Here is a 57,671-nt window from a genome sequence, read left to right on the forward strand (position 1 = left end):
CCACCCCGGCCCCCACCACCAGCGCGTGGCCTCGCAGGCCCTGGTTCGCAAGCATGCGTTGCGTCCTCACGTACCGCTGGTGATCCGGGTCCACAAGCGAGTGCTCAGGCGCATCCCGGCCGAAGTCATGGTCTTGATCGGGAACAGGGTATCGAGCACCGATTGCGGTGGGTAGGCTGCCGAGTTGTTACGCAATTGTGGCTCGATGTAAGGCAAGGATGCCGAGTTGCCGTTGGCGTACTGCACGAAGTTGCTGATGTTGGCGATCACCTTCGGGTCCAGCAGGTAGCTCATGTAGGCGTAGGCGTTTTCCAGGTGCGGGGCATTCTTGGGAATCACCACCATGTCCATGGCCACGGTGGAGCCTTCCTTGGGAATGCTGTAGCCGATGTTCACGCCGTTGTTGGCCTGATGCGCGGTGGCCATGGCCTGCAGCACGTCGCCGCTGAAACCCACAGCCACGCAGATGTTGCCGTTGGCCAGGTCACTGACGTACTTGGCCTGGTGAAAGTAGAGGATCGAAGGACGGATCGCTCGCAGCGCTTCTTCAGCCTTCTTCAGGTCCGCCGGCTGCTCGCTGTGCGGGTCCAGACCCAGGGCGTTGAGGGTGATGGGCACCATCTGCGTCGGGTTGTCGAGGAAGGCCACGCCGCACTGCTTGAGCTTCTGGATATTCTCCGGCTTGAACAGCATCTGCCAGGACTGAGTGACGTCGGTGTTACCGAAGATCGCCTTGATCTTGTCGACGTTGTAGCCGATGCCCACGGTCACCCACATATAGGGAATGCCGTACTGGTTGCCCGGATCGCTGGTTTCCAGGAGTTTCATCAGTTTGGGATCGAGGTTGTTCCAGTTGGGCAGCTTGCTCTTGTCCAGGGGCTGGATCGCCCCGGCCTGGATCAAGCGTGGCAGGAAGTGGTTGGACGGGCTGACCAGGTCATAGCCACTGCCGCCGGTCATCAACTTGGCCTCAGTGGTCTCGTTGCTGTCGATCACATCGTAGGTGGTCTGGATGCCGGTGCGCTTGGTGAACTCGGTCAGGGTGTCAGGAGCAATGTAGCCGCTCCAGTTGGCGATGCTCACGGTTTCAGCAGCCTGTACGCTTGCGGCGCACAAGGCCAGGGATAACAGTGCCGTAGTGGTGCGATTGATCATAATTGCCGCCCTCTGTGCTCTTATTATTGCGGCGATTTGTTCGCCGCGACGGTTAACGCTCGTGTCGCGCGCGCTGCACTTCCCAGCCCATGCGCAAGCTTGCTCCAATGTCGAAAAACGGTCGTGGCGGCAGGTAGCCGGGACGGGCCTGGGACAGCACGTCGCGCAGCAGCGGCGAGTCGCCACCACTGGCCATTTCCGCCAACAGCCGGCCCCACAGAGTGCCCCGGGCAACCCCGGAACCATTGCAGCCAGCCACCGTGTGCAGGCCCTCGGCAACCCGACTGAAATAGGGCTCGCCAGAGCGAGTGCCGCTCAGGTGCCCGGTCCAGGTGTATTGCAGATCGGCATCGGTGATCCCGGGGAAACGCTTTTGCAGGCCCCGCACATGCTCTTGCCGACGCACGGCCAGATCTGCCGGCCCCAGGTCGCGCTGGCGGTATTCGACGGTATTGCGCATCAGCAGGCGGCGCCCCGGCAGCAGACGCACGGTGGCAGCTCCCGGCAGCGTGGAAAGCACGCCCCAGCCCTGCTCGTCCAGCAGGCGCTGCCAGGGTTCCTCATGCAATGGCCGGGTGATGCTGGCGCTCAGTTCCAGGGGGAAGGTGCCGCTGTGCTTGACACCGACCCGGGGCAGGAAGGCACCGACACAAGCCAGCACCTGAGTCGCCTTGATCTCGCCCTCCCGGGTCCGTGCCCGCCAGCCATCACCAGGCACCGACCGCAGATCGTCCACCGGGCTGTTCTCGTAGACCTCTACCCGCTCGGGCAAGCCTTGCAGCAGGCCCTTGACGTACTTGGCCGGCTGCAGCAAGGCGTTGCCACCGGCACAGTGAATCGCTCGTTGATAGAATGAGCTGCCCAGGCGCTGCTGCAGGGCCGGGCCTTCCAGGTACTGGGCCTGGGCCCCCACGGCGTTCAAGGTCGCGACCCGTGCGGCACTGTCTTGCAAGTGCTGGGGCTGATGCACGGCGAAGTGGTAGCCGGCATCATTGAACTCGCACTCGATGGCCAGTTCGGCAATACACTCGCGCACTTCCTCGCCGGCGGCGAAACCCACCCGTGAGGCGACCTGATAGGCCGGGTAGCCAGAGCGGCCGATCAGCTCATCGGCGCCTGGCAGTTCATGGCTGACCACAAACCCCGAATTGCGCGCCGAAGCGCCCTGGGCCGCGCGCTGGCGGTCCAGCAGGACAATGCGCTGCTGAGGATACATCCGCGCCAGGGCGCGGGCTGCCGAGAGGCCGGTAATGCCACCGCCGATGATCAGCCAGTCGGTGTTCTGCGTGCCTTTGAGTGTCGGCCGCTGAGGGGCTTCCCCCGCCAGGGCGATCCAGCCACATACGTTGTTCAAAGCCTTCTACTCCTTCACAATCCATGCGCCGGGAGCATTCAACAGGGAATCCAGGCCGACGCCACAGGCCTACAATCTATGGCGGCTAACGCTGGATTTCGAACGTTATTAATTCATCGAACTATTCGGAAAACGCATGGATAAGCTACTTCGACTGCCTTCGCTGCAGGCCCTGCAAACCCTGGTCAATGTGGCCCAGACCCACAGCTTCACCGAGTCCGCCGCGCGCCTGCACCTGACCCAGAGCGCGGTGAGCCGGCAGATCCAGCAACTGGAAGAACATTACGGGGTCAGTTTGTTCGAACGCAGCAGTCGCCGGGTGTCGCTGACCGATCAGGGGCGCGACGTCTGCACCGTGGCCACGCAGATCCTCAGGTCCCTGGGAGCACTGCAGGAACGCCTGGCTCCCGCGCCCCTGGACCAGCCCTTTCGCATCCGCATCTTCGTGTCCCTGGCAGTGCGTTGGCTGCTGCCAAGGCTCAGTGGCTTCTATGCCGCCAACCCCGGACTGTGCCTGTCGATCGAGACCGTGGGCGGCGCCACCGTGGACCCCGGCGGCGATTGCGATGCCTACGTGCTGTACCTGCCAGAAGGGCTGGATGAGCGGCCACTGACGCTGCTGTTCGACGAGTACCTGGTGCCGGTGTGTGCACCACAACTCAGTGATGGGCAGGCACCCCCGCGCTCCCTGGAAGAACTGGCCGGACATGCCTTGATTCACGGCTCCACCAGCCGCCAGGAATGGACCGCCTGGCTGCTGGCCCAGAACGACCAGACGCCCCACAGCTACAAGCACATCCTGTTCAACCTCGATGACCTGGCCCTGGACGCCGCAGCCCGCGGGCTGGGAGTGGCAATGACCGACCTGATCCTGGCCCAGGACTCCATCGCCCGTGGCAGCCTGCTGATCCCCTTCGGCGAGGCGCTGAAAACCGGCGGCGTCTATGCGCTGTGGCTGCGCGACAGCGGTGCGGCGCACCCGGCCTGCGAGACGGTGTTGAACTGGTTCCAGGCCCAGGCTGCCGAGCGCGACTTGCCTTCAACGGGCAATGCCTGAGCATTCTCGGCGGCCCCAGGCGGATTTTGCTGTGGCCAGGCAGTGGACTGTGGCAAGGTCGCTGGCCAGCAAAGGCAACCAGGTGTTGTCCGCAGTGACATGCATCATCGCCCGCGCGCGTTCAGCCCAGGAGGACACTGCATTGAATCAACGGTTCTATCTGACCGGCGCCTCGGGCGCCGGCGTCAGCACGCTGGGCATGGCCCTGGCCCGTCACCTGCAATTGCCCCATGTCGACGTCGATGACCATTACTGGTATCCCAGCGATCCACCCTTCCAGCGGGCGCGGGCGCCGGAACAGCGGCTGATGTTGCTCAAGGATGCCCTGGGTCAGGCGCCGTGGGTGATATCCGGATCCATGGACGATTGGGGCCAAGAGATCATCGCCCAGGCTGACTGGATAGTGTTTGTCGACACCCCGACGGCGCTGCGCCTGCAGCGCATCCGCGCTCGGGAACAACAACGCTTTGGCGCGCGCATTCTTCCCGGGGGCGATATGCACGCCCAGCACCTGGCCTTCCTTGAATGGGCGGCGGCCTATGACAGCGGAACCCGCGCCGGGCGCAGCCGCCCGCGACACAGCGCCTGGCTGAGGCAACTGACTCAGCCCTGGAAGCACCTCGACGGCGGTAGATCGGTGGAGCAACTGCTAGAGGAAATACAGCTGATCACGGCCAAGGACAGGCCGCGCTGAGACACTGCTGAGCAAGCCCCGGAGAGACTCGAGCGGCCAGTGGCATTCAACTGAAAGCAGCCGTCATCGCCCAGGCAAAACACGCCAGCACAAAGGCCATTCCCATCACGTACACCGCTAAAGCACGACCCACAGAAATACTCCACGAAGCAGACAGTCGACAATCAGCCGCCCCTTCGGGGCGAGCGACGGCATGCATTTTAACAGCCCGCGACATCATTTTGACACAATGAGCCACTACGGATTTTTCCGCTCCCGACAAACGGCAATTTCGTCAATTTTGTGACGCCCCTCTCACTATTATCCGAGAAGCCAGGCCGCCGACGCACAAACATGACCTTGCATTTCCCCTGGAGCTTTCCGCCGCCTCCTGGAGCCTCGCCAGCGGCTAGGTACCCGCCTCCTCCCTTTTTCCCGCACCACATGCTTGAACGAGATCAGAAGCGCTTCTCCGGGTTGGACAAGAGTGACTCTCGCTGCTTTATTCAGCATCAGGTTCAGTTGCATTACACCCAAGGAGGGGGATATGCCTTTCAAAATCATGATGGTTTTCGGTACGCGTCCTGAGGCTATCAAGATGGCACCGCTGGCTCGGATTCTGCGTCAGTGGCCAGGCCTGGAACTGCACATCTGCTCCACCGGCCAGCACCGTGAAATGCTCAAACAGGTGCTCGACTCCTTCGAGCTGCAGGTCGATGAGGACCTGCAAGTCATGACCCAGGGCCAGTCCCTAAACGGTCTCTCGCAACAGTTGCTGCTGCGCCTCGATAGCGCCTACGAGCGACTGCAACCAGACATCGTACTGGTGCACGGCGACACCACTAGCAGCTCCATCGCCGCTCTCGCTGCGTTCAATCGGCAACTGCCCATCGGCCACGTAGAAGCCGGCTTGCGCACCGGCAACCTCAAGACGCCCTGGCCCGAAGAGGCCAATCGAAGGCTGACCGGAGTCATCGCCGACCTGCACTTCGCCCCCACCGTCAAGGCCAAGGCCAACCTGCTGCGGGAGAATGTGCCGAACGAAAACATCGAAGTCACCGGTAATACGGTGATCGACGCACTGCTGTGGATGCGAACTCACCAGGAAAAAGTCCATTGGCACCCCGCCGCCGATTCCCCCCTGACGGCGCTGGCCGACAACCGGCGCATGGTGCTGGTTACCGGCCACCGCCGGGAGAACTTCGGCAACGGTTTCCGCGACATCTGCGAGGCTCTGGCGACCCTGGCCCTGCGCTACCCGGACGTGCAGTTCGTGTACCCGGTGCACCTCAATCCCCAGGTGCAGAATGCGATCTACGGCCTGCTCTCGGATACGCCCAACATCTACCTGGTGGAGCCCCAGGACTATCAGCACTTTGTCTGGCTGATGGGGCGCTCGCACTTCATTCTCAGCGACTCCGGCGGCATCCAGGAAGAAGCTCCTGCGCTTGGCAAGCCCCTGCTGGTGCTGCGCGACGTTACCGAACGGCCGTCAGCGCTGGAAGGCGGCACCGTGCTACTGGTGGGCACCGATCGCGAACGTATCGTGCATCACGCCAGCCAACTGCTGGACGATGCCGACTTCCATGCCCGCATGAGCCGCGTGCACAGGCCCTACGGCGACGGTCACGCCAGCGAACGCATCGCCCGCCGTCTGAGCACCTGGCTGGAGGCTAGAGCCGCAAGTGCCCAGGCCATGAGTCACGGCAAGGATCACAACCCCGTCCACGAAGCCTTGCCGACGGAAACAGCCTGAACCTCGGCATCGCTTCACCGGCCAGCCGGCGGCTACGGATCGTGACGCCAACCCTTTTGGAATAGGCGCCGGCTTGCCAGCGAAGAAACCCGCACCACCTCTTTCACCTGTCAGGCAACTGCCTGCCGGGACAACAGCACCTGGGTCACCCGCCGCTCCTCCACCGCCATGACCTGAATGTTCCAGCCGTCCCACTGCAGGCAATCGCCCTTCACCGGCAAGCGATCCAACAGACTCATCACCAGCCCGGCCAGGGTCTGGTAGTCCTCGGTGGGGGCGGCATTGAAGCCGGTACGCTGAGCCACCTGAGGCAGGTTCAAACCACCGTTGACCAGGAATCCATCCTCCTGTTCCACCACATCCGGCCCTTCGACCTCACTGGCATCGGGCAGCTCACCAGCAATCGACTCGAGAATATCGGTCATGGTCAAAATGCCCATGAAGTCGCCGAATTCGTTGATCACGAAGGCGATATGAGTCGAAGCCTTGCGCATCTGTTCCAGGGCATTGAGGATCGAAAAGCTGTCCAGCAGGTTGATGGTTCTGCGCGCCAGATGCGCCAGGTTCGGCTCGTTGCCGGCCAGGTATTCCTTGAGCAGTTCCTTCTTGTGCACGAAGCCCAGGGGCTCATCCACCGCACCATTGCGAATCAACGGCAGGCGTGAGTAGGACGAGTGCATCAGCTTGGTCCGAATCGTCTCCGGGCTGTCCGCAAGGTCAATGCAGTCAACCTCCGCCCGCACGGTCATCAGCCTGCGGATCGGCCGCTCCGCCAGCTGCAATACACCGCTGATCATCACCCGCTCGCGACGGTCGAACAGTTCGTTGCTGTTGGCCTCATCACCTTCCAGCAGATCGGCGATTTCCTCACCCACCTCCTCCGCCGCCAGCTTGCGCCCACCCAGCAGGCGCATCACCGCATACGCGGTGCGCTCACGCATGGGCCGCAGACCCTGCATCGACTTCTTGCGCCGGGCCCGGGCGACCTGGTTGAACAGCTCGATGAGGATCGAGAAGCCGATGGCCGCATACAGGTAACCCTTGGGAATGTGGAAACCCAGGCCTTCGGCGGTCAGGCTGAAACCGATCATCATCAAGAAGCCCAGGCACAGCATGATCACCGTCGGGTGTTCGTTGACGAAGCGGGTCAGCGGCTTGCTGGCGACAATCATCACGCCGATGGACACCACCACCGCGATCATCATCACCGCCAGATGCTCGACCATGCCCACGGCGGTGATCACCGCATCTAGGGAGAACACTGCATCAAGCACCACGATCTGCGCGACGATCGGCCAGAACAGCGCGTAAGTGGCACTGCCGGCTCGCACACTGACATGACCTTCCAGGCGCTCATGCAATTCCATGGTGGCCTTGAACAACAGGAACACACCACCGAACAGCATGATCAGGTCACGGCCCGAGAAGCTGTGCTCGAACACCTCGAACAGCGGCTGGGTCAGGGTCACCATCCACGAGATGCTGGCCAGCAGGCCCAGGCGCATCAACAGCGCCAGGGACAGGCCGATCAGCCGCGCGCGGTCACGCTGCTCGGGCGGCAGCTTGTCCGCGAGGATGGCGATGAACACCAGGTTGTCGATGCCCAGCACCAGCTCCAGGACAATCAGGGTCAAAAGGCCAAGCCAGGCCGTGGGGTCTGCGATCCATTCCATAACGACGACTCAAATACTCCGGGAATTCAAACGGCCAGGCGCGACAAAGCGCCAAGGTGCAGGGACTGCGAAACCTTGGGTTCGGGCGGGCAACAAGGACAGGACGTGGCAAATGCCAGGAAGGAACGACCGGGGGAATGGCTGACTGAGCGTCTGCGTCTCAGAGCGGCCGGATAGCGCGAGAAGTCATGGAAGAAAGCACAAGGAGAGCGCCAACTGGGAGGCTCCGAAAGAGTGTTCATGCAAGTCCTGAGAGAAAAAACGGACTTGGAGATTACAGGGAGGACAAGCCGATTCCCCAGCAGGAAATCATTACAAAAGTTTATCCAGCCCGTTCCGGCAGCCGCTACCGCGGGCTGCGACAGGCCGGGATCGTGCCCGACACAAAGAGTCTTCAGCGCCCGCAGGAGCGTCGAGAGCAGGCGCTACAACTGCTCGGAAATCTCGATCAGGTTGAGGTCCGGGTCCCGCAGGTACACCGAGCGGATCGGGCCGGTGGCCCCGGTGCGTGGCACCGGACCTTCGATGATCGGCCAGTTGGCCCGCTGCAGATGGGCAATCACCTGCTCCAGGGGCACGCTGGCGATAAAGCACAAATCCAGTGCCCCCGGCACCGGCAGGTGCGCCTTGGGCTCGAATTCCCGGCCACGCACATGCAGGTTGATTTTTTGCTGGCCGTACTTGAAAGCCTTGCGCCCGCCGGCAAAAGTTTCCAGTTGCATGCCCAACACGCGGACGTAGAAATCCTCGGCGGCTGCAGGGTCGATGGTGGTCAGTACCAGGTGGTCAAGGTGATCGATCATCAAGCACACAACTCCTGAAGGCAGAGGGACGACCCGCGGATTATGCGCGCCGAGGGTGATGCTTGAATACGCTGACTCAGGCCGGGCGCCGATACTCGCGCCGGACCTGTTCGATGTAGCGCACCACCGCCGGAGCCTGCTCGAAGCGCCGATGAATCAACGACAACCAGGACGTCGCCGAACTGCCACCGATGGTTCGGTACAACACATTGGGCAAGCTGAGATGTCCCACCACCGACTCCGGCACCACCGCCACGCCCTGTCCCAGTGATACCAGGGCCAGCACCGCCACCAGGCCACCGGGCTGGGCGCCGAGCTTGGGCGCGTAGGCGCCCTGGGCGGCCACCTGCAAGGTGCCGCTGATCTGCTCCGGGAGGATGAAGGTTTCATCGAGCAGGTGCTCGGAGGCGATCTGCGGCAGGCGGCACAGCCAGGACTCGGCGGACAACGCCAGGACAAAGCCCTCGGCATCCAGGCGAATGGCCTCGACCCCTTCCGGCAGGGTCATGGGCGAGCGGATGTAGCCGACGTCGAGGCGGCCATCGGCAATCCGCGCCGGCAAGGTTGCCATCGGGCATTCCCGCACATTCAGGCTGACGTCCGGGCAGTCGCGACTGAAACCCTGTACCTGCTTCTGCAGCAGCCCCGAGTACACCGCCGAGGCCACGTAGCCCAGTTCGATATGGCCAATCTCGCCGCGCCCGGCCCGTTGCGCATTGCGCTGGGCGAACTCGAACTGACGCACCGTGGCTTCGGCCTCCAGCAGCAATGCGGCACCGGCCTCGGTGAGGCTGACCTCGCGCTGCTGACGGATGAACAGCCGGGTTCCCAAGGTCTTTTCCATATCCTGGATCTGCCGGCTCAAGGTCGGCGGGGCGATGCCCAACTGCTCGGCGGCACGGGTGAAATTGCGCTGCCGGGCCACCGCCAGGAAGTAGCGAAAGTGCCGAATTTCCATAAATTGCATGAGCTCAAAGGTAATGAACTGGCCGCCAGCGGCTAACAAAGACCGCAATAGGCCGCGATAAGCTGAACAGACATTCACAGTAAAGAGCCTCAGCCATGCGCGTCAAACCCCTGTTTCTGGCAATGATCACCTGCTTCGGCCTGCAGACCGCCGTAGCCGGGGAAACCCGGCCTGACATTGCCCACAAGGCAATCCTCACCCTGGACAGTGCTCAGAACCTGCTCAAGGCCGCCCAGGAAACCGCCCACGCCAAAGGCTGGCCCTGCGCCGTGGTGATCGTCGACGACGGCGGCTGGCCGATTCTCGGCGCCCGCATGGACGGCGCTCCGGTGGTGGCCGGGATTGAGTTGGCCCAGGGCAAGGCTCGTACTTCAGCGCTGTTCAAGCGCCCCTCCGGTGACCTGGAAAATGCGGTCAATGGCGGGCGTCCAGCCGCCCTCAGCGCCGGCCTGCTGATGATGAAAGGTGCCCAGCCGATCGTTGTCGACGGCCAGGTGGTCGGCGCCATCGGGGTCAGCGCCGACACGCCGGCCCACGACGATGAAATCGCCCTGGCAGCGCTGTCCATCCTCAGTCGGCGGACCACGCCATGAGCCGGACCCTCAACCCGCGCCTGACCCTGTTGACCGCCTCCGGGGTCTGCTCGCTGATTGTCCTGGACACCAACATCGTCGCCGTGGCCTTGCCGAGCATCGCTCGCGACCTGGGGGCCAACTTCGCCGACATCGAGTGGGTCGTCAGTGCCTACATGCTGGCCTTCGCCGCGCTGCTGCTGCCGGCGGGCAGCCTGGCCGACCGCTTCGGGCGCAAGAAGACCCTGCTCTGCGGGCTCGTGCTGTTCATCCTCGCGTCCCTGGGTTGCGGCGCGGCACCCAATGCCCTGTTGCTGGACGCCGCCCGGGCACTCAAGGGCGTGGGCGCGGCGCTGCTGCTGACCTCGGCGCTGGCATCCATCGGCCATTGTTTTCATGACGAGGTGGAGCGGGCCAAGGCCTGGGCGTTCTGGGGTGCCTGCATGGGCATGGCGATGACCGCCGCGCCCACCGTCGGCGGGCTGATCACCGAGTTCTTTGGCTGGCGCTGGATCTTCTACTTCAACCTGCCGGTGGGCCTGTTGTTGCTGTGGAGCGTGTTGCGCAACGTGCCGGAGTCCCGCGATACCCAGGCTGCGCGCCTGGACCCCTGGGGCAGCCTGGCCTTCAGTGCCAGCCTGCTGTGCCTGATCTGGGGCCTGATCGAAGCCAACCGCATCGGCTGGAGTCACCAGGCGACCACCACCCGGCTGCTGGCGGGAGTCGCGCTCCTGGGGCTGTTCGTGCTGATCGAACGGCTGCAGCGCCGCCCCATGGTCGACCTGCAACTGTTCCGCCATCCGCGCTTCATTGGCGCTCTGCTGGGCATGTTCGCCTACGCCGGCTGCGCCCAAGTGATGATGACCCTGCTGCCCTTCTACCTGCAGAACGGCCTGGGCTTCTCGGCGATTGCCTCGGGCCTGGGCATGCTGCCCTTTGCCCTGACCATGCTCATCTGCCCTCGGATCGGCGCGCGCCTGGCCAGCCGTTATGCACCGGCCACGCTGATGGCTGCCGGGCTGACCCTGGTGGGTTGCGGCAACCTGCTCAGTGCCTGGGCGGTGCATGCCGGCGGCTACCTGAACTTCGCCCTGGCGATTGCCGTGACCGGCGCCGGCGCCGGCCTGCTCAACGGTGACACGCAGAAAAACATCATGGCCTGCGTGCCCCGGGAGCGCACCGGCATGGCCTCGGGCATGAGCACCACCATGCGTTTCAGCGCCATCATGCTGGCCATCGGCGTGTTCGGTGCGCTGCTGGCCAGCCATACCCAGCAATTGTTGCAAGGCAGCCTGAGCCGTGTGCCCGGACCTTGGCTGGCACAAGCGCCGGAGATTGCTTCGCGGGTGGTGGCCGGGGACATGCAAGGCGCCCTGGCAGGCCTGCCGCAAGCCGCCCGCCTGCTGGTCGAACCCCTGGCCCAACAGGCCTTTGTCGGGGGCTTCGGCCTGGTGCTGGCGGTGGCCGGGATCCTCGCATTACTGGGGGCACTGGTGGTCGGTCGGCTGATGCGCAATCCCCTGCCCCAGGCGGCGGGGTTGGCCTTGAAGCTGGAGTAGTGCACGCCAGGCCTGTGCCGAGCCAAGATCAGCCAGGGCTCGGCCGCGGCGGCAAACAGCTTGCGCCGCGGCGGCCGGTTTGCAATTTCATAACAGACGCGCAATAGCGCGAACAAAAAGGGCCGGTTAAGGTGCGCCCTGCAAGGCCTCGCCCTCTACCCGCGACAGGAGCCGCACCGACCATGGACAGCAAAAAGCCTGCCCTCGACCCACTGCCGACACCGATCAAGGTCGAGTTGCTGCCCCACGATCCGCAGTGGGCGGTGCACGCCAGTGAGGTGGCCGAGACGTTGCAGGCAGCCCTGGGCGCGACTCTGCTGAAGGTGCACCACATCGGCTCCACCGCGCTCCCGGGGATCGTCGCCAAACCCGTACTGGACCTGATTCCGGAGGTCACTTCGTTGACGCAACTGGATGCCCGACAAGCGCTGCTGGAGGCTCTGGGGTATATCTGGCACGGTGAACGGGGCCTACCCGGGCGACGCTATTGCAGCAAGGACGACCCTGTCAGCGGACGCCGTCTGCTGCAACTGCATTGCTACGCCCAGGGCTCACCGGAGATCGAGCGACATCTGGCTTTTCGCAATTATCTGCGTCGACATCCAGACCTCGCCCGAGCCTATGAACAGGAAAAAATCCGCTGCCAGGCCCTGCACCCCCACGACTCGCATGCCTACAGCGACTGCAAGGATGCCTGGATCAAGCGAGTCCAAGCCCAGGCACTGCGGGACCCCGCGATACGCCGACTGACTGAATGACGAGGTGAAGGTGAAACAATTGAGCGTGATCGTGGTGGGCGCTGGCATTGTCGGCGCGTCCATCGCCTACCACCTGGCCCGCCAGGGAGCACAGGTGACCGTGGTGGAACAAGCCACGCCCGGCTCCGGGGTCACCGGCCATTCATTTGCCTGGATCAATCCACTCGGCGATTTCCCCGTCGCGGCTCGGGCATTGCGTTCCCAGGCACTGGTGGACTACCAGCGCCTGCAGCAGGAGTTGCCGGGGCTGAAGATCAACTGGTCCGGGGCGCTCTGCTACACCGACGCCGTCCTGGACTCGAAACACGCCAATGACCGAGGAACCGATCCGTCCGTCAACTGGATCGACCGGCAGCAGATCGGCCAGCTGGAACCCCATCTGCAAGTGCTGCCGGAACGGGCCCGGTACGCTCCCGGCGAAGGCAGCCTGGACCCGATTGCCACCACCCAGACCTTGCTCGAAGGGGCCCGTGCCCACGGCGCCCGCGTGCTCACCCAGAACCCTGTGCTGGGGTTGCAGGTCGACGGCAAGCGGCTGGTCGGTGTCGAGACGGCCTTGGGATCTTACCAAGCTGACTGTATGGTCCTGGCGGCCGGCTGCGGGACGCCAAGCCTGCTGCAGCCGCTGGGAATCAAGCTGCCGGTGTCGGCTTCGCCATCGATCCTGATTCGCTTCGATGCCCCGCCGGGCCTGGTCAAGACCCTGATCTCCAACAACCAACTGGAAATTCGCGCAGCGGCGGACGGTGGCCTGCTGGTAGCGGAAGACTACATCGATGCCAGCGGCCCTCAAGGGCCGGACGCCATCGCCCAACAAGCCATGGCCACCCTCCGTCAGTCATTCCGGGGTGCCGAGGGGATCGTCTTGCGCAGCGTGGAGGTCGGCCAACGCCCGATGCCCCAGGACCAGTTGCCGATCATTGGCTTGAGCGACCAGTACCAAGGCCTGTATCTGGCGGTGATGCATGCCGGAGTGACCCTGGCCGCCACGGTCGGGCGTTTGATCAGCCAGGAGCTTGTGCAAGGCCAACCCTGCGCCGAACTCTCGCCGTGCCGGCCGGCGCGGTTCAACAGCGACCACCGCCCCTTGTAGCCAACGCGCAAGCGGCGATCAGGAACATCGACGCCAGTGCTGTCGTCACCGCAACCATGTGCCGGTGCTGGCCATTGCCGCGCAAATCCCCTCCTCGAAAATCGGCCTCAACTCCTTGCTTCGCTGGGGTTCGTCGTCATGGGCATTCTCGGCCTGCGGGTGGAGGACTAAGAACTGGAAAGCGTTCTGCGCACAGCACTGGCCCACGACGGCCCAGTGCTGGTGGACGTGGTCACGGCCAAACAGGAACTGGCCATGCCGCCGGCGATCAAGCTGGAACAGGCCAAGGATTTCAGCCTGTACATGCTCAAGGCGGTGATTAGCGGGCGGGGTGACGAGGTGATCGAGCTGGCCAAGACCAACGGGTTTAAGGGTGGGTGATTGAGCCGCCAAGGCAACAAGGCGCCCTGCGAAAACCGGGCCTTCGCAGGGTGCGAGGTCCCCCTCTCATCAGCCCCCACACTGGCTCAAGTGTGGGGGCTGATTTCACAGGCAAGGGTCTATTCCCACGGGCACCAATGACCCCGGTGCAATGGTCATGTACCCGAGTTGAAGCACATCCATCAGCGGCGCCTGAGCCGCAATGCAGGCAAAGGACCCGACTTTACTCAATCTCCTGCGAGGGTTGCCGGCTGGCTGTACACCGTTTTCCCACGGAACACGGTCTGCAGCACCTTGGTTTCAGCTATTTGCTCGGGTTTCCCCTGCTCAACCAGGTTGAACAGGTTGCGGTCGAGGACAATGAAGTCCGCCGACTTGCCCGGCTCGATCGAACCGATCAGCTTTTCCTGGCGCACCGCACGGGCTCCGTTGATGGTGTAGGCGTCGAGCATCTGCTCCAGCGTGGCCGACTGCTGCGGGTTGTAGGCCGGCTTGCCGGGAATCGCACGAGTGATGCCGGCGGCAATATTCATGAAAGGACGCGGGTCACGGGAGTCGACCGGTGCGTCACTGCCGGCAACCAGGACTGCGCCTGCCTTGTAGGTGCTTTCCACCGGGTAGATGGCGCTCCAGGTGTAACTGTTTTGGTTGTAGAGCACGTCGTCGATGGCCTGGCCCTTTTTGCTTTTCTCCAGGAACGGGGTGATCAGCACGTCATATTGGGGCTGCAGGTTGATCCAGGCGTAGGTGTAGGTGAGGTACACCCCAAGCTCGCCGAGGCGCCGTTGATCGTCCGGGTGAACCACTTGCAAGTGGGCAATGGTGTGCGGGATGTGGCTGTTGCCATTGCGCTGGCGAGCCGCTTCCAAGCCATCGATGGCGACACGCGTGGCGCGGTCGCCCACGCTGTGGATGTGGATGCTGAAGCCATTGGCATCGAGTGCGCTGGCGTAGTTCTTGAAGTCCTGCACCTTGTAATTGACGATGCCGTTCTTCTTCGAGTCGTCACTGTCTTTGATGACTGTGACGGCGCCGGTGTCTTCGTTCTGCTTGAGGTGGGGCGTCTGATAGTTGTGCAGCATGCCGGCGTTGGGAGAGAACGGTGGCTTGCTGAAGGGGTCGCCTTCGAGCACGCCGTCGGCGAAGATTTTCACCGCATCCGCCTTGATCAGCGGGTTGTTGGCGAACGCGGCGCGGACTTCCTGGGCCTTTTTCAGGTGCCCGGCAATATCCACTTTGCCCTTGTAGTCATCGGAGATGAAGCAGGTGGCGGCCGTGACGTGCATGTTCAGCAAATTGCGCTGCTGCATCTTCACCAACTGCTCACGGATGAAGTCGTTGGTGCAGGCATCCTGAATGCTGGTGATGCCGCTTTGCGCCATTACTTGTGCGACTTTCGGCAGGATCGCGCCGTAGATGGCTTCGCCACGCGGATCGCCCACTTCCTGGGCAAACATGTCGAAGTTGCCGACCGGGATTTTTTCCTTGGCGGCGTCGCGGACCACCCCGCTGTCGAGGCTGACGTAGGGCGCCAGCTCGGCGAACACGCCGCCCTTGCCCAGGCTTTTGGCAGTGAAGCCCACGGTCTTGCCGTTATCGTCCTGGGCCATGCTCAAGGCTTTCGAGTTGTAGGCACTGGCATGGCCGTCTACGCCGGACAGGATGATCGGGTGACCGTCAGCGACCGCATCCAGCGCTTGGCGAATGGTCTTGTAGCGGTCGGTCGGTTCGTTGTTTTCATAGGGAACCCATTGCTCGATCTTCAGCCAGGAACCGGGTTCGCTGGCATAGCGAGGCAAGCACTCCTGCACTTTGCTGGCCAACTGATCGAGGTTCACACTCTTGCCCTCAAGGTCGCAGACATCCAGGGCGACCGTGCCCAGCACGTGGATATGGTTGTCGTGCAAGCCCGGCAAGACCATCTTGCCGCCCAGGTCGACCACCCGAAAACCCTGCTTGATGAAGCTTTCCGCGCCTTCCCGGTTACCGGTGTAGACGAACGTGTCATTAGCGACGGCGATGGCCTCGACCTTCCGGCGCAGGCCATCCTGGGTATAGATCTGGCCGTTGAGGTACACCGTGTTGTGGCTGTTGTCGACGCTTGGCGTTGGCGTCTGGCTGCAGCCGGTGATCCCGGCGAGCAAGGCGAAGGAGGAAAGCGCTAGATGTTGTTTTAGTTTTAATCGCATACATTCTCCGGATTTATTACAGTAATTACTGTAATTTCACGTTCTACCAGTCTTGTCCAAGGGCGTCAATCGGTGAGGTTTGACACTGCCGGGCCAGTCAATGTGAAATGCCCGCCAATCAACGATAAGGCTGAGCGCGTGATGATTTCGCAAGACTTGAGAATGCGCCGCGAGCCGCGCCAGCAACGCACATTGGCAATCATCCACAAGGTTGAACAAGCGACACTGGCGCTGCTCAAGGAAAGCGGGATCACCCTGCTGAACACCAATGCCATCGCCGAACGATCCGGCATCGACATCAAGTCGCTCTACCGGTTTTTTCCCAACAAGGAGGCGATTGTCTATCGCCTGGTCCAGCAGTGGCTGGAGGAAATCCGCAGTCGGGAAAAGGCGATTTACGAGAGCCAGCTGGACCTGATTGAAACCTGGAACGCACTGGACGACATGATCGATGGACTCGAGCAGCAGTTTTCGGGTTATGGCGCGCTCTGGCAGGCGATGGATGTGATCCCGGCGTTGCACGGCCTGGAGCAGGAGCATGAGGCGATCCAGCTCGGCAACATGGTGGCCCTGCTGCGGACCCATGGCTGCCGCTGGCCGGAGAAGGAATTGACCGAACTGGCCAGGTACCTCTATCGGACCTGGGATGTGGTCAAGCAAGGCAGCATCGAACAAGGCGAAGCCCGCGGCCTGATGTGGCGTACACACAAGAAGTGGCAACATCGACTGCTGTTGTCGGCAGTCAAGACCCAGGACTGCGCTGAGTTTGAACGTGAGCTTTCGGTTTAAACGACCACCAGGATCGAGCCTGCGTTTTTAACCGGGAGCCGGCGGCGCTGAACGATGGCAAACAACCCCGGTTGAACGTTCTACCGCGGCCGCAAGGGCATCGCCCGCCTGCATAGTTTAGTCCTGGGCGATCTAAGGATCATGACTGCCCAGTGTTCCAATCATTTCCCCCATGCCATGTTTGCAGCCCGAGCAAGGGTCCTGGCTTCTGTTTTGACCCGAGCTCGGGTTGTGCAGCTTCGCGACAGTCGCCGATTGTCCTGACCAACGCAGACAGGGCGGTCCCGGCGTACCGGAATGTTTCGAAGACATCCTTGTAGCATCGGAGACAATAATAATGATCAGAACTCTGAAGTGTGCCGCCTTGGCCACAGGCTTGATGACCACCACCCTCGGGCTTGCAGCCGACCTCACCATTGTGTCCTTCGGCGGCGCCAACAAGGACGCTCAAGTGAAGGCGTTCTACCAGCCATGGCAACTGAGCAGCGGTGGCAAAATCATTGCTGGCGAGTACAACGGCGAAATGGCCAAGGTCAAGGCGATGGTCGATACCGGCAGCGTTTCCTGGGATGTGGTCGAGGTCGAGTCCGCCGAACTGGCCAGAGGGTGCGATGAGGGGATGTTCGAAACACTCGACCCCGTTCGACTCGGACTCAACAGCAAGGAGTTCGTGCCCGGTGCGATACAGCCCTGCGGCATTGGTTTTCTCGTCTACTCCACCGTGCTGGCCTACAACGCCAACAAGCTGCAACAAGCGCCCACCGGCTGGAAGGATTTCTGGGACGTGGAAAGATTCCCCGGCAAGCGTGGCCTGCGCAAACTGGCCAAGTCGACCCTGGAGTTCGCTCTGATCGCCGACGGTGTCGAGCCCCGCGATTTGTACTCGGTGCTCGCCACCAAGGCGGGCCAGGACCGCGCCTTCGCCAAGCTGGATGAGATCAAGCCCCATGTTCAGTGGTGGGAGGCCGGCGCCCAACCGCCTCAATACCTGGCAGCCGGGGACGTGGTGATGACCTCGGTGTACAACGGCCGTCTCTCGGCTGAGCAACGCAAAAAATACGGCCTGGGCATCGTCTGGTCCGGTGGTCTCTACGAGTTCGACTCCTGGGCCATCCCGCGCGGCGCCTCGCAACAGGACCAGGCCCACAACTTCATCCGCTTCTCCGTCTTACCGGGACAGCAGAAACTTTTCTCCGAGCATATCGACTACGGCGCTGCCAACCTCGGGGCCATGGACCTGCTCGACCCGGCACGCATCGCCGAGCTGCCCACTGCACCGCAGAACCTCGCGCAACAAGTCGCGGTGGATGCCTTGTTCTGGGCCGACCATGGCGAGCAACTGGAGCAGCGCTTCAACGCCTGGGCGGCACGCTAGGCTAGCCAGCCCGGCGTCGAGCTGGCGCCGGGCTGCTGTCGAGCCACCGAGCATCGATTGAAAGAGCCAAACCCACCCGCGCCGGTCTTCGTGAAATCACTTGCCAGTCGTGGGTTTGGTTGGCACTTGCCGGCCTTGCTGTAGGTATGCCGGTGCACAGCGGCCTGTCTAAAGAGTTCGTAAAAACTGCCTGCTGATTGCTTCCCCGGCCCGGCAAATGCGCTTCAATGGTCCTTGAGACGAATCTGAAAGCACCCTGCCATTCCCGGAGCAGCCCATGAGCAAGCTTGCCCGCTACCTGCAAGTCGAAGACATCCTTCTCACCGTCAACGTCTCGAGCAAACAGCGCCTGTTCGAGCAGGTTGGCCAACATCTGCAAGAGACTCGACAACTGCCGGGCGACTGGGTGAGCGCCAGTCTGTGGCGCCGGGAACAGGCCGCCAGCACTGCCATCGGCGAAGGCGTGGCCCTGCCCCATGCGCGGCTTGCCGAGCTCGATAAAATCCACGCGCTGTACCTGCGACCGCAAACCGCCATGGCCTTTGGCGCCCCGGACCAGCAACCGGTCAGCGATATCCTGGTGCTACTGGTGCCCGCCCCTGCCGACCAGCAACACCTGGAGCTGTTGGCAGACGCCGCCCGGCTGTTCTCCAACCCGCGCTTTCGCCAGGCACTGCTGCGCTGCAATGACGCGCTGCAGGTCAAGCAGCTGTTTGATCACTGGTAGCTTGAATGAGATATCGGCCCCGGGCATCGGTTTGCCGGGCGCGCCCGATCGAGTTGGATAGCTCCGACCCACCGATCTCTGCCTCGTGCAAGATTCCATCTATTGGCGATTAGCTAGCTCATCAATTAACGTTCATTGCACCTCGCGCTACCCACTGCATGAGGCGGCGCCTGTCCAACTGTTGCGCCGGTATCCATATTCCCGTTGAAACAACTCACTGATTGCTCAATTAGAGAGAATATGAACAAGCAACAGCAGCCGCCCGTATTCCCTGGCGGCCGGCGACCTCGCAAGGACGACGGCGCCGGTCGAGAATCTTCTCGGCACACGCCACTGCTAGTTTTCGCCCTATCCCCCTTGAGCCTGATCTGCATTGCGAGCCTCGCCGGCTGCACCGTGGGGCCGGACTTCGAGCGCCCCGACCTGACGAAAAATGCCGGCTACAGCGCAACGCCCCTGCCGCCGACCACCGCCTCGGCGCAGATTGCCGCCGGCGGCGCGGCGCAGCGGCTGGTGGCCGGAATGGACATCCCGGGGCAATGGTGGGCGCTGTTCCGCTCCCCGGAGCTGAATGCCCTGGTGGCCGAAGCGCTGCAGGCCAACCCCGACGTGACGGCCGCCCAGGCCGCGCTGCGCCAGGCCAATGAACAGGTATACGCCGAGCAGGCGTCGCTGTTTCCGTCCCTCAGCGCCTCGGCATCGAAAACCCGCGAGAAGGTCTCGGCGGCCAGTGCCCTGGGCTCCGCTGGCGCGGCGGCTTCCGGCGGCTCGGCGGCGCAGATCCTCACGGTCAACTCGGCGTCCCTGAGTGTCTCTTATGCCCCGGATGTGTTCGGCGGCACCCGCAGGCAAATCGAGTCCAGCAGCGCCCAGGCCGACTATGAGCGCTATCAGTTGGAGGCCACCTACCTGACCCTGAGTGCCAACGTGGTCAATACCGCCATCAGCCTGGCCTCGGTGCGTGACCAGATGGCCGCGACTGAAACCGTGATCCAATTGCAGAGCGATCAGCTCGATCTGCTGCAGGCACAACGTCGGCTGGGAGCGATCGGCGACGGTGACGTGCTGACCCAGGAAGCGAGCCTGGCGCAGACCCGTGCCAGCTTGCCGCCCCTGCAAAAACAGCTGGCACAAACCCGCAACCAATTGCTGGCCTACCTCGGTCGTTTCCCCAACCAGGACCATGACGAACGTTTCCAACTGGCATCCCTGCACCTGCCCCAGGAGCTGCCGTTGAGCCTGCCCTCGGCGATTGTCGAGCAACGGCCCGACGTGCGTGCCGCCGAAGCCCAGTTGCATCAGGCCAGCGCCAATGTCGGCGTGGCCATCGCCAATCAGTTGCCACAGTTCAGCATCACCGGCTCGCTGGGCTCCACGGCGCTGAGCGGCACCAAGCTGTTCTCCTCCGGTACCGGAGTCTGGAGCCTGGCCGGTTCCATCGCCCAGCCGATCTTCGACGCCGGGGCCCTGGAACATCGCAAGCGCGCTGCAGTGGCGGCCTATGACGAGTCGGCCGCGCGCTATCGCAGCACGGTGATTGGCGCTTTCCAGGATGTGGCCAACGTACTGCGGGCGCTGCAAGCCGACGCCGACGCCCTGCAGCAGCAAGTGCTCGCCGAGAGTGCCGCGCGCCAGAGCCTGGATCTGGCTCAGGCGCAGTACCGCCTGGGAGCGGTGGGCTACCTGAACCTGCTCACCGCGCAGCAGGCCTACCAAAATGCAATTGTCAGCCGGGTCCGCGCCCAGGCCGCCCGCTACAGCGACAGCACCGCACTGTTCCAGGCCCTGGGCGGAGGCTGGTGGCAACGCAGCGATGTCGACCCGGCCACCGCTGGCAGCCCCGACCGTTTCGGCCTGCCGTCACTCGATGAGATCTATCCAGCCCGCGCGTCCAGCAACCGCGACCACGCTCAAGTCAAACAGGCACAGGCAGGCAGTGACCGGACCCAAGGTCCGGCGGATGCCACAGCGGCCACCCGACTTGCACCCTTGTCTCAGTGAGATCCGCCATGGCCGACGTCAACCCCGTCCCTTCCGCGCCCCAACAACCCGCTGCCCCAAAGCGTCGCCGCCTGCTGTTGCCGATGCTGGTCATGCTCGGCGTGGTGCTGCTGATCGTCGCCGTGATCGGCGGGGTCAAGTTCAGCCAGATCTCCAAGCTCATCGCCCAGGGCAAGGTGCCCCTGCCACCGGCCGTGGTCACCGCGATCAAGGCGCCGTATGAAGAGTGGCAGCCGAGTGTCAGCGCCGTCGGCTCGATGAAGACGATGCGCGGAGTGGACGTCACCACCGAGGTCGGCGGGATCATTCGCAGCATCGGTTTCAAACCCGGCCAGGAGGTGGCGGCGGGCGACCTGCTGGTGCAGTTGAATGCCGACTCCGACATCGCCCAATTGCGCTCCCTGGAAGCCACCGCCAACCTCGCCGGTACCGTGCTCAAGCGCGACAAGGCGCAGTTGGCGGTGAATGCGGTGTCCCAGGCGCAAGTCGAGGCGGACGAAGCGGACCTGAAGGCCAAGCTCGCGGCCGCCGAGCAACAGCGTGCGCTGGTGGCGAAAAAAAGCATCCGCGCGCCCTTTGCCGGGCGCATCGGCATCACCGGGGTCAACCCCGGGCAGTACCTCAACCCCGGGGACAAGATCGCCAACCTGCAGACCTTCGACCCGATCTACATCGACTTCAACGTGCCCCAGGCCCAGGTGCAGGCGATTGCCATCGACCAGAGCGTGACGGTCACCGCGGATGGCCTGCCCAAGCAGACCTTCAGCGGCCGGGTCAGCTCCATCGATACCCAGTTCGACCCCAACACCCGCAACGTCACCGTCGAGGCCACCATCGACAACCCCAAGCGCAGCCTGGTGCCGGGCATGTTCGCCCGAGCCGTGGTCAGCTCCGGCACCACCCAGCGCTACCTGACCCTGCCCCAGACCTCGGTCACCTATAACCCCTATGGCACCACGGTGTTCATCGTCACCCAGCACAACAACGACCGCGGCGAAGTGGTGCTCACCGCGCAGCAGACCTTCATCGAAACCGGCCCGACCCGGGGCGACCAGGTGGCGGTGCTGTCCGGGGTCAAGGAAGGCGACCAGGTGATCACCAGTGGTCAGATGAAACTCAAGAACGGCTCGCCGGTGAAGATCGAGGAGCGTGACGCGCCCTTGAACGACCCGTCACCGACGCCCCAAGAACGCTAGGGCCTGCCATGAACTTCACCGATACCTTCATCAAGCGACCGGTCTGGGCGGTGGTGGTCTCGCTGTTCATCTTGATCCTGGGCCTGCGCTCGATCTTCGAGTTGCCGGTCAACCAGTGGCCGCGCACGGAAAACACCGTGGTCACCATCAGCACCTATTACTACGGCGCAGACGCGGCCACCGTGGCCGGCTTCATCACCCAGCCTTTGGAAGCCGCCATCGCCCAGGCCCAGGGCATCGACTACCTGTCCTCCACCAGCATCACCGGCCTGTCGACCATCACCGCGACCCTGCGCCTGAACTATGACTCGAGCAAGGCGCTGACCGAGATCAATACCCAGGTCAACTCGGTGAAGAACCAGCTGCCGGCCCAGGCCCAGGAGCCGGTGCTGACGGTGGCGGTCGGCCAGACCACGGATGCCATGTACCTGGGTTTCTACAGCGACACCCTGGCCACCAACAACATCACCGATTACCTGGTGCGGGTGGTCAAGCCCAAGCTCGACTCCCTGGAAGGCGTGCAGACCGCGGAGATCCTCGGCGGGCGCCAGTTCGCCCTGCGGGCCTGGCTTGATCCACACAAACTGGCGGCCCACAACGTCACCGCCCAGGACGTGGCCAGCGCCCTGACCAGCAACAACTACCTGTCCGCCGTGGGCTCGACCAAAGGCCAGATGATCACCGTGGACCTGACCGCCGGCACCGACCTGCACAGCGTGGATGAATTCAGGCGCCTGGTGGTCAAGCACAACGGCGACGCCCTGGTGCACCTGGAAGACCTGGGCACCGTCACCCTGGGCGCGGAAAACTACGACAGCAGCGTGGCCTTCTCCGGCAAGCGCTCGGTGTTCATCGGGATCAAGGCCGCGCCCTCAGCCAACATCCTCAGTGTCGCCAGCAACGTGCGCAGTGTGTTCCCCGACCTGCAGTCGCAATTGCCGGCCGGGGTTCGCGGCGAGATCGTCTACGACTCCACCGCCTTCATCAACACCTCGATCAAGGAAGTGGTGAAGACCCTGCTGGAAGCCATGATCATCGTCTCGGTGGTGATCTACCTGTTCCTGGGTTCGTTCCGCGCGGTGATCGTGCCCCTGGTGGCGATCCCACTGTCGCTGATCGGCACCTTCTTCGTCATGTACCTGCTGGGCTACTCGATCAACCTGCTGACCCTGTTGGCGCTGGTGCTGGCCATCGGCCTGGTGGTCGACGACGCGATCATCGTGGTGGAGAACGTCGACCGACATATCAAGGAAGAAGGCAAAGGCGTGCTGGACGCCGCGCTGCATGCGGCGCGTGAACTGGGCGGGCCGATCATCGCCATGACCGTGGTGCTGATTGCCGCCTACGTGCCCATCGGACTGCGCAGCGGCCTCACCGGGGCGCTGTTCAAGGAGTTCTGTTTCTCCCTGGCGGGCGCGGTGACCGTGTCGGCGGTGATCGCCCTGACCCTGTCGCCGATGATGACCTCACGGCTGTTCAAGAGCGACCAGGAGGAAGGCAAGTTCGCCAAGCGCCTGGACCGCTACTTCGACTGGCTGCGGGGTCGCTATCACCGGGTGCTGGCGGCCGGGCTGGACATCTGGCCGGTGCTGGTGACCTTCGGTTTCCTGCTGTTCCTGCTGGTGGCCGCCAGCGGCATGACCGCCAAGAGCGAGCTGTCGCCCACCGAGGACCAGGGCCTGGTGTTCATGCAGATCAAGGGCGCCCCCACCGCCTCGCCGCAGCAGATGGAACGGATCGCCGACCAGGCATTCCAGATTGCCAACAAGGAGCCCGAGTACCTGCAGATGTTCCAGCTGACCGGGCTGCCCTCACTGAACCAGGGGCTGGGCGGGGTGCTGCTCAAGTCCTGGGAGGATCGCAGCCGCTCCCAGGCCCAACTGATCCTCGACCTGCAGCAGAAGTGGAACCAGGTGCCCGGCGCCACCATCGCGGCCTTTCCCCTGCCGTCGCTGCCAGGGGCTCAAGGCTTGCCGGTGCAGTTCGTCATCACCACCACCGAGTCGGTGGCCAACCTCAACGAAGTGGCCCAGGCGGTGTTGGCCGAGGCGCAGAAACAGAAGCTGTTCTGGTTCTCCGACCTTGACCTCAAGCTCGACAAACCCCAGGCCAAACTGGTGGTGGACCGGGAGAAGATCGCCGCCCTGGGCATGACCCAGGCCGACGTCGGCGCCGCGCTGTCAGCGGCGCTGGGCGGCAACTACGTGAACTACTTCTCCACCGCCGGACGCTCCTACAAGGTGATTCCCCAGGTGCTGCAGGTGGACCGCCTGAACCCGGACCAGATTCTCGACTACTACATCCGCACCCCGTCGGGGGCGATGATCCCGGCACGTACCGTGGCGCACATCGAGACCTCCACCGAGCCGGAATCGGTCAACCACTTCCAGCAACTCAACTCGGCCACCCTGTCTGGGGTCAGCGGGGTTTCTCAGGGCGAGCTGCTGGCCCGGCTCAAGGGCATTCTCGAACAGGTGGCACCGTCCGGGTATTCCACCGACTATGCCGGTGAATCACGGCAATTCATCCAGGAATCCGGGGGCTTCGTCGGCCTGCTGCTGTTCTCGATCCTGATCGTCTACCTGGCCCTGGCGTTCCAGTTCGAAAGCTACCGCGACCCGGTGGTGATCCTGTTCTCGGTGCCACCGGCGCTGTTCGGCGCCCTGGCCTTCATCACCATGGGTTTCGCCTCGATCAACGTCTACACCCAGGTCGGGCTGGTGACGCTGCTGGGGCTGATCACCAAGCACGGGATCCTCATCGTGCAGTTCGCCAACGAATTGCAGCGCGCCGGCCACAGCAAGCGCGAGGCCATCGAAGAAGCCGCCGCGGTGCGCCTGCGGCCGATCCTGATGACCACCGCGGCCATGGTGCTGGGGGTGGTGCCGCTGGTCTGGGCCTCCGGCGCCGGCGCCGCGGGCCGCCACGACATGGGGCTGGTGATCTTCGCCGGGCTGTCCATCGGCACCCTGCTGACCCTGTTCATGGTGCCGGCCATGTACCTGTTTATTGGCACTACTCACCAGGGCACGGCCCATCCGGTGCAAGGCCCGGTATCAGGCGAGGACTTTGTGTCCAGGGCCTGAGCCGGCCCGGGGCCGGTAATGCACCCTACAACCCGCAAAGGCCATGGCAACCTGGCGCATGAGCCGATGGATTTCTGTTTATCCGCTATCGGTTGGTTTTGTAAGGCAAAGAGGCGAACACATCATCTCTGTGGATGGCAGCCGGGGCTCGCGCTCTGCCTCGTTGTCTCAGAACTGCGAGTTCTTTACTCGTCTGATCGATGCGCTACAGCGTTTCAACAGAGAACACGTTCAAGTTTCAATACAACAGAAACTGTCTTTCAACAATATTTCAGTCCATGGCGAACAACCTTGTGCCGAACACTTTCGGCCGTTCCCCCTAACAGCCGGACATTGCACTTTTTTTACAGAAAGCACATAAAAAACCGACACGCACTGACGATTGTAGCCAGCAGAAAACAATGCTAAACAAACCTGCAATCGGCCAAATGGACAACCTGGATGTTCACCCCAAACTTGCATCACAAGATGATCTTCGTCGGTTTTCTCTTGATATCCAGCAACCTCAAGGCCGACTCATTCTCTGGTGGCACTGGCTGGGGAAAATTTGCTCAAGCCTTGCTTGCGGTGAGCACCTGCCAAGACCGCTTGCTGGAAACGGAACGAGCGGCATGTTTCAAACGCAATGCCCGGCAGGCATGCCAATATGCCCCCGAAGGCATCGAGAAAGACAACTGCGTAAAGCAATATTCAGGTTATCCGACCCGGCCTGATCCAGATCCGTCAAAAAAACCTTCGCGAACTGCAGGTTCTCTGACGACAAATCATGTTCCAGGCGTTCTGGCGCCCTTTATCGGGACCGAGGCCAAATCGCAAAACTCCAAGCCCGACGAGTTCGATTCAAGAGTAAGAGTTCTCTTGTACGCCCCAAAGCCAGCGCAACTTTAATCAAAGCAGCAAGCATCCAGAACTGTTGCAAGCATGCCTGCATCGCAAACTGGATACTTTGCTTTCGGGCCACTACAACCAAGGGAGCCAAACGATGACCGCTGGTTCAGCCATCAGGCCTGCTCGGTAGAACCCAGAGTAGAAGGCCCAATAGCCGTTGCGCCCCGCCAGTGCCCCCAGCCAATGGCAGGACACGGGCCCACAAGTGCCAGTCGGACTCAGGCCGGCACGCCAAGAATGATGTGCGAAGCCTTGATCACTGCCTTAGCGCGGACGCCCGGGGCCAGGCCGAGTTCGGTCACGGCGTCGCGGGTGACGATGGAATACACCTGGCTGCCGCCGCTGAGTTCAAGCACCACCTCGGCATTCACCGCACCGTCGGTAACGCTGAGCACCTTGCCCTGCAGGCAGTTGCGGGCGGACGGTCATGAGCATCACCCAGGGTGCCTTGACCAGGGCCCGCGCCTCGGTGCCGGTGCATTCTCGGTTTCCCGGCGTCATCCCTGCTCTTGCAAGTGCTCCATGAAGGTGCTGGCGCTATAACGCTCGCGGAACAGCCCGACCTGCACCAATTGCGGCACCACTTGCTCAAGAAAGATATGCATCGAGTGGATCGAGCCACCCGGAGCGGCGATAAAACCGTCCATGGCACCGGACGCCGCCCAGTCGACGATCTGTTCGAAGGCGTCCTCGGCAGTGCCGATCACTTGCCAGTGGGCAGCGGAAATCACTTCCGGGCGCAGCAGCAACTCCTCCAGGCTCAGGGTTTCGCGCTCGATCAGGCGCCGCAGCAGATTGGTGTGGGTGCGGCTGCTGGGGTTATGCACCGGTGCGGGCAGGTCTGCCGCACTGATCGGCCGGTCCAGGGGCCAGTCACTGAGATCGAGGCCGATCATCTGCTTGATCGAGGCAAACTTGCGGGCCAGATCCGGGCGACCGTGGGTCTGCATGAACATCTCCCGCGCCTCCTCCCGGGTTGCTGCCAGGTACAGGCTCAGGCCTGGCAGCAAGCGGATGTCCTCGGGATTGCGACCGTGGCGCTCGGCACGCCGGGACAAGTCACGACGCAGCTCCAGCGCCGCGTCCTTGTCCGGTGTCGGGGCGAATACCAGGTCGGCCACCGAGGCGGCGAAGTCGCGGCCGGTATCCGAGGCGCCGGCCTGGATCAGGGGGATCCGCGCGCCGCCATAGGCCGGCAGGTTGAGCGGGCCGCGGACCTTGAAATGCGCCCCATCATGCGCCACCGGATGCACCTTGGAGCGGTCGGCATAGCGACCGTTCTCGCGGTCGAGCAGCAGCGCTTCGTTGGGATAGCTGGCCCACAAGTCATGCACCAGGCGGGTGAACTCGGCTGCCCGGGCGTAACGTTGATCCGCGCTGGGCATGGCGTCCAGGCCGAAATTCTCGTGGCCCTGCAGCGCGGTGACAATGTTCCAGCCGGCGCGGCCGTTGCTCACCCAGTGCAGCGATTGCAGCTGGCGGGCCACCACATAGGGCGGAAAAAAGGTGGTGGAAACCGTGGACACCAGGCCGATATGCGAGGTCTCCCGGGCGACGGCGGCCAGCAGCACCGTGGGGTCGAGGCTGGCAAAACCCGAGCCGCTTTCCAGGCCGTCCATGTTCAGGCAACTGACGTCGGGGCGGAACACGAAGTCCAGGTGCGCGGCCTCCGAGCGCTTGGCGATGTCCACCGCGAAGTCGGCGCTGTAGATCCCTTCGATATTGCTGCCCGGTTGGCGCCACGCATCGCCGCTGAGCCAGGTGGGGGCCAGGGACATGCCGATATGCAGGCGTTTGCGATTACTCATCTGTTGCCAATCTCCTGTGGTGCAATGAAAGCCGGCCAGCCGCTGAAGGGGCGCCAGCCTTGAGTCATGGGGTGATCAGAAGCTGCCCTTGACCCCGATGCCCAGGGTGCGCGGCTGGGTCATGCTGGCTTCGATTCCGCCGATGCCACGGTTCTGCTGCATGTAGGTCGGCGAGCGATCGTCGAAGACGTTCTTCACGTAGCCGTAGAGCTGCACCTGCTCACTGAAGCGATAACTCATGCGCGCATCGGTGAGGGTGTAAGGCTTGATCGAATAGCTCGAGGTGTTCGCCACATCGGAGTAGTAGCCATCCAGGTAACGCACCTGGGCATTGAGGTTCAGGCGCTCGGTGATGTCCCAACTGGGGCCGAAGCTCAGGGTATAGCCCGGCGAGCGGGCAAACTCGTTATGGGCGTAGCCTGCATTGCTGGAGATCTTGTCGATGCGGGTACGCAATGTCCCGGCGCTGGCCTTGAGCCGCAGGTTGTCCAGCACACGGTAGTCGAAGTCCAACTCCAGGCCATAGGCGTGAGCCTTCTCGGCGTTGATCGTGTAGGACTGGGCGACCCCCGGGGAAATCACCACCGGAATGTTGTACTGGGCATCCTTGAGATCCATGTAGAACAGGTTGGTGTTGATCAGCAGCCGGTCGTCCAAGAGGCTCGCGCGGCTGAACAGCTCATAGTTCCAGATCGACTCTTCCTTGAAGTAGGCCCACTGCCGGGTGCTCAGGTTCAGCGACACGCCTCCCGGGTTGTAGCCGCGACTGACCAGGCCACCCACCGTCCACTGCGGGGTCGCGGCATAGGCCAGGGACACCTTGGGCAGCAACGCCGAGAAGGTCTTGTCGTAGTTCAGCGCCCGAGGCGCCAGCACCGAGTTGCCGGTGCGCTCGACACGGTCCTCCTGGTAACGCAAGCCGCTACTCAGGGTCCAGAGATCGCTGAGCCGGTAGTTCAACTCACCAAAGATCCCCAGGTTGGTCTTGGTGTCGTCGAAGGCCGAGCGGCCCATCAGGGTCAGGGTTTCATCGGTGCGGGTACGGGCGTAGTAGATACCGCCCATGCCGCTGAGCACATCCTCTTGCCCGCCGAAGGTCAGGCGCGATTCGTTGGAGCCGTTCTTCTGGTGGATGTTCGCATCGCCCTCGCCCGCGGCGCCGGTAACCCGTTGCACCGACGACAGCGAATACTGCGCCTGGTTGAACAGCTTGATGCCGTTGCCCAGGTCATAGGAGACATCGAGGATGCTGGTGTTGGTGTCCTGCTCCCAGGACGGCATGGTGGTGGTCCGGTGTTCGAGCTTGTGGTACGGCGCCGAGGCGGCCTCCTGGGTCGGGCGGTTGCTGTCGTTGTGGGCAAAGGTGAACTGGCTTTCCAGGCCCGGGATATTGCTCGGCAGCCATAACAGTTTGGCCCGGGCATTGAGGTTGCGGAAATCCTGGTCGGTCTTGTTGCCCTGGAAGCGCGGGTTGCTGTAGTCGATGAAGGTGTCACGCGAGGAGTAGTCCACCGCCAGGCGCCCGGCGAAATCCTCGACCAAGGGCCCGGATACCGCGACCGAGCTGCGCCGCGTCTGGTAGCTGCCGATCTCCGCCTGGTAGGCCGCCTCGGGGGTGAAGGTGGGGTTCTTGGTGTTGACAATGATCGCCCCGGCAATCGCGTTGGCCCCTTGGGAGGTGGTCTGTGGACCGCGGAAGACTTCAATGCTGTCGACATCCCAGACCGAGGTCGCGCCGAAGAACATCTCGTTGTAGTTCAGGTAGTGCCCGTCGAGGTTGATCGTCGCCCGGGGCACGGTGCCGCCCCAGAACACGTTCTGCCCGTTGTTCGGACCCTGGGTGTCCTGGCCACGAATGATCGGGGCGCCGACCGAATCGGTGTAGATCACGTTGGGCATGCCATTGATGACCTCGGACACCGACGAGTCACCGGTCTTGTTCAGGTCGAGGTCCTTGTCGGTGAGGATGGAAACGGACGACGCGGTGTTCTTCATGCCGCGTTCCAGCTTCTCGCCGGTCACCACCTGAGCGTCGAGGGCCAAGCTGCCCTTTTGCCCAACCTCGGACTCCTCGGCCATCAACGGCGGGGTCGCCAGCAGAGTGGACAAGGTGAAAACGCCAATACCGTGACTCAATGTGCGATGCGTAAGGGCCATCAAGGCCTCCCTCCAAATGAGAATGATCCTCTTTAGCGATAAGGCTATCACGCAACCACAGCATTCCTCAATAAGGAATGAATTCCACAAAACGGAATGATCTACACTTTTTGGCCAGAGACATTTGCGCGTCCCTGGCGGACCGCGGAACCGGTATCATGGCCGCCGCTAGCGCCATCGCCGCGCGGGCCGCAGCCTGCGGCCATGACCGCAGCCAGACATTGGTGAGGAGACCAAGCCGTTGAACACTTCACAGCCCCCACTGGATGACACCCTGGATTCAGTACCGGAAAAGCGTTCCGGGGTGATCCAGTCGGTGTCGATTGCCGCGCGCTTTCTCAATACCCTGGCCAATGCCGAGAGCGAACTGGCCCTGGGTGAAGTGGCCCGACGGACCGGTACCGGCGGTTCCACCGCCCACCGCTACCTGCAAAGCCTGGTCAAGGAAGGGCTGGCCAAGCAGGACCCGGTCAGCGGCCTTTACGACCTGGGACCGGCGGCACTGAGCATCGGCCTCGGCGCGCTGAAACGCATCGATGCCGTGGACATTGCCGCCCAGCACATGAAATCCCTGGCCCAGCGGCATGCCGCCAGCGGTGGCGTAGCGATCTGGACCGACCGCGGGCCGACCCTGGTGCGCTGGTACCGCAGCGCCTATTTCTCGATCAATCCGCTGGCCCTGGGGGACATCCTGCCCATCGACAATACTGCCTGCGGCCTGGTGTTCCAGGCGTTCCTGCCCAAGGCCAGCATCGACGCCGCACGCAAGCAGCAGCCGGCACACTTTCGCGGCAGCCCACCGAGCAACGCGGTGCTGGACGAAGTGCGACACAAGCACTGGGCCGAGTTGACCAGCCACCTGCTGTCCAACGTCACCGGGCAAGCCGCGCCCGTGTTCGATGCCCAGCAGGAAATCGTCTGCGTGATGACCACCGTCACCGACCTGGGGCAATTGCAGGCCCCGCAAGATCGCGAAGCACTGTTCCATGAAGCCGGCCTGGTCAATCAGGCCACCGGCGGGAGCTGGGCCCTTCAGGCAGCGAACCCGCGGCAACACTGAGTCGAGATTCAGGCAGGGGCCGGCGCCGCACCGAGCACCTCGGCCCGGCCTTTGGGCACCATCAGCGGCGTGCCGCTGACCGGGTCGCGGATGATCACCGAGGCCAGCCCGAATACCTCCTCCACCAGGGCCTCGGTGAAGATCGTCATTGGCTCGCCCTGGGCCACAATGGCACCGTCACGCAGGGCGATCAGGTGGCTGGCATAGCGGCAGGCCTGGTTCAGGTCGTGGAGTACCGCAACGATGGTGCGCCCCTGGCGGTTGAGCTCGGCGAGCAGTTCCAGCAACTCGATCTGGTGGACGATATCCAGGTAGGTGGTGGGCTCGTCCAGCAGCAGGATGGGTGTCTCCTGGGCCAGCACCATGGCAATCCACACCCGCTGCCGCTGCCCACCGGACAATTCGTCCAGCAACCGGTCAGCCAACTCGCTGACCCGGGTCGCGGCCATCGCCCCGAGCACCGCCCGCTCATCCTCTTTCGACCACTGGCGCAGGAACGACTGGTGCGGATAGCGCCCGCGAGCCACCAGGTCGGCGACCGTGATCCCGTCCGGTGCCTGGGCGCTTTGCGGCAACAGGCCCAGACGCCGGGCAACTTCCCGGGCCGGCAGTTGGCGGATGTCCTGCCCGTCCAGCAGCACCTGGCCCTTGGTCGGGGCCAACAGCCGCGACAGGGCTGCCAGCAAGGTGGATTTGCCGCAGGCATTGGGTCCGACGATGACCGTGAAGGAGCCATCGGGAATGGTCAGGGACAGATCCTGGGAAATGATTCGCGCAGCGTGGCGCAAAGTCACGGCATCCGCGTGCAAACGGTGAGTCATGGGCTGGTTTTCCTCGTGGGCCTGACGGTTGCAGCATTGCAATTGTGGAATGGATTCTACAATATGGAACGAATTGCATGAGAAGCATTAGCATATACACGCTAAAGCCCAGGCCCTTCAATCCGCATCGAAAGCGCCTTGCCCGTGCCCCACTCACCGCCCCAACGGATCGATGATGAACCCACGCCTTCCCGCCCGGCTGCTCAGCGCAGCGGTCCTGGTCCTGTCCAGCCAACTTGCGCTGGCCGCTGCCACGGCCCCTGCACGCATTGTCTCCACCAGTCCCAGTGTCACTGGCATCCTGCTGGCCATGGATGCGCCCTTGGTGGCCAGCGCCGCCACCACTCCCAGCCGCCTCACCGATGACCGCGGGTTCTTTTCCCAATGGGCGAACATCGCCGAGCAACGACATGTGCAAGTGCTGTACCGCAACCTGCAATTCGACATCGAGGCAGTGATCGCCAGTGACCCCGATCTGCTGGTGGTTTCCGCTACCGGGGCCGACAGCGTTGTCGCCCAGCGCAGCGAGCTTGAGGCCCAGGGCATCAATACCCTGGTGGTGGACTACTCGAACCAGAGCTGGCAGGACATTGCCAGCGAACTGGGCCAGCGCACCGGGCTGCAGAAACAGGCCCAGGCAGCGATCCAGCGTTTTGACCAATACGCCGCGGACACCGCCGCCAGCATCACTCCGGCACCCGGCCCCGTCAGCGTGGTGGGCTACAACATCGCCGGCAGCTACTCCATTGGTCGCCTCAGCAGCCCCCAGGCCCGCCTGCTCGGCACCCTCGGGTTCAAGGTGGCGGAGTTGCCCCAGGCCCTGACCGCAAAGGTCACCCGTGCCTCGGACTTCCAGTTCATCTCCCGGGAAAACCTGCCGGCGGCAATCACCGGCGACAGCGTGTTTCTCCTCAGCGCCAACGACCGCGACGTGCAAGCATTTCTCGCCGACCCGGTGCTGGCCAACCTGCCAGCGGTGATCCACAAGCGAGTCTATGCCCTGGGGCCAAGCTCGTTCCGAATCGACTATTACTCGGGACGGCAGATGATCGACGCCGTCGCCGCGCACTTTCGCTAGCCCATGAGCCTGCTTGTCCAAGGCCTCGCCGCGCCCTTGCCACGGCGCCGTCACTTGCGCGCCCGCACCTGGGGCCTGCTGGCCGGGCTGATGCTATTGGGCCTGCTGGCCCTGCTGAGCCTGGCAATCGGTTCGCGATCCATTCCCCTGAGTGTGACCTGGCAGGCCCTGCACGCTGCCGACCTGCACAACGACCAGCACCTGATCCTGCGGGAGCTGCGCCTGCCACGGACCCTGATCGCCCTGCTGGCCGGGCTGGCCCTGGGAGTGGCGGGCGCGGTGATGCAGGCGGTGACCCGTAATCCCCTCGCCGAACCCGGCCTGCTGGGGATCAACGCCGGTGCGGCCCTGGCGGTGATCATCGGCGTGGCACTGCTGGATCTGACGAGCATGGCCCAGTACCTGTGGCTGGCGTTCTTCGGCGCCGGGCTGGCGGGCATCGTCGTGTTCCTGCTGGGCCAGGCCCACGAGACTGGGACCAATCCAGTGCGTTTGGTGCTGGCCGGTGCCGGGTTATCGGTGATGCTCACCTCGCTGACCGGGATCCTGGTGCTCAACAGCCCGCCCGAGGTTTTCGATCACTTTCGCCATTGGGCCTCGGGGTCGCTGTCCGGCAGTGGCTTCGCCCTGTTGCCGGTGCCTGCCCTGGCAATCGCCGGCGGCCTGGCCGTAGCCCTGGGCATTGGCGCCCAACTCAATGCCCTGGCATTGGGTCAGGACCTGGGCCGCTCGCTGGGGGTGAACCTGCGCCTGACCTGGCTGCTGGCCTGCCTGGCGGTGATGCTGCTGGCCGGTGCGGCCACTGCCGTGGCCGGGCCCATCGGCTTCGTCGGCCTGGTGGCGCCGCACCTGGCACGGATGCTGGTGGGCCCGGACTACCGCTGGATCCTGCCCTACTCGGCACTGCTGGCCGCCGGCCTGCTGCTGGGGGCCGACGTACTTGGCCGAGTGCTGGCCGCACCGGAGGAAATCGCCGCCGGAATCATCACCCTGCTGCTGGGCGGCCCCTGCTTCATCCTTCTGGTCAGGCGCTTTCGCCTGAGCCGACTGTGATGCCGCGCAACGCCCTGCGCATGGGCACCCGCTCCTTGCGCTGGCAGCCACGCACGGCGCTGGTCTGTGCATTGCTGGTGCTGCTGGCGCTGCTGCTGTGGGCTTGGTTGCTGGGCACGGGCAGCCTGGCCCTGACACCGGGCGAAGTGCTGGCCAGTCTCCTCGGCCAGGGCCAGGACCCTACCGCCCAACGGGTCATCCATCGTGTGCGCCTGCCCCGGGCACTCACCGCAACCTTGGTAGGCGCGGCCCTGGGCATGGCCGGGGCGATCTTCCAGTCGATCTCGCGCAATGCCCTGGGCTCGCCGGACGTCATCGGTTTCACCACCGGCGCCGCCAGTGGCGCGATTGTGCAAATCATGCTGTTCGATTCAGGGCCCCTGGCCACCTCCCTGGCGGCAGTGATCGCCGGCCTGTGCACTGCCCTGCTGGTGCTCATGCTGGCAAGAAAAGGCGGTACCAGTGGTGGCTATCGCCTGGTGCTGATCGGAATCGGCGTGGGCGCCAGCCTGTCGGGCCTGAACAGTATCCTGCTGGTCAGCGGCAACCTCGACCAGGCGATGTTCGCCCAGCTCTGGCTGGCTGGTTCGCTGAATACCCGGACCTGGTCCCATGTATTGCCGGCGGCCCTGGGCCTACTGGCCATCGCCCCGCTGGCCCTGTACCACGCGCGCCGCATCAACCTGCTGGAAATGGGCGACGCCGCGGCCACACAACTAGGGGTTGCGGTGGAGCGTACGCGGCTGATCATGGTCCTGGCCGCTGTCGGCTTGACCGCCGTCGCCACCGCCGCCGCAGGGCCCATCGCCTTTATCGCCCTGGCCGGCCCGCAACTGGCCAGGCGCCTGACCCGCTCCGCCGAAGTGCCGCTGGTATCCGGCGCACTAATGGGTGCGGTACTGCTGCTGGCCGCTGACCTGCTCAGCCAGCGCTTGGCCCTGCACGCCAACCTGCCGATCGGCCTGATGACCGGCTTGCTGGGAGGGTTTTATCTGCTGTGGCTGCTGGTGCGCAGCCGGCGGGTGTGAGCCTGGGCTTCATGAGGGGGCTCGAACGGTAACGACTGCGAAGTCTTCCAGAGACCTCTGCTCGCGCATAGCCCATGAACCTCAGCAAACGCCCGGTCGATCGGCACACCGGCAAATCCCTGCCCGGTGGTTGAAGTCACCTGCTGGCAGCCGATGATTGTCGATGCAGAACGCGGCAGGAATGTGATGAAGAATGGAGCCAGGGAGATCGCGGGCACAAATATCGCTATGATCGCCAGCCCCGCCCTGCTCCACGCAGGCGAGGTTGGATCGAGGGGCTGGGACCGGCCCTGAAACAAAACCACCAAGGACAACCGACCGAATGAAAATCATTGCCGCAGCCGTCACTCTTGCCCTCGTCAGCGGGTGCTCGATCTTCCCGGAAACGCGTGAAGCGCTGCTAGAAAAGGGCAATCACAACCCCGACTATTGCACGGCGGATGACGTTGCAGTGGTGACCAGCCGGGTTGAAGGCTATTTCTCCAAATGCATTCGCTCAAACCAGGTCAATGTGGGCAACGGCGCCAGTTTTGTGTCCACGATGCTGGTCGAGAAAAACACCACCGATGCGGGCACCGACTTCTCTGTCTATTCGCCTTCCGGAACGGCAGCCGGCTACTACTTGACCACCCGAATTTCCAGTGGTCCGGCCAGTTGCAGAACCCGAGTGTCTGCCACCTCTTACAACTTCATGTGGTCCAGGCATTTCGACAAACTGATTGAAAGCGCAAAAGGCAACGACCCTTCCTGCCTGCTTTGACCTCCTTGAACCCTCACTCGGCAGAACCCGATATGCGCCTGCTTTACCCCAGCGACCCATTCGACCCGAAACGCCCGGATGAACATTACCTCGAAGAGTACGCCGCCGTGCTGGCTGCCGGCCTGAGTGCCTCGCTGTTCTCTTTCGAGGATTTCGAAAGTGGCCGCTTCAAGGCCTCCCCGGCCCTTCAACCCGGCGAGCGGGTGCTCTACCGCGGCTGGATGCTGACACCGCAGGACTACGCCTCGCTGGTGCAGCATCTGCACGACAAAGAGGCCGTGGCATTCACCTCGGCGGCTGAATATCAGCGCTGCCATCATTTGCCGGAGTGGTATCCGCTGCTGGCCCCGTACACCAGCGAAACCCTGGTGTTGGCCGCCGATGCGGACTTCACCCAGGCACTCGCAGGGCTGAACTGGCCGGGGTACTTCATCAAGGATTACGTCAAGTCGCTGAACACCGGCAGTGGCAGCCTGGTGGACAGGCCCGAGGACATTGCCCCCCTGATCGAACAGATGCGTCAGTACCGGGGCCAGATCGAGGGGGGGATCTGTGTCAGGCGCCGTGAGGACTATCTGGCGGACAGCGAGCGCCGCTATTTCGTGCTCAACGGCCAAGCCTGCGCCGCGAGCGGCGAAGTGCCGGCGCTGGTGCAGGAATGCGCAGCACTGATCGACAGTCGGTTTTTCTCGGTGGACGTGATATTGCGCAGTGACGGCGTACTGCGCCTGGTGGAACTGGGTGACGGCCAGGTATCAGACCGCAAGGAATGGACGGCGCAACACTTTGCCAAGATGCTCGGCGCCGTTGCCTGAGAGGCCACTCAGCGCAACAGACGCCGCAGCCCCGCCTCGAAAGCCCCGTCAAGCCCATGCCCGTCCTCGCCGGCCAAGGCCAATGCCAGGGCGTGGCCATGGGTGTAATCCACCAGCAGTTCGAACAGCAGTTGCGGTTCATCGTCGAACTGCCGCACCTGCTCAAGCAAGTCCTCGCTGAAGGCCGCCAAGGAACCGCCAAACAACTGCGGGTCACTCAAGATGCACAGGGTCAGCGCCGGGTGACGGCGCACCCGCGCCATGTAGTGACCGAGCAACACCTGGACCCGTTGCACCGGCGGCAGGCCCAGCGCAGGTTCAGGCAGCGGCTCGCCGTGTACCCGCTCCACCAGCAAGCGCATCAGGTTGTGCTGGTCACCCACGTGGTAGAGCACTGACATCGGGGTGATCCCCAGTTGCCTTGCCAACGCCCGGACCCCAAAACCCTGCGGGCCCAGCGCCTGCAACTGTGCCAGGCCGGCCTCCAGCACCCGCTCCAGGTTCAGCGCACGGCCAACGCCCGGACGACCGCTGCGCTTGGGTTGCTCAGTCATGGGCACTGTCCGGTTCAATGCGATAACGGGTGCTGACCAGTCCGTCGGGATACTGCCTGGAGGCGATGCAACTCAACCGCAGGTCCCTCTCGAGTGCGCCGAACAGAGGACGCCCGCTGCCGATCAATACCGGCACCCGGGTCAGGGTCAACTCATCGATCAGCCCGGCCTGGAGAAACGCGCGGATCACCGCGCCGCCGTCGATATAGGCCTGCTGCCAACCCTGTTCCTGCAGTTCTGCCACCAGTTCCGCAGGTTGCGCGGCGCTGATCCGCAGCCGGTCTCGCAGGTGCTGCGGCACATCCTGCGCGGTGAGGCTACGGCTCATGACCACCACGGGTTTGTCGAAGGGCCAGGGCTCGAACCCCAGGACGCTTTCATAGGTGCCACGCCCCATGACGATGCCATCCACCGACGCCATGAACGCGGCGTAGCCGTAGTCCTCCCCGGACTCGCCGCTGGGCAGCCAGTCGATAGCCCCATCGTTGCGAGCGATGAAACCATCCACCGAGGTGGCGATGAACACCTTGCCAAAAGCCATATGCGTTGCCTCGAAGCACTTAAACATACAGCGTATGATAAACCCATCTCGGGGCCTGCTGACAACAGCCCTGAACTGCTGCCCGTCGCCTGCCCTGGTTGTGCGGCGCTCAGGCCTGTTCGGCATAGGCACCCAGTCCCTTCACCAGCGCCGCGAAAGTCACCGCACAACGCGGGCTGTCGCGCAGGTCCTCATGCATCGCCACCCAAGTCTCCAGCCGTGGTGCGAACACGTCCGCCAAGACCCGTACCAGCCGCGGATCGGCGCTGGCCAGCAAGCTCTGGCAGACGCCAATGCCGAACCCCGCGCGAATCGCCGCCAACTGCGCCAGGTCACTGTCGCTGCGCAAGGCGAAACGGCCACGGGTGAGCATCGGATACTGCTGTTGCAGGCCGCGAATAAACGCGGTTTCAGTGTCGAAACCGATCAAGGCATGGTCGGACAAGTCGGCCAGCGAGGTCGGTATGCCCTGCTGCGCCAGGTAGTCATGGTGTGCATGCAAGCCCAGCTCGATACCCGCTACGCGTCGTACCAGCAATGCCTCCTGGGTCGGGCGGAACATCCGTACGGCAATGTCCGCCTGGCGTTGCAGCAAGTCATCCGCGCGATTGGACAGCACCAGCTCGATCACCAGTTGCGGGTGCTGTTGACGCAAGGCGGCGAGTATCGGGGGCAACACCTCAACGCCGATGATTTCACTGGCCGAGAGCCGCACGCAGCCCTGGACACCGGCGCCATGGCTGCTGGCCACCCGGCGCAAGGCGGCCTCTCCTGCGGCCACTTGCAGCAGGTAGGGCCTGAGTTCCAGCGCCGCTTCAGTGGGAGCGAAGCCGTCGAAGGAACGGATGAACAGCTTCAGGCCCAGGGCAGATTCCAGCAGGTCGATGTGCCGCCCGACCGTGGGCTGGGACAGGCCCATGGCACGACCGGCAGCGGACAGCGAACCGCTTTCCAGGACCGCGAGAAAACTCCGGTACCAGTCCCAGTTAAGGGTGGTGTCAGTCAGGCTATGCATTTATTTATAGAGCCCATCGAATACTGGTCAATTTTCATTTAGCCGAGGATTCTGCACCCTGCAAGCTCTACCTCGGAAAAAGGAACCTTGTCATGCCACAAATAGCCCTGTTCGGCGCCGCCGGTGCCATCGGCCAAAGCATTGCCAGCGCCCTGCGCTCCCGGGGACAGAGCTATCGCGTGGTGGGCCGCAACGAAGCTGGGCTGATTCAGGCCTTCGGCGGTGATCCGTTGGCCGAGTGCGTCACCTGGGACCCCGAGCGGCCCGACTCGATCGAAGCCGCGGCGGCCGGGATCGACACCCTGATCTATCTGGTGGGGGTCAACTACTGGCAGTTCGAACTGCACCCGCAGTTGATGCGCAAGACCCTGGAGGGCGCAATCGCCGCCGGGGTGCGCAAGATCCTGCTGATCGGCACGGTGTATCCCTACGGTCTGGCCCAGGGCAATCCGGTGAGCGAAGACCACCCCCGCCAGCCAAACAGCTTCAAGGGGCGCATGCGCAAGGCCCAGGAAGACCTGCTGATGCAGGCACATGCCGACGGCCGCATCCAGGCTGCGGTGCTACGGCTAGCGGATTTCTACGGCCCGGGGGTGGACAAAAGCCTGCTGCACAACGCGGTTCAGGCCGCGGTTCAGGGCGGCACCGCAGACCTGGTCGGCCCCCTCGATCGGCCCCACGAGTTCGTCTTCGTGCCTGATGTGGGTCCGGTAGTCTGCCGGCTGATCGAACGCCCCGAAGCGTTCGGCAAGAGCTGGCACCTGGCGGGCGCCGGTGTCACCAGCCAGCGCGAGCTGATTGCCCAGATCCAGCACCAGAGCAACAGGCAACTCAAGTTGCGGGTGGTCGGCAAGACCCTGCTGCGTGTGCTGGGCCTGTTCAACCCCCTGCTGCGCGAGATGGTGGAGATGCACTACCTGATCAGCTCGCCGCTGATCCTCGACGACTCGGCCCTGCAACGCTTGATCGGTCCATTCCACAAGACCTCCTACGCCGAGGGTGTACGCCAGACATTGGCTGAGGCAGGCAACCGGCACCAGCCGTGAACAGGCTTCAGAAACTGAAGCGGTAACCGACATTGGCCGCCCAGGGCCGGTCGATGTTCGAGCCTTCGCTGGTCTCGACCTCGGCATACAGCTGATGGTTGCGAGTCAGCTCCCCGGCCATGCCAACCCCGGCATACCAGCCGCCGCCACTGCCATCGGGACGGCTGGCGATGCCGTTGGTGCGGACCTTGTTCTGCGCCGACAGATCCTCGATCCAGCCAGCCTTGAGGTAAGGCTGCAGACGCGTGCCGTTGTTCAACTGCAGCTCGCGACCGGCGCGGGCGCCAACGCGTACCTGGGTCGACAAGCCGTCACCAGGTTCCACCTGCAAGCCGTTATCCAGGCGATAGCTGTCCGAGCGGGCGTAGAGCATCGAGACCTGCGCTTGGGGCTCGACGAACCAGCGGTTGCCCAGGTCGATCTGTTTACCGACCTCCACCGACAGGCCAGCGCCTTTACTGCGTGAGCTTCCCGAGACTTTGGCACCGTCGGTGCCCCACACATCCAGGCGGTTGGACCAGCGGTTCAGGGTCAGCAAGGTGTCGGTGTACCAGCCGGAGTCATCCAGGTAAGTGGCATAACCCCCCAGGTGATAGCTGTCGAGCTTGCCGCTGCCCTCACCCTTGAAGTCCCGATCGGTTTGGCTGTAACCGGCCAATGCACCCACCACCAGCTGGCCCCCGGCAGTGTCGATCCGCGTATCGATGCCCAACTGCGTGCCCTGTACCCGCTGGGAAAAATCACGTCCTACGCCGTTGTCCAGGGACTGCTGCTGGCCGAACCCGCGGATCCACAGCCCCTGCTGGTCCGCCCCTTCGCGCAGCTCGCCGACCCGCTGCAGCAAGGTCGCGCGCTCGGCGTCCCAGGTGGCGCGCAGGCTGGCGATGGCGCTGCTGTTGACCGCCGCGCTGGCGCCGGTGGACAGGTTGTCCGGGCCGGGCGTCGGCTGAGTCCGGCCGACATTGAGCAAGTTCCAATTGCCCTGGGTATCGGCCTGCAGCGCGTAGCGGAAGGTTCCCACGTCCACCACCCCATCACGGTTGGCCAGGGTAAACGAGCCCGGGCCACCGGCACTTTGCACCAAGTTCGGGCTTTGCCCTTCGGCACTCGGTTCGACACCGGAGTTGCGAATCAGGATCTGGTTGCTGCCCATGACCTGGCCGTCGATGACCAGCCGATCGCCCTGCTGCCGGCCAAGATCGGTGTTCATGATGTAGAGGCCATCGCCCGCAAGGTCACCGCTCACCTGCAACTGCTTGAACGCCCCCGCCAACCCGGGATCAGCGAACTCCACCACGCCGTTGTTGGTCAACCCGGTGAGGGACGAGTCGCCACGCAGTAGCCAGGCGCTGCTGTCGTCCAGGGTCAGTTGGGTATCCCGCCCGCCGCCCTTGATCGCCCCGTCGAGGCTGGAATGATCGGCCAGCGACAGTTGCAGGCTGCCGGCGTCCACCAGCACGTCGCCCTGCAAGTGAGAGCGGACTGCATCGAGCTTCACAGCACCCGCCAGCACTCCGCTCGCACGGTCGGTGATCCACAACGCCGTGCCCGGCTGGCCGCCGCGGCGACCAATCAGGACGCTGTCGGTGAGGTGCGTGGTCAGGCCGCCACCATTGACCAGGATGCCCGCCCCGTCCTGGGTTTCAATCCGGCTGGCATTGACCTCGACGTTGTTCACCACACCGGTGAGCGTGGCGTAACTGAAGATGCCGTGGGCCTGTGCGCCACCGGTGCCCACGCTCGCGCCCTGGAACAGCGTGCTCGCATTGTTGCTGATGGACAGACCATAAGCCTGCTCGCCGGCAGTCAGCACATCGCTGTCGACAAGCTGCACACTGGCGCCCCGGCCAGAGGCAAACAAGCCATGGGCCAAGTCGCCGTGGGTGACGATGCGGCTGTCGTTGAGGGTGATGTTCGCCCCCGACAACCGTGCCAATGCCCCCACCGCACCAAGGCCCGACGTCTCGATCAGTGTTCCGCTGACATTGAATACCGCCCCTGGGCTGCCGCCGGTATCCGGCGATGCGTACAAGGCGTGAGCACTGTTGCCCTGGGTGCTGATGACCCCGCCGTCCATCGTGAACACACCGCCACGGTTATCGATGGCCAACGCCTGGGTGCCATGGGTTTCCAGGATACTGTTCTTGACGTCGACCCGAGTGTTGCTGCCTGGCATCCAGATCGCCGCACCGGAATCGGTGATGATGTGCACGTTATCCAGGTCGGCGCTGGCGCCGCTGGCATTGACGTTGATGCCGTAACCATTTTGCGTGGTGATCGTGGTGTTGCTCACCACCGCAGTGCCCCCCGGTTTCTGATACTGCGATGACAGGTAGATGCCATCGCCCTTGGCGTTGATCACGCCGTTGCTGAAGGTCAGGGAGGCGCTGGTCACACTCACCCCGCGCCCATTGCTGGCATTGACAGTGACCCGGTCGGCGCTGATGGAGGAGCCAAGCCCATCGACGGACATCGCCCCCAGGAAACCCTCGGAGTTGACGGTCACCCGGTCCAGTTGCACGGACACCCCGGCGGAGGCTGTGACGCCACGGGTGGAACCGGTCGAATGGGTGTTCAGGGTCATGTTCGAGGCCTGAATGACCGAGCCGTTGCCACTTGCGGACAACGCGTCAGCCTGGTTGCCCGAGGTGTCGATGGAGCCACCGGACAACTGTGCCTGGCCACCGGCAGTGACCGACACGCCACGGCTTTGAGAACCGCTGGTGGTGATCTGCGCATCGTTCAGTGTCAGCTGGCTGCCGGCACCTGTGGACACCGCGCCAGTGGCAAAGTCGGAGCCGCCGGTGGTGATGTTCACATCCGTCAGCGTGGCCTGGCCACCGGCTCCCACTTGAACCCCCACCACTACGGTGCTCGAGTCGTCCGCCGTGGCGTGGATCTCGTAGCCGCTGCCCTGCAACTGATTTTGCGCGCCGTTGACCCGCACCGCCGGCCCTGAGCCGCTGTGATCGACGCTCACACCATCCAGGGTCAGGGATTCACCTTGAGGCGAGGACAAGTCGATGCTTTCATACTCGCTCGCTTGAGCAGACTGAGCAGGAAGCGTCATCAGCGCCAGCGCTGAACTGATCGCCACATTCAGGATTTTCTTAACCAGGATCATGAGGGTCTCTGTGTTGTACAAAAGACCTGCATGATCGAATTGGGTGACCAACTAAAGAACAAGAACATCCTCAAATGTCCGAACATTAAGGATGTTCTTAACAAGCACCATGAACAGCTCTGTTCATCTCCTCGGTCACAACCGCAACCGCTGTGAGAACGCCTCAGAAATTCAAGCGATAACCGACATTCATCGCCCAGGGGCGGTCGACGCTTGAGCCTTCACTGGTCTCCAGGTCGACATACAGCTGATGGTTACGGGTCAGTTCCGCGGTCACCCCAGTGCCTGCGTACCAACCGCCACCACTGCCATCGGGGCGACTGCTGATGCCATTGGTGCGCACGGTGTTTTGCGCTGAAAGGTCCTCGATCCAGCCAGCCTTGAGATAAGGCTGCAGGCGCGTGCCGTTGTCCAACTGCAATGCACGGCCGGCACGGGCACCGGTACGCACCTGGGTCGACAAGCCGTCACCAGGCTCCACCTGCAAGCCGTTATCCAGGCGATAGCTGTCCGAGCGGGCGTAGAGCATCGAGACCTGCGCTTGGGGCTCGACGAACCAGCGGTTGCCCAGGTCGATCTGTTTACCGACCTCCACCGACAGGCCAGCGCCTTTACTGCGTGAGCTTCCCGAGACTTTGGCACCGTCGGTGCCCCACACATCCAGGCGGTTGGACCAGAGGTTCAGGGTCAGCAAGGTGTCGGTGTACCAGCCGGAGTCATCCAGGTAAGTGGCATACCCCCCCAGGTGATAGCTGTCGAGCTTGCCGCTGCCCTCACTCTTGAAGTCCCGGTCGGTTTGGCTGTAACCGGCCAGTGCCCCCACCACCAGCTTGCCCCCGGCAGTGTCGATCCGCGTATCGATGCCCAGTTGCGTGCCCTGTACCCGCTGGGAAAAATCACGTCCTACGCCATTGTCCAGGGACTGCTGCTGGCCGAATCCGCGGATCCACAGCCCCTGCTGGTCCGCCCCTTCGCGCAGCTCGCCGACCCGCTGCAGCAAGGTCGCGCGCTCAGCGTCCCAGGTGGCGCGCAGGCTGGCGATGGCGCTGCTGTTGACCGCCGCGCTGGCGCCGGTGGACAGGTTGTCCGGGCCGGGCGTCGGCTGAATCCGGCCGACATTGACCAGGTTCCAATTGCCCTGGGTATCGGCATGCAACCCATAGCGATAGGTACCGGCATCCACCACTGCACCCCGGTTGGCCAGGGCGAACGAACCCGGGCCACCGGCGCTTTGCACCAGGGTCAGGCTTTGCCCCTCGGCCCCGGGTTCCGAGCCAGAGTTGCGCACCAGGATGTCGTTGTTGCCCATGACTTGGCCGCCGACGATCAGGCGGTCGCCCTGCTGCCGGCCGAGGTCGGTGTTCATGATGTAGTGGCCGTCGCCGGACAGGTCACCGGTGACCTGCAACTGCTTGAACGCTCCGGCCAGCCCTGGATCGGCGAATTCCACCACGCCGTTGTTGCTCATCCGGGTCAGCACCGAGTCGCCGCGCAGGGTCCAGGCGCTGCTGTCGTCCAGGGTCAGCTGGGTGTCCTGGCTGCCACCCTTGATCGCCCCGTCGAGGCTGGAATGATCGGCCAGCGACAGTTGCAGGCTGCCGGCGTCCACCAGCACATCGCCCTGCAAGTGAGAGCGGACTGCATCGAGCTTCACAGCACCCGCCAACACTCCGTCCGCGCGATCGGTGATCCACAACGCCGTGCCCGGCTGGCCGCCGCTGCGACCAATCAGGACGCTGTCGGTGAAGCGCGTGGTCAGGCCGCCACCATTGACCAGGATGCCCGCCCCGTCCTGGGTTTCGATGCGGCTGGCATTGACCTCGACATTGTTCACGACCCCGGCGCCAGTGGCGAAACTGACGATACCGTTGGCATTGGCGCCGCTGGTGCTCATGGTCGAGCCCTGGAACAGCGTGCTCGCATTGTTGCTGATGGCCAGACCGTGAGCCTGCTCACCCGCGGTCAATACATCGCTGTCGGTAAGCTGCACGCTGGCGCCACGCCCCGAGGCGAACAGGCCGTAGCCCAAGTCACCGTGGGTGACGATGCGGCTGTCGCTGAGGGTGATTTTCGCTCCCGACATCCGCGCCAGCGCACCCACCGCGCCGCGCCCCGAAGTCTCGATCAGGACCTTGCTGACATTGAACACCGCCCCTGGACTGTTACTGGTGTCAGGAGAGGCATACAGCGCATGAGCGTTGTTGCCCTGAGTCGTGATCCTCCCACCCTCCATGGTGAACACACCGCCACGGTTATCGATGGCCACCGCCTGGGTGCCCTGGGTTTCCAGGATGCTGTTCTTGACGTCGACCCGGGTGTTGTTGCCTGGCATCCAGATGGCACCGTTGTAGCTGCCCAGGGTGGTGATGTGCACGTTGTCCAGATCGGCAGCAGCGCCGTTGGCATTGACGTTGATACCGTAGCCATTTTGCGAGGTGATCGTAGTATTGCTCACCACCGCCGTGCCGCCCGGTTTCTGATAGAGACCGCTCAAGGTAATGCCATCGTCCTTGGCATCGATAGAACCATTGCGAAAGATCAGGGAGGCGCTGGTCACACTCACCCCGCGCCCATTGCTGGCATTGACAGTGACCCGGTCGGCGCTGATGGAGGAACCAAGCCCATCGACGGACATCGCCCCCAGGAAACCCTCGGAGTTGACGGTCACCCGGTCCAGTTTCACGGACGCCCCGGCGGAGGCTGTGACGCCACGGGTGGACCCGGTCGAATGGGTGTTCAGGGTCATGTTCGAGGCCTGAATGACCGAGCCGTTGCCACTTGCGGACAACGCGTCAGCCTGGTTGCCCGAGGTGTCGATGGAGCCACCGGACAACTGTGCCTGGCCACCGGCAGTGACCGACACGCCACGGCTTTGAGAACCGCTGGTGGTGATCTGCGCATCGTTCAGTGTCAGCTGGCTGCCGGCACCGGTGGACACCGCGCCAGTGGCAAAGTCGGAGCCGCCGGTGGTGATGGTCACATCCGACAACGTGGCTTTGCCGCCAGCCTCGACTTGCACGCCGACCACCGCGTTGCCCGGGCCGCCGGCCGTGGCATGGATTTCGTAGCCTGTACCCTGCAGCTGGTTCTGCGAGCCGCTGACGCGCACCGCCGGGCCTGTTCCCGAGTGCTCGACACGAACGTCATCCAGGGTCAGGGATTCGCCCTGAGGAGAAGAAAGATCAATATTTCCATAATCGATCGCCTGAACGGATTGAGCTGAAAGTGCCATCAGCGACAATGCCGAACTGACCGCCACGCTTATCGTCTTCTTAACCAGAACCATAACTTTAAAGCCTTTGTGTTAGAGCACAAGAGGCGTTAAGGATCGAGCTAATAGAAAAACTAACAAATGAGAATCTTCTTAAAGCACATCCATTAAGAATATTCTGAACAAGGCAATAGCTAGTTATCTTTACCATGGGCCAATGCATACAAACGCCCATCTATCGCCGTTCACCAATCACTTTGCCGGGGCGCATATCCCGGTGGCCCTGCTGCGCCTGTTCATGTTCAGCCTGCTGTCCTGCATCTTGGTCATCGCCGGTTTCATGATTCATTGGTCACTGAATGAAACACTCTCCAACTATCGCCGACAGATGAACGCCGCAGCATTTAACGCACAGCAATTCTTCAATCAACGAGAGAATCTGTTGAAAGCCATTTCCTCTTCAGCCGTGCGCACTCTCGATGATCGCCTTACTTCAGACCCCGACAACTTCCCTACAAGTAACAACCAGTTACGTATATTGCCATTAAGCACTGATAACCAGTTGCATCGCTGGGCCTTGATCCTCACTGCCCGGGACTTAGTGGAAATCGATAGCACCCATAGCCAGCTGCTGTACCTGGCACCGGACCAGGAGAGCATCCGCACGCTCTATGAGCCCGGGGACGCCTACAGCACCGGCAGGTTGCCACGCAGGATCAACGACCAATGGCTGAAGCACCTCGACCAGCGCGCCGCGCAAAACCTCCTGTCGCGCCATCCGGAGGCCCGTACCTTGTGGTCCTGGACCTCCAGCGGCACCTCCAAGCAGGTGTACCTGCTGCGCCCGGTGGACGAACAGCATGCCGCCGATGGCTGGCTTGGCCTGGAGCTCAACGAGATCGACCTGGCCCTCGATCCCCTGGGGCTCCATCAGGGCAAATACGCGCTCTACGACGCCGCCGGGGCGGTGGTGCTGCACAGTGCTTCCTGGGAGGTGCCTGAGACCCTGTCGCGCTTCCAGGCCGATGAAGACTCCTTTGGCTTGCATCGGCTACGCGGACTGCCCGACTACATCGTGCTCAACAAGTCGGTGGGCAACGCCGGCTGGCGCCTGGTGTACTACGCACCCGTCAGCCAGTTGCTGCAAGACAGCTCGCGCGCCCTGTACACCACGGGCCTGATCATCCTTGTGCTGTTCGCTGCGATCTTTCTCGGCGCGCGCTACATCCGCCTGCGCCTGGTAGAACCCGCCGTGCGCCATTACAGCGCCCTGACCGACAGCGTCTCGCTCAATCGCCGCTTCATTGAAGTGGCGCCAGTGGGCCTGTGCCTGATGCGCCGCGACAACGGCCGGCTGATCCTGTCCAACGAAACGGGCCGTCGCTGGCTGGCCTCGGTTCCCGACCTGCGGGAGCGGATCCTCGGCGATCCGCACACGCGCGTGCATGCCATCGACCATGCCCTGGCCGATGGCACGTTCATTCAACTGACCTGTGCGCCTACCGGCTACAACGGCATCGCAGCGGTGCTGTGTTGCATCAGTGACGTCACCGACTTCAAGCTGGCCGAACAGTCGCTGCTCCAGGCCAAGAGCCTGTCGGACCAGGCCAACCGTGAAAAGACCCTGTTCCTGAGTACCCTCAGCCATGAAGTCCGCACCCCCATGTACGGCATCCTCGGCTCCCTGGAAATGCTCCGCACCACCGAGTTGAGCCTTGAACAAAACGACTATCTGGAGGCCACCCAGCAAGCCTCCTCGGCCTTGATGCGGACCATCAACGACACCCTGGACATGTCCCTCATCGAGTCCGGGCGACTGAGCCTGAGCAGTGCGCCCTTCTCTCCGGTGCGGCTGGTGGAAGAAGTCGCCTTCAGCTACTCGGCCCGCGCCCGCAGCAAAGGCCTGCGCCTATACGTGACCCTGGACCCCGGCACCCCGGACATGGTCATCGGCGACGGCGGGCGTATTCGGCAGATCCTCAATAACCTGGTGAGCAACGCGATCAAATTCACCGAGTCCGGCCATGTGATCCTGCGCCTGTACTGCCAGGCCGACAGCAGCGCGGATACTCGCCTGCGCTTCCAGGTGGTCGACACCGGCCCGGGCATCGCCCCCGAGTACCACGCCAGTCTGTTCGAGCCGTATTACCGGGTACCCAGCTGGCTGAGCCAGAAGTCCTCCGGCACCGGCCTGGGCCTGGCCATCTGTGAACGGCTGGCACTGATGATGAACGGTTCGCTGGCGGCCACCAGCGAGCTGGGGCTGGGCTCCAGCTTCAGTCTCAGCCTGGCACTGGACTACTGCGCGGCGTCCTCGGAGATAGAGATACAGCGCCTGGGAGTCACACCGGTGTATGTCCGCGGTGATATCCAGGAAATGGTGCTCAACCTCTGTCTGTGGTTGCGCCGCTGGGGCGCCCTGGCCATTCCCTACACTGCGGACAAGGGCCCGGCGCCCCAGCCTTCGGTGCTGGTGGATGCCTTCCTCGGAGAGCCCAAGCCGATTACCTGGGCCGGCCCGCGAGTGGTCATGCACGCCCCGGGCATGGGCCCGGCGGCGCGCCAGAACACCGACAGCTGGATCGCCCGGACCTTCAGCCTCGACAGCCTGCGTGAAGCCGTGGCCCAGGCGCAGAACGGCATCGTCACGCAGATGCGCTTTTCACCTCCCGTTGGCCTGGCCCCCCGCCTGGAACTCAGTCTGCTGGCGGTGGATGACAGCCCCCTGGCCCTGCAGGTGATCGGCCAGCAGAGCAAGTACCTGGGCAACCGGGTGGTGGCCAGCGCCAGCGCCGTCGAGGCCCTGAAACGCAGCGACCTGCTGTCCTTCGATGCCGTCCTGACCGACTTGCAAATGGAACACATGGATGGCCTTTCATTTGCCCTGGCCCTGCGTGAGCGAGGGTTCGACGGACCGATCATCGGCATCACCGGCGAGCTTTCACCCGCGCTGCGCAGTCGCTGCGAGTCGGCCGGGATCCGCCACCTGCTAATCAAGCCGGTACCTCTGGATGCACTGTGTGAGGTACTCCAATCCGTCAAGAGGAAAGTGATGTGAACTTGCCCAAGGGAATCCGTGTACTAGTGCTGGACGACCACCCGATCCAGTGCATGAAGGTCAAGCAATTGCTCGAGGAGGCCGGCTTCGGTCCGGTGGATACCACCCTGGATGCGCGCCAGGCACTGGCCATGCTGCACCAGCAGGTCTACGACCTGGTGCTGGTGGACCTGCATATGCCGGAAATGGATGGCGTCCAGTTCATCAATGCCCTGACCGGCGTCGAGCGCGTGCCGATCCTGGCCATCGTCTCATCCTGTTCCCGACGCCTGATGAACAGCGTCAGCCTGATGGCCAAGGAAAAAGGCCTGGCAGTGCTGGGCACCTTCCCCAAGCCTCTGGAGGACGTGCACGTTCGAGAGATCTGCCGGATCATCGGCAGTGGCCATCGACTGCCCTCACGGATCAAGCCGGAAAGCGAAACAGTCTTCGATCGCCAGACCTTGGAACGGGCCATCGAACGGCGCGAACTGCAGGCTCGTTTCCAGCCGCGGCGCTCACTGTCCAGCGGCAAGATCGTCGGCGCCGAGGCCCTGGTGCGCTGGCACAACCCGTCCTTCGGCCTGCTGATGCCGGATTCGTTCCTGGGCTCCATCAGCCGCCATCATCTGGAGCGCGACCTGCTGTTCCTGATGCTCGACGATGCGATCCTTGCGCAAAAGAATTGGCACGCCCTCGGCCACCGGATTACCGTGTCGGTGAATTTGCCCACCGGCCTGCTGGATGACCCGGAGCTGCCGGACCTGTTGCAGCAGGTGACCTGCGCTTCAGGGCTGGCCACCAGCGACATCTGTTTTGAACTGCTGGAAACCGAACGCCCCCTGGCCCCGGGCCAATACCACATGGGCGCCAGTCGCCTGCGCCTGAAAGGCTTCGGCCTGGCCCAGGACGACTTCGGCATGGGCTACAGTTCAATCTATAGCCTGATCTCGACGCCCTTTACCGAGATGAAGATCGATCGCCACTTCGTCCACGGCGCGGCGGCCGACGAATCGCGGGCCGCGGCGCTGGTGGCAGCGGTGCAACTGGGCCGCCAACTAGGCCTCGAAGTGGTCGCAGAAGGAGTAGAATCTGCCCGTGACCTGGAATTCTTGCGCCAGATCGGCTGCGACAGCGCCCAGGGCTTTCTGATTTCCACCGCATTGGAGCTGGACGCTTTCTCTCAACTGCTGGGATGCAGTATCAACCCACCCTTTTCTCCACCGACTCGGCCTGCCTCTCCTCCCACATGCCAGACATCCCGCTACGCCGCATCGCGCAAAACTCCCGGCGGCTGAACCTCGCCCTGTTCGGTATCCTGCCGCTGCTGTTGATCATGGGCGGTGCTCTGTTCTTGGGATTCCAACGAATCATCAGCCAGGAACAAGAGCGGATCTCATTCGACTTCACGCTGCTTGCCCACTACATGGACGAGCAGGAAGCGCTGCTCAAGCGCCTGAACAAGGAGCACATGCTTGAAGAAAGCCGCTCCCGACGGGATTCGTCGAGCATCTTTCACCTCATGGATCAACAAAACGCCTTGGGTGCCACGTTGTTTCAAGGCACCCCATCGCCCGTGGATACACCGTTCACCCTGGTCTGCGAGGACTTGACTCACTGCCCCCTGGAAAGCGAATCGGCGGTCGGTTTCGGACGCTACCTGTCCGATTTGTATTCCAGCTTCTGGATACACTCGAACTTTCCGGCTTCACCCCTGATGGTGGTGGATGCAAGCAAAGGCACCAGCTACACCATACCAACGGTGGGCAGCACCCAGCCCAGGTTGCCCGCACCCCTGGTGATGGCGACCATCGCCGCAGTCCGCGCCAACGCCACCGGGCTCCAGGAAATTCGCTGGGTCCGGCTCCGAGGCTTTCCCGAGCAGCTGGTAGCCATCACCCCGCTGCACAACATCACCATGAAAGACCGCGGCGATGCCGGCATCGCCTACGCCGTGACTCTCACCCACCGCGACCGCCTCAACGTGCTCTCACGGGCGCAGCAGGACCACTACTACGACGCCTTCTGGCTGGAAAGCCAGCACGATGGGCTATTGCTGGGGGAGCGGCCGCAGCCGATCAATCTCGACAGGGGGGTCAACTACCAGCCCCAAGGCCTGATTTTTCGGGTCGACGATGATAAGGGGACCCGCACCGGCTACTACATGCTGTCCTATCAGAACCTGTTTCTGGGGCACAACAACTGGCTACTGGCGGTGAGCCTGGCCCTGATGCTGATCAGCCCCCTGGCCGGCTGGGCCTATGTGCGCTGGTTCCAGCGCCGAGTGATTGCCCCCGCCCAGCGGGCCCATGCGGAGATCGTCGAAAGCGACCAGTTCAGCCGAGCCCTGCTGGAAACCACCCCGGTCGCCCTTTGTGTACTCAGCCGTGAGACCAGCCGAATCGTCTTCGCCAACACCCTGACACTCAAGTGGTTCGATACCCAGGTGGGCCAGAACCTCAATGACACTGGCCTGGATGCCCCCCTGATGGAGCGGATCCGCCAGGCCAGGGCTCCGGGCGAGATCGAGAACTACCAGAGCTTCGACGGCCGCTCCTTCTACATCGCCTATGCACCGACCCGCTACCGCAATCAGGATGTGGTGATCTGCGCCTTCGCCGACCTCAGCGTGCGGGCCCACATGGAACAGCAGCTGACCCAGGCCAAGCAGGCTGCGGATAAGGCCAACGGCGCCAAGTCGATGTTCCTCGCCACCATGAGCCACGAGATCCGCACCCCACTCTACGGCGTCCTTGGCTCCCTGGAGCTGATGGGACTGAGCGATCTGGACCAGGCACAGCGGCAATTGCTCGAGCGCATCCAGGTGTCCTCCGGGCTGCTGCTGCAGATCATCAGCGACATCCTCGACATCACCAAGATCGAGTCCGGGCAACTGTCCCTGAACGGCCAGGCCTTCGACCCCCGGGCCCTGGTCCAAGGCTGCGTCGCATCCTTTGTCGATCGGGCCCGGAACAAGGACCTGCTGCTGTTCTCCTGTGTCGACCCGACATTGCCTGCGACCCTCTCAGGGGATCCCGGACGCATCAGCCAGCTCCTCAATAACCTGATCAGCAATGCGGTCAAGTTCACCCACTCGGGGCACATCATCGTCCGTGCCCGTGCCGAACCTGGGTGTGACGGCCATGTGCGGATGTTGCTGCAAGTGGCCGACACCGGTATCGGCATCGGCAAAGAAGAACAGGAGCAACTGTTCATGCCCTTCTATCAGATCGATGCACACTCCCACACCGTGCACGGTGCCGGCCTGGGCCTGTCGATCTGCGCCAAGCTGGCGAAGCTGATGGGCAGCGAGATCCACCTGACCAGCGAGCTTGGGCTGGGCAGCAGCTTCTCCATGAGCCTGGAGTTGCCCCTGGTCGAAGGCGTCCTGCCAGCACGCCAGCCTGACCTCGCCGGCGCCCGGGTCTACGTCCAGAGCCCCCACCACGAATTGACCGCCAACCTGTGTCAGTGGCTGGAAAAATGGGGCGCCAGAACCAGCCCCGTTGAAGGCTCGCCCCTCGATGACGAGAGTCGCGGGATCCTCCTCAACCTGTTCGACAGCCACCCGGGCAAGCCGGAACGATGGGACCCAGGGCTCACCGTAATCAACCTGGGCGACCGCACTGACAACGGCCACAAAAGCCAGACCGACGCCTGCGACTTTTATGCCATTGGCCTGCTTATCGAGCGCACCCTGCGCGGCGAGCCGGACATGCTCCCCGCCAGCCGGGTTCCAGGCCTGCAGAACAACAACCTGCCGGCCTTGTGCCTGAACGTGCTGATCGCCGAAGACAACCAGATCAACCAGGCAACCCTAAGTCACCAGCTCAAGCAACTGGGCTGCCAGACCACCCTCGCCGTCGATGGTGCCGAAGCCCTCGAACTGTGGCAGATCGGCAACTACGACCTGCTACTGACGGACGTCAACATGCCGCGCATGAACGGTTATGAACTGACCAGCAAGTTGCGCCTCTCGGGGGATGACCGCCCCATCATCGGCGTCACCGCCAACGCCATGAGCGACGAGGAAAAGCGCTGCCGGGCCTCTGGAATGGATGCCTGGCTGGTCAAGCCAGTGCAGTTGCGCACGCTGTGGAATTGCCTGGCGCCGCTCTCGGGCATCGACCTGCAGGACTGCTCCATGCCTTCTGCCCGTAGCCCCCAGCCAGACAGCCTGCCCGATGATTTTCGCCAACTGTTTGTCAGCACCATGACCCAGGACCTCGAAAAACTGCGCCTGGCCATTGATGAGCAGCAACACGAACGCATCTTCTACCTCTTGCACCGCATTCGCGGATCGCTGGCGGTAGCAGGCTTCGAGTCATTGATTGAGCAGGTCGATGCCCTGGGAGAAAGCCTGCGCGACGACGGCCTGACCGCCGCTACCCACGCAGGCAGCCTGACCCTGATCAACCTGTTGCACAGCATCAGCCAATCAGACTGAGTCCCTGGGCAACCCGTACTTCCTAGCATTCCCTTTGAAAATGGATCGTGTCCCAATGAAAAAAATACGAGTGGTACTGGCCGACGATCATCCCCTGGTGCTCGCTGCCGTCAGGGACCTGTTGCACAAGACCTTGCAATACGAGGTGGTGGCTGCCGTCACCACCCCCAGTGCACTGATCCAGCAACTGTCGGACGACCCGAGGATCGACGTGGTGATCACTGATTACTTCATGGAGGGCGACGAAAAATTCGGCGACGGCATTCGTCTGGTGACCTACCTGACCCGCCACTTCCCACGGGTCCAGGTGCTGGTGCTGACGATGATGTCCAACCCGATGATCGTCGCCGCACTGTATGACATCGGCGTGCGCTCGGTGCTGCTCAAGCGCCACGACATGAGCGAGCTGCTCAGCGCCCTGGAGAGCGTCAGGCTGGGGCGTATCCACTACCCGCCAAGCCTTGAACAGAACGAGCACCATCGCAGCCCGGTGCGCTCCATGGCCGACGGCCTGAACAGCCTGACCCCCAAGGAATATGAAGTGCTGCGGCACTTCGTGCGCGGTGAGTCGATGATGCAGATCGCCGCCAACCTCAAGCGCAGCGTCAAGACCGTCAGCGCACAGAAGATCTCGGCAATCCGCAAGCTCAATCTGGACAGCGACCAGGCGTTGGTCGCGTTCTGCCTGGAGTCCGGTGAGTTCCAATAATCGTCCGGGGCAGCACCTAGGGCTTGGGCTGGGGTAGCGCCCGGGTCAGGCGTTCGAGCTTCTGCGCCGGGCTCAACTGCAACCATTGTCCATGCTGCACCGCAGGGAAATCGCAGTCGAGGTACTCCGGCGGTTCGGTCCCTTCCCAATAGTCCATGTTCAGACTGCCACACTGCCCACACTTGGGCTTGCTCAACAGGCCAAAGGACTGGCCCTGGGAGTCGTTGTCACAGGCGACGCCAAACACCCGCCGTAGCAGGTTCGCACGCCGGGTCGCGCTGACCCCCTGGTCCTGCAGCAGTTGCTCCAGCAAGCCATCGACTTGGGCATAGACGTCATCGTTCAGCGCATCGAGGAACACCGTCTCACCCGACGCACTGCGCATCAGCAACGCGCCATAGCTGCCTGGCAGCATCTCGGGAGCCTTGAAGCGGTGCCCGCAGTCGGCGCAAACATAGGTGTACAAATAAAACTTCATGGCTCTACCGGAGTGATCATCTGTGGAGTGAGTATTTCATTGAAGTTATCCAAGACCGCGTGATTGACGCCTCCAGGATCTCGTTCGGAACCGAAGCGGATCACATTGTAACCCTGGTCGCCGGCATCCACGCCGATCTGCTGGGTCTTGGCGCTGATCGGGCCACCGTTGTAGCCCCACTCCTTGGCCACGGCCGGGTCGGTCAAGTCCAGTACCTTAGCCTTGCTGGCATTCACATTGAAGCGAATGCCATGGGTCGGCGTGGCGCCGTGGTGCGCCAGTTCGGCCAGGGGCGTGGTCGGGCTTTCACCGACGTAGAACGCCGCGCCAAAACGGCTGTTGGGGTTGAGGAACTTGGGGTCGATACCGCTGAGTACGCCCTGGGCCGCCCCGGGGTTGGTGGTGACGTGGTACACCGTGGCCTCAGGCGGTGGCGGACGCTTGCCCGCGCCGGCCATTTTCGGCCCCAGGCCCAGCAGTGCCATGCCCGCCGCGCCTTGCAGCAGGTCGCGATAGCCCGGCCCCAGGCGATCGCCCAGGTCCCCCAACAAGCCCATGCCGACAAAGGCCGCGCCGGTCACTGCGGCGAACCCGGCGAACACCGCCAGGCCGGTAAAGGCCGCCAGCACTCCGGCACCGAGCAACGCCCCGAGGCCGAGCACCTCAAGTCCGGTGTGCATCCAGCTGTCCAGATCGAAAACAAACGCCACCTGCACACTCGGCCCGCCAATCAAGGTGTTCTCGCTGCCACTCTTGATATGCGCGCCACAGACCATCTTGCTTTGCAGACGCGCAGCGGGCTTGCCGTTGATGGTGACCTTGGCGCTGCCCTCGGCGATCAGCACCGGCATGGGCAGGTAGGGATGGTTGAACGGCAAGCCGCTGCAGGACGAGGACATGTCGGCCCCGGCGCGCATCGCATTGCGCCCGTTGATGAAAACATTGACGCTGCCCTCCACCAGCACCCCGGTGCCGGGTTCGGGCAGGTTGAAGATCGTGCTCAGGCCCTTGACGATCTGGAACATCGACAAGCCGCCCGCCGCCACCGAGCCGGCCAGGACCACCGCCGCCAAGCCCCCGGTGACGGCGGTAGCGCCGATGATCGCGGCGCCGATCAAGGCTCCGGCCACCGCACCGGCAACCATCGCCGCGACCCCGAAGCCGTGGGCGATTTCATCGCCCAGGCGTGCTGCTGACAGTGCATCCATTGCGTTTATCTGACTCTCGTCCTGAAGCACTCGCCCGTGTTGCGAGTGGAAACCGCGCGAAGAGTACCTCTCTGGCCAGCATTGAATAACCCGCCAGGCGAAAAAACTCAGGGCAGGAAATGCTGGCGACCAGCAACAATGGCCCGCCAGGTGTTCAACCCCGCACGCTGCTTACCGCGGCTGCGGTTCCGGAATCGCCAGGCGGCTGGTGGCCTTGACCTCCCGCAGCGCCAGGCTCGACTGGATCGAGGCAATGCCCGGCTGGCGCCGCAGCACGTGCTCGACAAAATCGCTGTAGCTGTCCAGGTCCTGGGCCAGCACCTGCAGCAGGTAATCGGCGTCGCCGGTGATCTTGTGGCAGGACTGCACCTCGGGCAGGCGCATGATCACCGTCTCGAAATCGTCCGGGGTCTGGTCGGAATGGGTGGCGAACCGCACATGGACGAAGGCCAGGATGTCCAGCCCCAGCAGGCGCCGGTCGAGGTTGGCCTGGTAGTCCCTGATCACCCCCTCTTCCTCCAGGCGCTTGCGCCGCCGCCAGCAGGGGGTAAGGCTCAGGGACAGGCGCTCGCTGAGCTCGGCGTTGGAAATGCTTGCGTCCTGCTGCAACAGCGCAAGAATCGCCAGGTCGGTGTCGTCGAGATTAACCTTGCGAGTCATTTTTTTCACAATCAGCCACCACCGAGGAAAATATTACCCAAAACTCTACGTTCATCCGAATAAAAAGCAAAGAAATCGCAGCCATGCCGGAACAAACTATTTGCACCGGACAATAACAATGGATGCGTTCAGCATGCTTACCGTCTTCAGCGAATCCCACCGCCTGCACCATGGCACCGAATTGAAGGATGGCGTGCTCAAGCCCTCCTTCGAGCAGCCCAGCCGCGCCGACACCGTACGGGACCGAGTGCGCCACGTGGGGCTTGGCGAGATCATCGGGCCGCGGCGCTTCGACCGTGCGTGCTACGTGGCCGCCCACAGCGAGCGTTACGTCACCTTCCTGGAACACGCCTGGAGCGAATGGACCGCCACCGGCCGCCGCCACGACGCCCTGCCCCTGGTGTGGCCAGTGCGCGACCTGGCCAACCAGCAAGTGCCCGAGTTCATTGACGGCAAGCTCGGCTTCTTCGCCATGGACGCCGGTTCGCCGATCACCGCCACCACCTGGGACGCGGTGCGCACCAGCGCCGATATCGCCCTCACCGCCCTGGCGCTGATCGACGAAGGCCAGGACAGCGCCTTCGCCCTGTGCCGCCCGCCCGGGCATCACGCCGCACGGGAATACATGGGCGGCTACTGCTACCTGAACAACGCCGCCATCGCCGCGCAGCACGCCATCACCCAGGGCGCCAAGCGGGTGGCGGTGCTAGACGTGGACTTCCACCACGGCAACGGCACCCAGAATATTTTCTATGACCGCGGCGACGTGTTCTTCGTCTCGCTGCACGGCGACCCGGCCGTGTCCTACCCCTACTTCTCGGGCCATGCCAGCGAGCGCGGCACCGGGGCCGGCGAAGGTTGCAACCTGAACCTGCCCCTGCCGAAGAACACCACCTGGCAGCACTATCGCCAAGCCCTGGAACTGGCCTGCCAGCAACTGCGGGCCTTCGCTCCCGAGCTGCTGGTGGTGTCCCTGGGCGTGGACACCTTCAAGGACGACCCCATCAGC

Annotated in this window: 43 protein-coding genes and 2 pseudogenes (1 of these 45 running past the window's edge); 27 read left to right on the plus strand and 18 right to left on the minus strand. The window is 63.2% G+C overall.

The features are described 5' to 3' along the window. Positions 1–66 precede the first annotated feature (66 nt). Both GV818_RS22865 and GV818_RS22870 read right to left on the minus strand, forming a co-directional pair. Positions 67–1,155, minus strand: coding sequence for a polyamine ABC transporter substrate-binding protein (locus GV818_RS22865; RefSeq protein WP_161777613.1), 1,089 nt, complete (start codon positions 1,153–1,155; stop codon positions 67–69). A gap of 52 nt (positions 1,156–1,207) precedes the next feature. Further along, on the minus strand, positions 1,208–2,509 hold the full coding sequence (locus GV818_RS22870; protein WP_161757742.1) for an NAD(P)/FAD-dependent oxidoreductase: 1,302 nt from the start codon (positions 2,507–2,509) through the stop codon (positions 1,208–1,210). A gap of 136 nt (positions 2,510–2,645) precedes the next feature. Here GV818_RS22870 and GV818_RS22875 point away from each other — a divergent pair, with 136 nt between their 5' ends. The 3 genes from GV818_RS22875 to wecB all read left to right on the plus strand — a co-directional run bounded on the left by GV818_RS22875 (position 2,646) and on the right by wecB (position 5,995). Beyond that, entirely contained in the window at positions 2,646–3,566 is a 921-nt protein-coding gene (locus GV818_RS22875; protein ID WP_161757743.1) for a LysR substrate-binding domain-containing protein, read from the plus strand. Positions 3,567–3,708: 142 nt separating this feature from the next. After that, a complete protein-coding gene (locus GV818_RS22880) occupies positions 3,709–4,260 on the plus strand; it encodes an AAA family ATPase (protein ID WP_161757744.1) in 552 nt (183 codons plus the stop codon). Between the two features lie 526 nt (positions 4,261–4,786). Then, complete coding sequence (gene wecB / locus GV818_RS22885; RefSeq protein WP_161757745.1) at positions 4,787–5,995, plus strand: non-hydrolyzing UDP-N-acetylglucosamine 2-epimerase; 1,209 nt, start codon at positions 4,787–4,789, stop codon at positions 5,993–5,995. Between the two features lie 110 nt (positions 5,996–6,105). Here the strand turns inward: wecB and GV818_RS22890 are convergent, their stop codons facing one another. The 3 genes from GV818_RS22890 to GV818_RS22900 all read right to left on the minus strand — a co-directional run bounded on the left by GV818_RS22890 (position 6,106) and on the right by GV818_RS22900 (position 9,429). Beyond that, on the minus strand, positions 6,106–7,668 hold the full coding sequence (locus tag GV818_RS22890; RefSeq protein ID WP_161757746.1) for a TerC family protein: 1,563 nt from the start codon (positions 7,666–7,668) through the stop codon (positions 6,106–6,108). A gap of 425 nt (positions 7,669–8,093) precedes the next feature. After that, positions 8,094–8,471 (minus strand): VOC family protein, encoded by a 378-nt coding sequence (locus tag GV818_RS22895; protein ID WP_161777614.1) that lies wholly within the window; start codon positions 8,469–8,471, stop codon positions 8,094–8,096. A 76-nt stretch (positions 8,472–8,547) separates the two neighbouring features. Next, positions 8,548–9,429 carry a LysR family transcriptional regulator gene (locus GV818_RS22900; RefSeq protein ID WP_178125074.1) on the minus strand — a complete coding sequence of 294 codons (882 nt, stop codon included), beginning with the start codon at positions 9,427–9,429 and terminating at the stop codon, positions 8,548–8,550. Positions 9,430–9,533: 104 nt separating this feature from the next. On the opposite strand from GV818_RS22900, the gene GV818_RS22905 reads away from it, so the two are divergent. From GV818_RS22905 to GV818_RS22925, 5 genes and pseudogenes are all read left to right on the plus strand, one after another. Beyond that, positions 9,534–10,031 (plus strand): GlcG/HbpS family heme-binding protein, encoded by a 498-nt coding sequence (locus GV818_RS22905; protein ID WP_161777616.1) that lies wholly within the window; start codon positions 9,534–9,536, stop codon positions 10,029–10,031. Beyond that, complete coding sequence (locus tag GV818_RS22910; RefSeq protein ID WP_161777617.1) at positions 10,028–11,569, plus strand: MFS transporter; 1,542 nt, start codon at positions 10,028–10,030, stop codon at positions 11,567–11,569. Before GV818_RS22905 ends, GV818_RS22910 begins: the two co-directional genes overlap by 4 nt. A 182-nt stretch (positions 11,570–11,751) precedes the next feature. Next, positions 11,752–12,327, plus strand: coding sequence for a GrpB family protein (locus GV818_RS22915; protein ID WP_218586310.1), 576 nt, complete (start codon positions 11,752–11,754; stop codon positions 12,325–12,327). Beyond that, the gene (locus GV818_RS22920) at positions 12,320–13,420 is read left to right on the plus strand and encodes an NAD(P)/FAD-dependent oxidoreductase (RefSeq protein ID WP_161777648.1); all 1,101 of its coding nucleotides are present in this window, start codon (positions 12,320–12,322) and stop codon (positions 13,418–13,420) included. The genes GV818_RS22915 and GV818_RS22920 overlap by 8 nt, the downstream gene beginning before the upstream one ends. A gap of 141 nt (positions 13,421–13,561) precedes the next feature. After that, positions 13,562–13,801 (plus strand): annotated as a pseudogene (locus GV818_RS22925) (ubiquinone-dependent pyruvate dehydrogenase); the annotation flags it as partial. Positions 13,802–14,028: 227 nt separating this feature from the next. Here the strand turns inward: GV818_RS22925 and GV818_RS22930 are convergent. Then, positions 14,029–15,990 carry an amidohydrolase gene (locus tag GV818_RS22930; protein ID WP_161777618.1) on the minus strand — a complete coding sequence of 654 codons (1,962 nt, stop codon included), beginning with the start codon at positions 15,988–15,990 and terminating at the stop codon, positions 14,029–14,031. A gap of 162 nt (positions 15,991–16,152) precedes the next feature. Between GV818_RS22930 and GV818_RS22935 the strand changes: the two genes are divergently transcribed. The 7 genes from GV818_RS22935 (at position 16,153) to GV818_RS22965 (ending at position 26,052) form a co-directional block, all read left to right on the plus strand. Beyond that, a complete protein-coding gene (locus tag GV818_RS22935) occupies positions 16,153–16,779 on the plus strand; it encodes a TetR/AcrR family transcriptional regulator (protein ID WP_218579768.1) in 627 nt (208 codons plus the stop codon). Between the two features lie 337 nt (positions 16,780–17,116). Further along, the gene (locus GV818_RS22940; protein WP_161777619.1) at positions 17,117–18,154 is read left to right on the plus strand and encodes an ABC transporter substrate-binding protein; all 1,038 of its coding nucleotides are present in this window, start codon (positions 17,117–17,119) and stop codon (positions 18,152–18,154) included. Between the two features lie 277 nt (positions 18,155–18,431). Beyond that, the gene (locus GV818_RS22945; protein WP_161777620.1) at positions 18,432–18,881 is read left to right on the plus strand and encodes a PTS sugar transporter subunit IIA; all 450 of its coding nucleotides are present in this window, start codon (positions 18,432–18,434) and stop codon (positions 18,879–18,881) included. Between the two features lie 240 nt (positions 18,882–19,121). Continuing rightward, the gene (locus GV818_RS22950; RefSeq protein WP_161777621.1) at positions 19,122–20,882 is read left to right on the plus strand and encodes an efflux transporter outer membrane subunit; all 1,761 of its coding nucleotides are present in this window, start codon (positions 19,122–19,124) and stop codon (positions 20,880–20,882) included. A gap of 8 nt (positions 20,883–20,890) precedes the next feature. After that, on the plus strand, positions 20,891–22,078 hold the full coding sequence (locus GV818_RS22955; RefSeq protein WP_161757755.1) for an efflux RND transporter periplasmic adaptor subunit: 1,188 nt from the start codon (positions 20,891–20,893) through the stop codon (positions 22,076–22,078). Positions 22,079–22,086: 8 nt separating this feature from the next. After that, positions 22,087–25,164, plus strand: coding sequence for an efflux RND transporter permease subunit (locus GV818_RS22960; RefSeq protein WP_161777622.1), 3,078 nt, complete (start codon positions 22,087–22,089; stop codon positions 25,162–25,164). A 441-nt stretch (positions 25,165–25,605) separates the two neighbouring features. Continuing rightward, entirely contained in the window at positions 25,606–26,052 is a 447-nt protein-coding gene (locus GV818_RS22965) for a hypothetical protein (RefSeq protein ID WP_161757757.1), read from the plus strand. A 218-nt stretch (positions 26,053–26,270) separates the two neighbouring features. On the opposite strand, the pseudogene GV818_RS22970 reads toward GV818_RS22965, so the two are convergent. The 3 genes and pseudogenes from GV818_RS22970 to GV818_RS22980 form a co-directional block, all read right to left on the minus strand. Further along, a pseudogene (locus GV818_RS22970) lies at positions 26,271–26,526 on the minus strand (TOBE domain-containing protein); the annotation flags it as partial. 23 nt (positions 26,527–26,549) lie between these two features. Continuing rightward, complete coding sequence (locus GV818_RS22975) at positions 26,550–27,860, minus strand: NtaA/DmoA family FMN-dependent monooxygenase (protein WP_161757758.1); 1,311 nt, start codon at positions 27,858–27,860, stop codon at positions 26,550–26,552. A 75-nt stretch (positions 27,861–27,935) separates the two neighbouring features. Beyond that, on the minus strand, positions 27,936–30,020 hold the full coding sequence (locus GV818_RS22980) for a TonB-dependent receptor (RefSeq protein ID WP_161757759.1): 2,085 nt from the start codon (positions 30,018–30,020) through the stop codon (positions 27,936–27,938). Positions 30,021–30,291: 271 nt separating this feature from the next. On the opposite strand from GV818_RS22980, the gene GV818_RS22985 reads away from it, so the two are divergent. Then, positions 30,292–31,077, plus strand: a complete 786-nt coding sequence (locus GV818_RS22985; RefSeq protein WP_178125081.1) for an IclR family transcriptional regulator — start codon at positions 30,292–30,294, stop codon at positions 31,075–31,077. Positions 31,078–31,085: 8 nt separating this feature from the next. On the opposite strand, the gene GV818_RS22990 is transcribed toward GV818_RS22985, so the two are convergent. Beyond that, positions 31,086–31,898, minus strand: a complete 813-nt coding sequence (locus GV818_RS22990; protein ID WP_161757761.1) for an ABC transporter ATP-binding protein — start codon at positions 31,896–31,898, stop codon at positions 31,086–31,088. 172 nt (positions 31,899–32,070) lie between these two features. Between GV818_RS22990 and fepB the strand changes: the two genes are divergently transcribed. The 5 genes from fepB to GV818_RS23015 all read left to right on the plus strand — a co-directional run bounded on the left by fepB (position 32,071) and on the right by GV818_RS23015 (position 36,632). Beyond that, positions 32,071–32,976 carry a Fe2+-enterobactin ABC transporter substrate-binding protein gene (fepB, locus tag GV818_RS22995; protein WP_161757762.1) on the plus strand — a complete coding sequence of 302 codons (906 nt, stop codon included), beginning with the start codon at positions 32,071–32,073 and terminating at the stop codon, positions 32,974–32,976. Between the two features lie 3 nt (positions 32,977–32,979). Further along, positions 32,980–34,029, plus strand: a complete 1,050-nt coding sequence (locus tag GV818_RS23000; protein WP_161757763.1) for a FecCD family ABC transporter permease — start codon at positions 32,980–32,982, stop codon at positions 34,027–34,029. Further along, a complete protein-coding gene (locus tag GV818_RS23005; RefSeq protein ID WP_178125075.1) occupies positions 34,029–35,057 on the plus strand; it encodes a FecCD family ABC transporter permease in 1,029 nt (342 codons plus the stop codon). The genes GV818_RS23000 and GV818_RS23005 overlap by 1 nt, the downstream gene beginning before the upstream one ends. A 322-nt stretch (positions 35,058–35,379) precedes the next feature. Then, positions 35,380–35,817 carry a hypothetical protein gene (locus GV818_RS23010; protein WP_161757765.1) on the plus strand — a complete coding sequence of 146 codons (438 nt, stop codon included), beginning with the start codon at positions 35,380–35,382 and terminating at the stop codon, positions 35,815–35,817. A gap of 32 nt (positions 35,818–35,849) precedes the next feature. Further along, the gene (locus GV818_RS23015) at positions 35,850–36,632 is read left to right on the plus strand and encodes an ATP-grasp domain-containing protein (protein WP_161757766.1); all 783 of its coding nucleotides are present in this window, start codon (positions 35,850–35,852) and stop codon (positions 36,630–36,632) included. 8 nt (positions 36,633–36,640) lie between these two features. On the opposite strand, the gene GV818_RS23020 is transcribed toward GV818_RS23015, so the two are convergent. The 3 genes from GV818_RS23020 to GV818_RS23030 all read right to left on the minus strand — a co-directional run bounded on the left by GV818_RS23020 (position 36,641) and on the right by GV818_RS23030 (position 38,742). Continuing rightward, a complete protein-coding gene (locus tag GV818_RS23020) occupies positions 36,641–37,186 on the minus strand; it encodes a TetR/AcrR family transcriptional regulator (protein ID WP_161757767.1) in 546 nt (181 codons plus the stop codon). Continuing rightward, positions 37,179–37,727, minus strand: a complete 549-nt coding sequence (locus tag GV818_RS23025; protein WP_161757768.1) for a dihydrofolate reductase family protein — start codon at positions 37,725–37,727, stop codon at positions 37,179–37,181. The genes GV818_RS23020 and GV818_RS23025 overlap by 8 nt, the downstream gene beginning before the upstream one ends. 109 nt (positions 37,728–37,836) lie before the next feature. Further along, positions 37,837–38,742 (minus strand): LysR family transcriptional regulator, encoded by a 906-nt coding sequence (locus tag GV818_RS23030; RefSeq protein WP_161757769.1) that lies wholly within the window; start codon positions 38,740–38,742, stop codon positions 37,837–37,839. A 92-nt stretch (positions 38,743–38,834) separates the two neighbouring features. Here GV818_RS23030 and GV818_RS23035 point away from each other — a divergent pair, with 92 nt between their 5' ends. Further along, complete coding sequence (locus GV818_RS23035) at positions 38,835–39,788, plus strand: SDR family oxidoreductase (RefSeq protein ID WP_161777623.1); 954 nt, start codon at positions 38,835–38,837, stop codon at positions 39,786–39,788. A gap of 7 nt (positions 39,789–39,795) precedes the next feature. Here the strand turns inward: GV818_RS23035 and GV818_RS23040 are convergent, their stop codons facing one another. Together GV818_RS23040 and GV818_RS23045 are read right to left on the minus strand one after the other, a co-directional pair. Then, complete coding sequence (locus tag GV818_RS23040; protein ID WP_178125076.1) at positions 39,796–42,912, minus strand: autotransporter outer membrane beta-barrel domain-containing protein; 3,117 nt, start codon at positions 42,910–42,912, stop codon at positions 39,796–39,798. Positions 42,913–43,075: 163 nt separating this feature from the next. Continuing rightward, a complete protein-coding gene (locus GV818_RS23045; protein ID WP_256679515.1) occupies positions 43,076–46,144 on the minus strand; it encodes an autotransporter outer membrane beta-barrel domain-containing protein in 3,069 nt (1,022 codons plus the stop codon). Between the two features lie 196 nt (positions 46,145–46,340). On the opposite strand from GV818_RS23045, the gene GV818_RS23050 reads away from it, so the two are divergent. The 4 genes from GV818_RS23050 to GV818_RS23065 are packed head-to-tail and all read left to right on the plus strand — an operon-like array spanning position 46,341 to position 54,316. Beyond that, positions 46,341–49,181: an ATP-binding protein gene (locus tag GV818_RS23050; RefSeq protein WP_161757772.1), complete on the plus strand. Its 2,841-nt coding sequence runs from the start codon at positions 46,341–46,343 to the stop codon at positions 49,179–49,181. Further along, positions 49,178–50,458 carry an EAL domain-containing response regulator gene (locus GV818_RS23055; RefSeq protein WP_161757773.1) on the plus strand — a complete coding sequence of 427 codons (1,281 nt, stop codon included), beginning with the start codon at positions 49,178–49,180 and terminating at the stop codon, positions 50,456–50,458. The genes GV818_RS23050 and GV818_RS23055 overlap by 4 nt, the downstream gene beginning before the upstream one ends. Then, positions 50,410–53,607 (plus strand): hybrid sensor histidine kinase/response regulator, encoded by a 3,198-nt coding sequence (locus GV818_RS23060; protein ID WP_256667545.1) that lies wholly within the window; start codon positions 50,410–50,412, stop codon positions 53,605–53,607. Before GV818_RS23055 ends, GV818_RS23060 begins: the two co-directional genes overlap by 49 nt. Before the next feature lie 55 nt (positions 53,608–53,662). Then, entirely contained in the window at positions 53,663–54,316 is a 654-nt protein-coding gene (locus GV818_RS23065; protein ID WP_161757774.1) for a response regulator, read from the plus strand. A gap of 16 nt (positions 54,317–54,332) precedes the next feature. Here the strand turns inward: GV818_RS23065 and GV818_RS23070 are convergent, their stop codons facing one another. From GV818_RS23070 to GV818_RS23080, 3 genes are all read right to left on the minus strand, one after another. Continuing rightward, positions 54,333–54,794 (minus strand): hypothetical protein, encoded by a 462-nt coding sequence (locus GV818_RS23070; protein WP_161777625.1) that lies wholly within the window; start codon positions 54,792–54,794, stop codon positions 54,333–54,335. Beyond that, positions 54,791–56,002 carry a PAAR domain-containing protein gene (locus GV818_RS34795; protein ID WP_161777626.1) on the minus strand — a complete coding sequence of 404 codons (1,212 nt, stop codon included), beginning with the start codon at positions 56,000–56,002 and terminating at the stop codon, positions 54,791–54,793. Before GV818_RS34795 ends, GV818_RS23070 begins: the two co-directional genes overlap by 4 nt. A 171-nt stretch (positions 56,003–56,173) precedes the next feature. Next, complete coding sequence (locus tag GV818_RS23080) at positions 56,174–56,662, minus strand: Lrp/AsnC family transcriptional regulator (RefSeq protein ID WP_178125077.1); 489 nt, start codon at positions 56,660–56,662, stop codon at positions 56,174–56,176. A gap of 133 nt (positions 56,663–56,795) precedes the next feature. Here GV818_RS23080 and GV818_RS23085 point away from each other — a divergent pair, with 133 nt between their 5' ends. Then, on the plus strand, positions 56,796–57,671 hold the 5' portion of the coding sequence (locus GV818_RS23085; RefSeq protein ID WP_178125078.1) for a histone deacetylase family protein. 153 nt of this gene lie beyond the right edge of the window; the window shows 876 of its 1,029 coding nt (coding positions 1–876); it begins with the start codon at positions 56,796–56,798; its stop codon lies off the right edge, out of view.

Source organism: Pseudomonas sp. Fl4BN1, from assembly GCF_009908285.1.
In the GTDB taxonomy this organism is placed as follows: domain Bacteria; phylum Pseudomonadota; class Gammaproteobacteria; order Pseudomonadales; family Pseudomonadaceae; genus Aquipseudomonas.

Coding starts and splice junctions, on each gene's coding strand:
- GV818_RS23065 (WP_161757774.1), top strand. CDS start 53,663: ATGAAAAAAATACGAGTGGTACTGGCCGACGATCATCCCCTGGTGCTC.
- GV818_RS22960 (WP_161777622.1), top strand. CDS start 22,087: ATGAACTTCACCGATACCTTCATCAAGCGACCGGTCTGGGCGGTGGTG.
- GV818_RS23000 (WP_161757763.1), top strand. CDS start 32,980: ATGAGCCTGCTTGTCCAAGGCCTCGCCGCGCCCTTGCCACGGCGCCGT.
- GV818_RS22895 (WP_161777614.1), bottom strand. CDS start 8,471: ATGATCGATCACCTTGACCACCTGGTACTGACCACCATCGACCCTGCA.
- GV818_RS23040 (WP_178125076.1), bottom strand. CDS start 42,912: ATGATCCTGGTTAAGAAAATCCTGAATGTGGCGATCAGTTCAGCGCTG.
- GV818_RS22890 (WP_161757746.1), bottom strand. CDS start 7,668: ATGGAATGGATCGCAGACCCCACGGCCTGGCTTGGCCTTTTGACCCTG.
- GV818_RS22935 (WP_218579768.1), top strand. CDS start 16,153: ATGCGCCGCGAGCCGCGCCAGCAACGCACATTGGCAATCATCCACAAG.
- GV818_RS23030 (WP_161757769.1), bottom strand. CDS start 38,742: ATGCATAGCCTGACTGACACCACCCTTAACTGGGACTGGTACCGGAGT.
- GV818_RS23060 (WP_256667545.1), top strand. CDS start 50,410: ATGCCAGACATCCCGCTACGCCGCATCGCGCAAAACTCCCGGCGGCTG.
- GV818_RS22990 (WP_161757761.1), bottom strand. CDS start 31,898: ATGACTCACCGTTTGCACGCGGATGCCGTGACTTTGCGCCACGCTGCG.
- GV818_RS22900 (WP_178125074.1), bottom strand. CDS start 9,429: ATGGAAATTCGGCACTTTCGCTACTTCCTGGCGGTGGCCCGGCAGCGC.
- GV818_RS22955 (WP_161757755.1), top strand. CDS start 20,891: ATGGCCGACGTCAACCCCGTCCCTTCCGCGCCCCAACAACCCGCTGCC.
- GV818_RS23045 (WP_256679515.1), bottom strand. CDS start 46,144: ATGGCACTTTCAGCTCAATCCGTTCAGGCGATCGATTATGGAAATATT.
- GV818_RS22940 (WP_161777619.1), top strand. CDS start 17,117: ATGATCAGAACTCTGAAGTGTGCCGCCTTGGCCACAGGCTTGATGACC.
- GV818_RS23070 (WP_161777625.1), bottom strand. CDS start 54,794: ATGAAGTTTTATTTGTACACCTATGTTTGCGCCGACTGCGGGCACCGC.
- GV818_RS23020 (WP_161757767.1), bottom strand. CDS start 37,186: ATGACTGAGCAACCCAAGCGCAGCGGTCGTCCGGGCGTTGGCCGTGCG.
- GV818_RS22965 (WP_161757757.1), top strand. CDS start 25,606: ATGTTCACCCCAAACTTGCATCACAAGATGATCTTCGTCGGTTTTCTC.
- GV818_RS23005 (WP_178125075.1), top strand. CDS start 34,029: ATGCCGCGCAACGCCCTGCGCATGGGCACCCGCTCCTTGCGCTGGCAG.
- GV818_RS22865 (WP_161777613.1), bottom strand. CDS start 1,155: ATGATCAATCGCACCACTACGGCACTGTTATCCCTGGCCTTGTGCGCC.
- GV818_RS23015 (WP_161757766.1), top strand. CDS start 35,850: ATGCGCCTGCTTTACCCCAGCGACCCATTCGACCCGAAACGCCCGGAT.
- GV818_RS22910 (WP_161777617.1), top strand. CDS start 10,028: ATGAGCCGGACCCTCAACCCGCGCCTGACCCTGTTGACCGCCTCCGGG.
- GV818_RS22945 (WP_161777620.1), top strand. CDS start 18,432: ATGAGCAAGCTTGCCCGCTACCTGCAAGTCGAAGACATCCTTCTCACC.
- GV818_RS22975 (WP_161757758.1), bottom strand. CDS start 27,860: ATGAGTAATCGCAAACGCCTGCATATCGGCATGTCCCTGGCCCCCACC.
- fepB (WP_161757762.1), top strand. CDS start 32,071: ATGATGAACCCACGCCTTCCCGCCCGGCTGCTCAGCGCAGCGGTCCTG.
- GV818_RS23035 (WP_161777623.1), top strand. CDS start 38,835: ATGCCACAAATAGCCCTGTTCGGCGCCGCCGGTGCCATCGGCCAAAGC.
- GV818_RS34795 (WP_161777626.1), bottom strand. CDS start 56,002: ATGGATGCACTGTCAGCAGCACGCCTGGGCGATGAAATCGCCCACGGC.
- GV818_RS22875 (WP_161757743.1), top strand. CDS start 2,646: ATGGATAAGCTACTTCGACTGCCTTCGCTGCAGGCCCTGCAAACCCTG.
- GV818_RS22905 (WP_161777616.1), top strand. CDS start 9,534: ATGCGCGTCAAACCCCTGTTTCTGGCAATGATCACCTGCTTCGGCCTG.
- GV818_RS23025 (WP_161757768.1), bottom strand. CDS start 37,727: ATGGCTTTTGGCAAGGTGTTCATCGCCACCTCGGTGGATGGTTTCATC.
- wecB (WP_161757745.1), top strand. CDS start 4,787: ATGCCTTTCAAAATCATGATGGTTTTCGGTACGCGTCCTGAGGCTATC.
- GV818_RS23010 (WP_161757765.1), top strand. CDS start 35,380: ATGAAAATCATTGCCGCAGCCGTCACTCTTGCCCTCGTCAGCGGGTGC.
- GV818_RS22950 (WP_161777621.1), top strand. CDS start 19,122: ATGAACAAGCAACAGCAGCCGCCCGTATTCCCTGGCGGCCGGCGACCT.
- GV818_RS23080 (WP_178125077.1), bottom strand. CDS start 56,662: ATGACTCGCAAGGTTAATCTCGACGACACCGACCTGGCGATTCTTGCG.
- GV818_RS23050 (WP_161757772.1), top strand. CDS start 46,341: ATGCATACAAACGCCCATCTATCGCCGTTCACCAATCACTTTGCCGGG.
- GV818_RS22930 (WP_161777618.1), bottom strand. CDS start 15,990: ATGCGATTAAAACTAAAACAACATCTAGCGCTTTCCTCCTTCGCCTTG.
- GV818_RS22915 (WP_218586310.1), top strand. CDS start 11,752: ATGGACAGCAAAAAGCCTGCCCTCGACCCACTGCCGACACCGATCAAG.